Annotated in this window: 72 protein-coding genes, 1 other RNA gene and 1 pseudogene (1 of these 74 only partly in view); 51 read left to right on the top strand and 23 right to left on the bottom strand. The window is 52.0% G+C overall.

The features are described from left to right. The 10 genes from NNO04_RS11845 to NNO04_RS11800 all read left to right on the top strand — a co-directional run. On the top strand, window positions 1-298 hold the 3' portion of the coding sequence (locus NNO04_RS11845) for a phage regulatory CII family protein (RefSeq protein WP_271444804.1). The gene continues 212 nt to the left of window position 1, outside the view; 298 of the gene's 510 nt are visible here — the last part of the coding sequence; its start codon lies off the left edge, out of view; its stop codon occupies window positions 296-298. A 7-nt stretch (window positions 299-305) separates the two neighbouring features. Then, window positions 306-506: a phage filamentation protein Fil family protein gene (locus tag NNO04_RS11840; RefSeq protein ID WP_271444803.1), complete on the top strand. Its 201-nt coding sequence runs from the start codon at window positions 306-308 to the stop codon at window positions 504-506. Continuing rightward, window positions 470-808, top strand: coding sequence for a DUF5347 domain-containing protein (locus NNO04_RS11835; RefSeq protein ID WP_271444802.1), 339 nt, complete (start codon window positions 470-472; stop codon window positions 806-808). The genes NNO04_RS11840 and NNO04_RS11835 overlap by 37 nt, the downstream gene beginning before the upstream one ends. 67 nt (window positions 809-875) lie before the next feature. After that, window positions 876-1,103, top strand: a complete 228-nt coding sequence (locus NNO04_RS11830; RefSeq protein ID WP_023333090.1) for a DUF2732 family protein — start codon at window positions 876-878, stop codon at window positions 1,101-1,103. Continuing rightward, a complete protein-coding gene (locus NNO04_RS11825) occupies window positions 1,103-1,324 on the top strand; it encodes a TraR/DksA family transcriptional regulator (protein ID WP_271444801.1) in 222 nt (73 codons plus the stop codon). Before NNO04_RS11830 ends, NNO04_RS11825 begins: the two co-directional genes overlap by 1 nt. Next, the gene (locus tag NNO04_RS11820) at window positions 1,325-1,597 is read left to right on the top strand and encodes a DUF5405 family protein (RefSeq protein ID WP_271444800.1); all 273 of its coding nucleotides are present in this window, start codon (window positions 1,325-1,327) and stop codon (window positions 1,595-1,597) included. Further along, on the top strand, window positions 1,594-1,875 hold the full coding sequence (locus NNO04_RS11815; RefSeq protein WP_079953755.1) for a DUF3850 domain-containing protein: 282 nt from the start codon (window positions 1,594-1,596) through the stop codon (window positions 1,873-1,875). Before NNO04_RS11820 ends, NNO04_RS11815 begins: the two co-directional genes overlap by 4 nt. Next, window positions 1,866-4,088: a replication endonuclease gene (locus NNO04_RS11810; RefSeq protein ID WP_271444799.1), complete on the top strand. Its 2,223-nt coding sequence runs from the start codon at window positions 1,866-1,868 to the stop codon at window positions 4,086-4,088. Before NNO04_RS11815 ends, NNO04_RS11810 begins: the two co-directional genes overlap by 10 nt. Window positions 4,089-4,208: 120 nt before the next feature. Then, window positions 4,209-4,391, top strand: coding sequence for a hypothetical protein (locus NNO04_RS11805; RefSeq protein WP_000232650.1), 183 nt, complete (start codon window positions 4,209-4,211; stop codon window positions 4,389-4,391). Window positions 4,392-4,394: 3 nt separating this feature from the next. Then, entirely contained in the window at window positions 4,395-4,628 is a 234-nt protein-coding gene (locus tag NNO04_RS11800; RefSeq protein WP_001222154.1) for a DinI family protein, read from the top strand. Window positions 4,629-4,695: 67 nt separating this feature from the next. Here NNO04_RS11800 and NNO04_RS11795 read toward each other — a convergent pair whose 3' ends face one another. After that, window positions 4,696-5,127: a hypothetical protein gene (locus NNO04_RS11795; protein ID WP_248047245.1), complete on the bottom strand. Its 432-nt coding sequence runs from the start codon at window positions 5,125-5,127 to the stop codon at window positions 4,696-4,698. Between NNO04_RS11795 and NNO04_RS22775 the strand changes: the two genes are divergently transcribed. Continuing rightward, on the top strand, window positions 5,126-5,317 hold the full coding sequence (locus tag NNO04_RS22775) for a hypothetical protein (protein ID WP_333908993.1): 192 nt from the start codon (window positions 5,126-5,128) through the stop codon (window positions 5,315-5,317). The genes NNO04_RS11795 and NNO04_RS22775 overlap by 2 nt on opposite strands. 301 nt (window positions 5,318-5,618) lie before the next feature. On the opposite strand, the gene NNO04_RS11790 is transcribed toward NNO04_RS22775, so the two are convergent. The 4 genes from NNO04_RS11790 to NNO04_RS11775 are packed head-to-tail and all read right to left on the bottom strand — an operon-like array spanning window position 5,619 to window position 9,373. Further along, window positions 5,619-5,819 carry a hypothetical protein gene (locus tag NNO04_RS11790; protein ID WP_271444798.1) on the bottom strand — a complete coding sequence of 67 codons (201 nt, stop codon included), beginning with the start codon at window positions 5,817-5,819 and terminating at the stop codon, window positions 5,619-5,621. 19 nt (window positions 5,820-5,838) lie between these two features. After that, window positions 5,839-6,861: a phage portal protein gene (locus tag NNO04_RS11785; protein WP_271444797.1), complete on the bottom strand. Its 1,023-nt coding sequence runs from the start codon at window positions 6,859-6,861 to the stop codon at window positions 5,839-5,841. After that, window positions 6,858-7,604 carry a terminase large subunit domain-containing protein gene (locus NNO04_RS11780; protein ID WP_271444796.1) on the bottom strand — a complete coding sequence of 249 codons (747 nt, stop codon included), beginning with the start codon at window positions 7,602-7,604 and terminating at the stop codon, window positions 6,858-6,860. Before NNO04_RS11780 ends, NNO04_RS11785 begins: the two co-directional genes overlap by 4 nt. Further along, window positions 7,604-9,373 (bottom strand): terminase ATPase subunit family protein, encoded by a 1,770-nt coding sequence (locus NNO04_RS11775; RefSeq protein ID WP_271444795.1) that lies wholly within the window; start codon window positions 9,371-9,373, stop codon window positions 7,604-7,606. Before NNO04_RS11775 ends, NNO04_RS11780 begins: the two co-directional genes overlap by 1 nt. Window positions 9,374-9,538: 165 nt before the next feature. Here NNO04_RS11775 and NNO04_RS11770 point away from each other — a divergent pair, with 165 nt between their 5' ends. The 26 genes from NNO04_RS11770 to NNO04_RS11645 all read left to right on the top strand — a co-directional run bounded on the left by NNO04_RS11770 (window position 9,539) and on the right by NNO04_RS11645 (window position 26,407). Next, complete coding sequence (locus tag NNO04_RS11770; protein WP_271444794.1) at window positions 9,539-10,393, top strand: GPO family capsid scaffolding protein; 855 nt, start codon at window positions 9,539-9,541, stop codon at window positions 10,391-10,393. A 75-nt stretch (window positions 10,394-10,468) separates the two neighbouring features. Further along, window positions 10,469-11,536, top strand: coding sequence for a phage major capsid protein, P2 family (locus NNO04_RS11765; RefSeq protein WP_046092411.1), 1,068 nt, complete (start codon window positions 10,469-10,471; stop codon window positions 11,534-11,536). Between the two features lie 4 nt (window positions 11,537-11,540). After that, the gene (locus NNO04_RS11760; protein ID WP_271444793.1) at window positions 11,541-12,290 is read left to right on the top strand and encodes a phage terminase small subunit; all 750 of its coding nucleotides are present in this window, start codon (window positions 11,541-11,543) and stop codon (window positions 12,288-12,290) included. Window positions 12,291-12,383: 93 nt separating this feature from the next. Beyond that, window positions 12,384-12,893 (top strand): head completion/stabilization protein, encoded by a 510-nt coding sequence (locus tag NNO04_RS11755; RefSeq protein ID WP_181242528.1) that lies wholly within the window; start codon window positions 12,384-12,386, stop codon window positions 12,891-12,893. Next, window positions 12,893-13,096, top strand: a complete 204-nt coding sequence (locus tag NNO04_RS11750) for a tail protein X (RefSeq protein WP_042325371.1) — start codon at window positions 12,893-12,895, stop codon at window positions 13,094-13,096. The genes NNO04_RS11755 and NNO04_RS11750 overlap by 1 nt, the downstream gene beginning before the upstream one ends. Further along, a complete protein-coding gene (locus NNO04_RS11745; RefSeq protein WP_001437784.1) occupies window positions 13,087-13,308 on the top strand; it encodes an HP1 family phage holin in 222 nt (73 codons plus the stop codon). The genes NNO04_RS11750 and NNO04_RS11745 overlap by 10 nt, the downstream gene beginning before the upstream one ends. Continuing rightward, window positions 13,292-13,804, top strand: a complete 513-nt coding sequence (locus tag NNO04_RS11740; protein WP_271444792.1) for a lysozyme — start codon at window positions 13,292-13,294, stop codon at window positions 13,802-13,804. The genes NNO04_RS11745 and NNO04_RS11740 overlap by 17 nt, the downstream gene beginning before the upstream one ends. Next, on the top strand, window positions 13,801-14,232 hold the full coding sequence (locus tag NNO04_RS11735) for a DNZ54_00345 family protein (RefSeq protein ID WP_271444791.1): 432 nt from the start codon (window positions 13,801-13,803) through the stop codon (window positions 14,230-14,232). The genes NNO04_RS11740 and NNO04_RS11735 overlap by 4 nt, the downstream gene beginning before the upstream one ends. Continuing rightward, window positions 14,232-14,642, top strand: a complete 411-nt coding sequence (gene lysB / locus NNO04_RS11730) for an Rz-like lysis system protein LysB (RefSeq protein ID WP_271444823.1) — start codon at window positions 14,232-14,234, stop codon at window positions 14,640-14,642. The genes NNO04_RS11735 and lysB overlap by 1 nt, the downstream gene beginning before the upstream one ends. Next, window positions 14,545-14,787: an Rz1-like lysis system protein LysC gene (lysC, locus tag NNO04_RS11725; RefSeq protein ID WP_271444790.1), complete on the top strand. Its 243-nt coding sequence runs from the start codon at window positions 14,545-14,547 to the stop codon at window positions 14,785-14,787. Before lysB ends, lysC begins: the two co-directional genes overlap by 98 nt. Continuing rightward, window positions 14,750-15,217: a phage tail protein gene (locus NNO04_RS11720; RefSeq protein WP_271444789.1), complete on the top strand. Its 468-nt coding sequence runs from the start codon at window positions 14,750-14,752 to the stop codon at window positions 15,215-15,217. Before lysC ends, NNO04_RS11720 begins: the two co-directional genes overlap by 38 nt. Next, the gene (locus tag NNO04_RS11715; RefSeq protein WP_181506537.1) at window positions 15,210-15,659 is read left to right on the top strand and encodes a phage virion morphogenesis protein; all 450 of its coding nucleotides are present in this window, start codon (window positions 15,210-15,212) and stop codon (window positions 15,657-15,659) included. The genes NNO04_RS11720 and NNO04_RS11715 overlap by 8 nt, the downstream gene beginning before the upstream one ends. 68 nt (window positions 15,660-15,727) lie before the next feature. Then, window positions 15,728-16,363 (top strand): phage baseplate assembly protein V, encoded by a 636-nt coding sequence (locus NNO04_RS11710; protein WP_113788131.1) that lies wholly within the window; start codon window positions 15,728-15,730, stop codon window positions 16,361-16,363. After that, a complete protein-coding gene (locus NNO04_RS11705; protein ID WP_271444788.1) occupies window positions 16,360-16,707 on the top strand; it encodes a GPW/gp25 family protein in 348 nt (115 codons plus the stop codon). The genes NNO04_RS11710 and NNO04_RS11705 overlap by 4 nt, the downstream gene beginning before the upstream one ends. Window positions 16,708-16,713: 6 nt before the next feature. After that, the gene (locus NNO04_RS11700; protein WP_271444787.1) at window positions 16,714-17,622 is read left to right on the top strand and encodes a baseplate assembly protein; all 909 of its coding nucleotides are present in this window, start codon (window positions 16,714-16,716) and stop codon (window positions 17,620-17,622) included. Further along, complete coding sequence (locus tag NNO04_RS11695) at window positions 17,615-18,223, top strand: phage tail protein I (RefSeq protein WP_271444786.1); 609 nt, start codon at window positions 17,615-17,617, stop codon at window positions 18,221-18,223. Before NNO04_RS11700 ends, NNO04_RS11695 begins: the two co-directional genes overlap by 8 nt. Continuing rightward, on the top strand, window positions 18,220-19,188 hold the full coding sequence (locus NNO04_RS11690) for a phage tail protein (RefSeq protein WP_271444785.1): 969 nt from the start codon (window positions 18,220-18,222) through the stop codon (window positions 19,186-19,188). The genes NNO04_RS11695 and NNO04_RS11690 overlap by 4 nt, the downstream gene beginning before the upstream one ends. Then, the gene (locus NNO04_RS11685; RefSeq protein WP_271444784.1) at window positions 19,188-19,613 is read left to right on the top strand and encodes a tail fiber assembly protein; all 426 of its coding nucleotides are present in this window, start codon (window positions 19,188-19,190) and stop codon (window positions 19,611-19,613) included. Before NNO04_RS11690 ends, NNO04_RS11685 begins: the two co-directional genes overlap by 1 nt. 131 nt (window positions 19,614-19,744) lie before the next feature. Further along, a complete protein-coding gene (locus tag NNO04_RS11680) occupies window positions 19,745-20,932 on the top strand; it encodes a phage tail sheath protein (RefSeq protein WP_271444783.1) in 1,188 nt (395 codons plus the stop codon). Window positions 20,933-20,947: 15 nt separating this feature from the next. Continuing rightward, on the top strand, window positions 20,948-21,466 hold the full coding sequence (locus NNO04_RS11675) for a phage major tail tube protein (RefSeq protein ID WP_001207674.1): 519 nt from the start codon (window positions 20,948-20,950) through the stop codon (window positions 21,464-21,466). Between the two features lie 62 nt (window positions 21,467-21,528). After that, complete coding sequence (locus tag NNO04_RS11670; protein ID WP_271444782.1) at window positions 21,529-21,864, top strand: phage tail assembly protein; 336 nt, start codon at window positions 21,529-21,531, stop codon at window positions 21,862-21,864. Between the two features lie 14 nt (window positions 21,865-21,878). Beyond that, window positions 21,879-22,016, top strand: coding sequence for a GpE family phage tail protein (locus NNO04_RS11665; protein WP_308303393.1), 138 nt, complete (start codon window positions 21,879-21,881; stop codon window positions 22,014-22,016). Then, window positions 22,009-24,450 carry a phage tail tape measure protein gene (locus NNO04_RS11660; RefSeq protein ID WP_271444781.1) on the top strand — a complete coding sequence of 814 codons (2,442 nt, stop codon included), beginning with the start codon at window positions 22,009-22,011 and terminating at the stop codon, window positions 24,448-24,450. The genes NNO04_RS11665 and NNO04_RS11660 overlap by 8 nt, the downstream gene beginning before the upstream one ends. Window positions 24,451-24,462: 12 nt before the next feature. Further along, window positions 24,463-24,948, top strand: coding sequence for a phage tail protein (locus NNO04_RS11655; RefSeq protein WP_271444780.1), 486 nt, complete (start codon window positions 24,463-24,465; stop codon window positions 24,946-24,948). Beyond that, entirely contained in the window at window positions 24,945-26,111 is a 1,167-nt protein-coding gene (locus tag NNO04_RS11650; protein ID WP_271444779.1) for a phage late control D family protein, read from the top strand. Before NNO04_RS11655 ends, NNO04_RS11650 begins: the two co-directional genes overlap by 4 nt. A gap of 77 nt (window positions 26,112-26,188) precedes the next feature. After that, window positions 26,189-26,407, top strand: a complete 219-nt coding sequence (locus tag NNO04_RS11645; protein WP_072056585.1) for a DNA-binding transcriptional regulator — start codon at window positions 26,189-26,191, stop codon at window positions 26,405-26,407. A 146-nt stretch (window positions 26,408-26,553) separates the two neighbouring features. Here the strand turns inward: NNO04_RS11645 and rplS are convergent, their stop codons facing one another. The 5 genes from rplS to ffh all read right to left on the bottom strand — a co-directional run bounded on the left by rplS (window position 26,554) and on the right by ffh (window position 30,175). After that, window positions 26,554-26,901, bottom strand: coding sequence for a 50S ribosomal protein L19 (rplS, locus tag NNO04_RS11640; RefSeq protein ID WP_198906340.1), 348 nt, complete (start codon window positions 26,899-26,901; stop codon window positions 26,554-26,556). A 44-nt stretch (window positions 26,902-26,945) separates the two neighbouring features. Then, a complete protein-coding gene (gene trmD / locus NNO04_RS11635; protein WP_162382694.1) occupies window positions 26,946-27,713 on the bottom strand; it encodes a tRNA (guanosine(37)-N1)-methyltransferase TrmD in 768 nt (255 codons plus the stop codon). A gap of 30 nt (window positions 27,714-27,743) precedes the next feature. After that, window positions 27,744-28,292, bottom strand: a complete 549-nt coding sequence (gene rimM / locus NNO04_RS11630; protein WP_271444822.1) for a ribosome maturation factor RimM — start codon at window positions 28,290-28,292, stop codon at window positions 27,744-27,746. Between the two features lie 18 nt (window positions 28,293-28,310). Beyond that, window positions 28,311-28,559, bottom strand: a complete 249-nt coding sequence (gene rpsP, locus NNO04_RS11625) for a 30S ribosomal protein S16 (RefSeq protein ID WP_162382693.1) — start codon at window positions 28,557-28,559, stop codon at window positions 28,311-28,313. Window positions 28,560-28,813: 254 nt separating this feature from the next. Next, on the bottom strand, window positions 28,814-30,175 hold the full coding sequence (gene ffh, locus NNO04_RS11620; protein ID WP_271444778.1) for a signal recognition particle protein: 1,362 nt from the start codon (window positions 30,173-30,175) through the stop codon (window positions 28,814-28,816). Between the two features lie 165 nt (window positions 30,176-30,340). Between ffh and NNO04_RS11615 the strand changes: the two genes are divergently transcribed. Together NNO04_RS11615 and NNO04_RS11610 are read left to right on the top strand one after the other, a co-directional pair. Continuing rightward, window positions 30,341-31,132: a cytochrome C assembly family protein gene (locus NNO04_RS11615; RefSeq protein WP_271444777.1), complete on the top strand. Its 792-nt coding sequence runs from the start codon at window positions 30,341-30,343 to the stop codon at window positions 31,130-31,132. 19 nt (window positions 31,133-31,151) lie between these two features. Then, window positions 31,152-32,438 (top strand): HlyC/CorC family transporter, encoded by a 1,287-nt coding sequence (locus NNO04_RS11610; protein ID WP_271444821.1) that lies wholly within the window; start codon window positions 31,152-31,154, stop codon window positions 32,436-32,438. Window positions 32,439-32,497: 59 nt separating this feature from the next. Here NNO04_RS11610 and grpE read toward each other — a convergent pair whose 3' ends face one another. After that, window positions 32,498-33,091, bottom strand: a complete 594-nt coding sequence (gene grpE, locus NNO04_RS11605) for a nucleotide exchange factor GrpE (protein ID WP_162382690.1) — start codon at window positions 33,089-33,091, stop codon at window positions 32,498-32,500. Window positions 33,092-33,213: 122 nt separating this feature from the next. Between grpE and nadK the strand changes: the two genes are divergently transcribed. The 3 genes from nadK (at window position 33,214) to bamE (ending at window position 36,336) form a co-directional block, all read left to right on the top strand. Continuing rightward, a complete protein-coding gene (nadK, locus tag NNO04_RS11600) occupies window positions 33,214-34,092 on the top strand; it encodes an NAD(+) kinase (protein ID WP_271444776.1) in 879 nt (292 codons plus the stop codon). A gap of 85 nt (window positions 34,093-34,177) precedes the next feature. Beyond that, window positions 34,178-35,839, top strand: a complete 1,662-nt coding sequence (recN, locus tag NNO04_RS11595; protein WP_271444775.1) for a DNA repair protein RecN — start codon at window positions 34,178-34,180, stop codon at window positions 35,837-35,839. Window positions 35,840-35,988: 149 nt separating this feature from the next. Beyond that, window positions 35,989-36,336 carry an outer membrane protein assembly factor BamE gene (bamE, locus tag NNO04_RS11590; protein ID WP_271444774.1) on the top strand — a complete coding sequence of 116 codons (348 nt, stop codon included), beginning with the start codon at window positions 35,989-35,991 and terminating at the stop codon, window positions 36,334-36,336. A 106-nt stretch (window positions 36,337-36,442) separates the two neighbouring features. Here the strand turns inward: bamE and NNO04_RS11585 are convergent, their stop codons facing one another. Continuing rightward, a complete protein-coding gene (locus NNO04_RS11585; RefSeq protein ID WP_271444773.1) occupies window positions 36,443-36,733 on the bottom strand; it encodes an RnfH family protein in 291 nt (96 codons plus the stop codon). Further along, entirely contained in the window at window positions 36,723-37,160 is a 438-nt protein-coding gene (locus tag NNO04_RS11580; protein WP_202882581.1) for a type II toxin-antitoxin system RatA family toxin, read from the bottom strand. Before NNO04_RS11580 ends, NNO04_RS11585 begins: the two co-directional genes overlap by 11 nt. A gap of 170 nt (window positions 37,161-37,330) precedes the next feature. On the opposite strand from NNO04_RS11580, the gene smpB reads away from it, so the two are divergent. From smpB to NNO04_RS11565, 3 genes are all read left to right on the top strand, one after another. Next, the gene (smpB, locus tag NNO04_RS11575) at window positions 37,331-37,813 is read left to right on the top strand and encodes an SsrA-binding protein SmpB (protein WP_162382684.1); all 483 of its coding nucleotides are present in this window, start codon (window positions 37,331-37,333) and stop codon (window positions 37,811-37,813) included. A gap of 250 nt (window positions 37,814-38,063) precedes the next feature. After that, window positions 38,064-38,427, top strand: a transfer-messenger RNA (tmRNA) gene (gene ssrA, locus NNO04_RS11570). A gap of 203 nt (window positions 38,428-38,630) precedes the next feature. Next, window positions 38,631-39,872, top strand: a complete 1,242-nt coding sequence (locus NNO04_RS11565; RefSeq protein ID WP_154681595.1) for an integrase — start codon at window positions 38,631-38,633, stop codon at window positions 39,870-39,872. Between the two features lie 64 nt (window positions 39,873-39,936). Here the strand turns inward: NNO04_RS11565 and NNO04_RS11560 are convergent, their stop codons facing one another. Further along, window positions 39,937-40,698 (bottom strand): hypothetical protein, encoded by a 762-nt coding sequence (locus NNO04_RS11560; protein WP_271444772.1) that lies wholly within the window; start codon window positions 40,696-40,698, stop codon window positions 39,937-39,939. Window positions 40,699-41,144: 446 nt separating this feature from the next. On the opposite strand from NNO04_RS11560, the gene NNO04_RS11555 reads away from it, so the two are divergent. The 4 genes from NNO04_RS11555 to NNO04_RS11540 all read left to right on the top strand — a co-directional run bounded on the left by NNO04_RS11555 (window position 41,145) and on the right by NNO04_RS11540 (window position 43,880). Next, complete coding sequence (locus NNO04_RS11555; RefSeq protein WP_154681597.1) at window positions 41,145-41,357, top strand: helix-turn-helix transcriptional regulator; 213 nt, start codon at window positions 41,145-41,147, stop codon at window positions 41,355-41,357. A gap of 160 nt (window positions 41,358-41,517) precedes the next feature. Next, window positions 41,518-42,231 carry a hypothetical protein gene (locus NNO04_RS11550; RefSeq protein WP_271444771.1) on the top strand — a complete coding sequence of 238 codons (714 nt, stop codon included), beginning with the start codon at window positions 41,518-41,520 and terminating at the stop codon, window positions 42,229-42,231. 80 nt (window positions 42,232-42,311) lie between these two features. Continuing rightward, window positions 42,312-42,956 carry a recombinase family protein gene (locus tag NNO04_RS11545; RefSeq protein WP_442870733.1) on the top strand — a complete coding sequence of 215 codons (645 nt, stop codon included), beginning with the start codon at window positions 42,312-42,314 and terminating at the stop codon, window positions 42,954-42,956. A gap of 309 nt (window positions 42,957-43,265) precedes the next feature. Beyond that, entirely contained in the window at window positions 43,266-43,880 is a 615-nt protein-coding gene (locus tag NNO04_RS11540) for an inovirus Gp2 family protein (RefSeq protein WP_271444770.1), read from the top strand. A 90-nt stretch (window positions 43,881-43,970) separates the two neighbouring features. On the opposite strand, the gene NNO04_RS11535 is transcribed toward NNO04_RS11540, so the two are convergent. Beyond that, window positions 43,971-44,762, bottom strand: a complete 792-nt coding sequence (locus NNO04_RS11535) for a BRO-N domain-containing protein (RefSeq protein ID WP_271444769.1) — start codon at window positions 44,760-44,762, stop codon at window positions 43,971-43,973. 136 nt (window positions 44,763-44,898) lie between these two features. Here NNO04_RS11535 and NNO04_RS11530 point away from each other — a divergent pair, with 136 nt between their 5' ends. Further along, window positions 44,899-45,582 carry an EAL domain-containing protein gene (locus NNO04_RS11530; protein WP_271444768.1) on the top strand — a complete coding sequence of 228 codons (684 nt, stop codon included), beginning with the start codon at window positions 44,899-44,901 and terminating at the stop codon, window positions 45,580-45,582. Between the two features lie 33 nt (window positions 45,583-45,615). Here the strand turns inward: NNO04_RS11530 and NNO04_RS11525 are convergent, their stop codons facing one another. The 7 genes from NNO04_RS11525 to NNO04_RS11495 all read right to left on the bottom strand — a co-directional run bounded on the left by NNO04_RS11525 (window position 45,616) and on the right by NNO04_RS11495 (window position 52,617). After that, window positions 45,616-46,383: a sugar phosphate isomerase/epimerase family protein gene (locus NNO04_RS11525; protein ID WP_271444767.1), complete on the bottom strand. Its 768-nt coding sequence runs from the start codon at window positions 46,381-46,383 to the stop codon at window positions 45,616-45,618. A 97-nt stretch (window positions 46,384-46,480) separates the two neighbouring features. Beyond that, window positions 46,481-47,497: a LacI family DNA-binding transcriptional regulator gene (locus NNO04_RS11520; protein ID WP_271444766.1), complete on the bottom strand. Its 1,017-nt coding sequence runs from the start codon at window positions 47,495-47,497 to the stop codon at window positions 46,481-46,483. 171 nt (window positions 47,498-47,668) lie between these two features. Then, a complete protein-coding gene (locus tag NNO04_RS11515) occupies window positions 47,669-48,649 on the bottom strand; it encodes an NAD(P)-dependent oxidoreductase (protein WP_271444765.1) in 981 nt (326 codons plus the stop codon). Further along, window positions 48,646-49,629 carry a sugar kinase gene (locus NNO04_RS11510; RefSeq protein ID WP_271444820.1) on the bottom strand — a complete coding sequence of 328 codons (984 nt, stop codon included), beginning with the start codon at window positions 49,627-49,629 and terminating at the stop codon, window positions 48,646-48,648. The genes NNO04_RS11515 and NNO04_RS11510 overlap by 4 nt, the downstream gene beginning before the upstream one ends. Window positions 49,630-49,764: 135 nt before the next feature. Continuing rightward, window positions 49,765-51,042: a TRAP transporter large permease subunit gene (locus NNO04_RS11505; RefSeq protein ID WP_162381996.1), complete on the bottom strand. Its 1,278-nt coding sequence runs from the start codon at window positions 51,040-51,042 to the stop codon at window positions 49,765-49,767. Between the two features lie 17 nt (window positions 51,043-51,059). Further along, the gene (locus NNO04_RS11500; protein ID WP_162381995.1) at window positions 51,060-51,530 is read right to left on the bottom strand and encodes a TRAP transporter small permease; all 471 of its coding nucleotides are present in this window, start codon (window positions 51,528-51,530) and stop codon (window positions 51,060-51,062) included. Between the two features lie 67 nt (window positions 51,531-51,597). Then, window positions 51,598-52,617 (bottom strand): TRAP transporter substrate-binding protein, encoded by a 1,020-nt coding sequence (locus tag NNO04_RS11495; RefSeq protein ID WP_271444764.1) that lies wholly within the window; start codon window positions 52,615-52,617, stop codon window positions 51,598-51,600. 258 nt (window positions 52,618-52,875) lie between these two features. On the opposite strand from NNO04_RS11495, the pseudogene NNO04_RS22885 reads away from it, so the two are divergent. Continuing rightward, window positions 52,876-53,070, top strand: a pseudogene (locus tag NNO04_RS22885) (arsenic metallochaperone ArsD family protein); the annotation flags it as partial. A 233-nt stretch (window positions 53,071-53,303) separates the two neighbouring features. Here NNO04_RS22885 and NNO04_RS11485 read toward each other — a convergent pair. Further along, a partial coding sequence (locus NNO04_RS11485) for a tetratricopeptide repeat protein (RefSeq protein ID WP_442870732.1) occupies window positions 53,304-53,685 on the bottom strand: 382 nt, incomplete at its 5' end.

The following is a 53,685-nucleotide window of genomic DNA, read 5'->3' as shown; positions in this document are numbered from 1 at the left end:
TTTTTTGGCTCAGATTCATTGCCTGCCATGTGTACCGGTCAACGAACTGGCGAAAGACAAACTGCAGTCCTACGTCATGCGTGCTATGCGTGAACTGGGAGAACTGGCGAGCGGCGCGGTCTCTGATGAGCGACTGACCTCTGCCCGTAAGCACACCATGATTGAAAGCGTTAACTCTGGTATTCGCATGTTGTCTTTGTCGGCACTGGCGCTGCATGCGCGTTTGCAGACCAATCCAGCAATGACGAGTGTTGTCGATACCATGAGCGGTATTGGCGCGTCATTCGGTCTGATTTGAGGTGCTTATGCTGAAAAATGAACCATCATTCGCGTCTCTGCTCGTTAAGCAAAGCCCCGGCATGCACTTCGGTCACGGCTGGATCGCAGGTAAGGACGGCAAGCGCTGGCACCCGAGCCGCTCACAGGCTGATTTACTGGCTGGCCTGTCCACCAAAAAACAGGGGGAATCATGGCTATCGAAGCTGTTTCCGCGAATGTTCCGCTAAAGGCTGGCGAGCGTCTGGCAGGTCTCAACCACGTAGCTGAATTACGTGCGAGATATTGGGGCGATAGCTGGAAAGAGGTTGAGCGTTTTGTCGGTGATATGCGCGATAAACGCGATCCACAATTTGAAGAAAATACTCGGGCGCTGGCCGCTATTTTCTTTCTGGCAAAAATACCGGCGGCTCGTCATGAGCTCGAATTAAGTGAGCTGACTACTGACGAGAAAAAAGCATTGATTACAGCGATGAATCATTTTCGTGCAGTGGTGAGCTTATTTCCAAAACGGCTAACCATGCCGAATTAATCCAAACAGAAATTTAATGGCGTAAACCCGCCGGGCTTCTTATTGCCCGAAATCAGGAGAAATAAATATGCAGAAAGAACTAACAAACATCTTTGTCGCCGAAAGTGATCCACTCATGGCCGTGATTGATATAGCCAAACGCGAAGAGCGTAAAGGTCGCGCTCTCGCCGTTTCAATCCGTCTTGAGGCTCTGGCAACACATATCGCGAATAAAGGCTTAAGCGGGATTGAAGCGGCAGAACTTCTGCGCCGTGAAGCCACCCGCTATGAAAATGAATCTCAGGAGCTGCACTAATGGCCGACGCAATGGATTTAGCACAACAGCGTGAGCAGGAAGACCGCGAGCGCCACATCAGCAACGCGCGCAGCCGTATCGCTGCGCCTTCTCGTTTCCTCTGCGAAGAATGCGACGCACCAATCCCGGAAGCTCGCCGCATTGCGATACCGGGCGTGGCCTTTTGCGTGACCTGTCAGCAAATAGCAGAGCTCAAATCTAAACATTACAGGGGCAATTAAATGAGTATTCATATCGAAGTTGGCGACAAATGGGTTATTACCAGCGACCAGTATCAATTCATCCTGAATGAAAAGAAAGTCGTTAAGTCAGGTAAAAAAGCTGGTGAGGAATGGCTCGACACCATCGGTTATTACCCGAAGATTAACCAGCTTATTTCCGGGCTGATTCATCATCATATTCAGCATTCCTCAATTACCACGCTTGACGCAATGGCATCTGAAATTGAGCGTATTGGAGAAATGTGCGCCTCCTCTATCAAGGCGGCGGCATGAGAAAAACACATCAACTAAAAATCCGGCCTGAGTTTTTTCAGGCTGTAATCAATGGAACGAAAAAAGCTGAGTTTCGTCTAGCTGACCGCGCTTTTGCTGCAGGGGATTTACTTTGCTTAAACGAGTATGGCCCCTGCGAGTATGACCCGCAAAAGGTCGGTTTTACCGGCGCTTTTGTCTACGTGCTAGTGACTCATGTAACTGACCTTAACGAGTGGGCTCCTGGCTATGTGATGCTAAGCATACAGCGTAGGCAAGTGGGGGAGCTATGCGGGTAAGCGTTAATTATGCTTACCCGTGGAACGCTCCACGGTCGGCAATAGCCAGCCCATATCTCACCTATGACCAACAGTATCGCCGCGACCGTATGCTCGCGGCTTTGCTGCATGCGAGAAAGGTGCTTTCTCTCCAGCCTGAGTGCGTGCGCTTTGACGTTTATCGCACCGCTGCAGTGCTGGAGCAAAATCAGGGCAGTCAACGAGCCAATGCCTTTTTAATCAGCTTCTGCAAAAAGGCATTGCCACGTCTTGAACTGGTCGCAAAAAAATACGAATGCGCGGGTATCAACAGCAATGTATCAACCGATGTTTTTGGTGGTCATTTTGATACCCAGCTTATGCAATATCTGGCGTCACGCATGGTTAATATGGTTGCCAGATATAACCGCCTCCCTGATATGTCGCGCGCCGATATTGACTTGCTGGCTGCTGATATCGCTAATTTGATTCGTGCTGAACTGGCTGACATTGATGACACCGGATTTAGCGAGCTTAAAACGCTGTACACCTGGTATATGCGCGCAGGTATTATCTCCCTGCAATTCAACGTTACCCCGCCGCATTGGGAGCGAGTGGCGAATAAATATGTTGGCGAGGATGAAATAGCACCTGCCATCACCCGCATGTTTAATGAGGTTTGGTGGCGTGGCCGCTTGCGGCGCGTTGCGGCTGCATGGCGCGAACACCTGCACATTGCAGTCGGCAGCGTCAGCAAAAAAAGACACGCCTACGCGAGTAAAAACTGCGTGACCGACTGGCGCGAGCAGAAGCGCCGAACGCGCGAGTTTCTCAAGGGGCTGGAGCTCGAAGACGAAGACGGCAATCGCATCAGCCTGATTGAAAAATACGATGGCTCGGTCGCCAACCCTGCAATACGTCGCTGTGAACTGATGACCCGCATCCGTGGGTTTGAAATTATCTGCAATGAGCTTGGCTATGTCGGGGAGTTTTACACCCTGACAGCACCGTCTAAATATCATGCCACAACTAAGGCGGGCTACCGTAACAGCAAATGGAATGGAGCCAGTCCGTCGGACACGCAAAACTATCTCACCAAAATTTGGGCGCGTATCCGGGCGAAACTGCACCGGGAGGGTGTTCGTATTTTCGGTATTCGTGTGGCCGAACCTCATCATGATGGGACGCCGCACTGGCACATGCTTATGTTTATGTTGCCGGAAGATGTCGAATACGTTCGCTACATTGTTCGTAAATATGCGTGGAAAGAAGACCGCCATGAGCTGAAAAGCGATAAAGCCAAAAAAGCACGCTTTCATGCCGAGGCCATTGACCCGGAAAAGGGCAGCGCTACCGGCTATGTCGCTAAATACATTTCCAAAAACATCGACGGCTATGCTCTCGATGGTGAAACCGATGACGAAAGCGGTGAGCTGCTGAAAGAGACCGCCCCCGCCGTTTCGGCATGGGCGGCACGCTGGCACATCCGTCAGTTTCAGTTTATCGGCGGTGCGCCAGTGACGGTCTACCGTGAGTTGCGCCGTCTCGCTGACACCGAGACCGCGCATGGTCTGAGCGTTGAATTTGCTGCTGTCCATGATGCCGCCGACGCCGGTGACTGGGCTGGTTACGTTAATGCGCAGGGTGGGCCGTTTGTCCGTCGCGATGATTTGCAGGTGCGCACGCTGTATGAGCCGCGCGCCGAGTTTAACCAGTATGGTGAGGAAACAGTCTGCATCCGTGGCGTGTACGATTCCGCTGTCGGTGCTGGCACCCCAATTTTAACTCGGCTAACGCAGTGGAAAATTGTGCCGAAGCGTGCCGTTGATTTGGCCGTTGACGTTAAGGGCGCTCCTGCGCCCTCTCGGAGTTCTGTCAATAACTGTACGGGAAGCGAAAGCGATCCACCGATACTGGATTTAACAAAACCTCTGAGTCGGCGTGAAAGACGAGAGTTGACCAACCGACTAAGGAAGCAAAAGCCAGCAACACGGCGAAAATTTACCCACGGAACGGATGAGCAAAACGCAGCTATAGCGAAAACTATCGACGAGATACATCTGACAACCGGCATCACAATTAGCCGGGGCGAAGCCCTGCACCTTATGGCAGGTGGTAAAAGTTGTTTTAACGGTCGATGGGTGCGCGGAACATCAAAAGGTGAAATCTTTGCGGCTACCCCTTCACATCAGGCGCAAGCTCGTAAAATCCTTAGACGCGTTGCGGCTTTAGCGGAAATGGCAACGAAAATTTAACCGTTAATATCCATCCATATCATGTACATACACCAATCGCCCTATTCGTTTTTTTTCTTCCCATCTTTTGCCAATACGTGCTACTGTATAAATATACAGTAACCCTATGGGAGGGATTTCATGGTTGGCGAACATTTCAGCCGAACGCAGCAAAAGTGGGCTTGTGTGCAATTTATTGCCGAGGTATCTCTGATTGCAAACTGCAAGCCATCAGACTTAAAGCTCGCGCTCACTCTCATTGCAGACCTAGCAAACAGCGAAAATAACGAAACCGAAGATGATATTTTTTATAAGGCTGATTAGATTATGAGAATCAATATCACGTTGGATAAAGAGCAAAAAATTAGTCAGGCAACGTTGGATGCACTTGAGGCTGAGCTGTACCGAAATCTTCAACCTATCTACCCAAAGACAGCTATCCGCATTCGCAAAGGTTCTGCAAATGGCGTTGAGCTAAGCGGTTTAAAACTGGACGAAGATAAAAAACGAGTAATGGAAATCATGCAGCAGGTATGGGAGGATGATAGCTGGCTGCATTAATAAACGCCGCCGGTGCTGAAACTCGCTTTCAGAGCCGGCGGGGTTGAACAACGAGCCCCGCGAGGCGTTAGCTGGTTACCAGATTGACACCGAGCGAAAGCAGGTTTGTCACCGCACCGGCAATAACTCCCGGCGTCCCGTCTTTCACCGCACTGATAATCTTATCGCCCATCGTTTCATTACCGCCGAGCGCCTCGGGCTTTTTGTTAAGCACGGCGAGTGCTTTCTCGGTCAGGCGCACATCATGAAAATAGGTCTGGTGGTCTGTTCCGTACTGGATGTAGCCGTTTTCACTGAGAAAAGTGAATGTACCCTCAACCACACTACGCAACTGATTCAGTGCTTTCATTTCCGGTGAGTTAAGTTGGTCAAAGTAGTCATCAGGTAGCGCGGCGTTAAATTTTTCGTAAGTGATGACCTGTGGCACCGGGAAGTTATCCCATAACACCGCAAAGATTTCCGCCGTCTGCTGGTTAAATAATTCGAGGTTTTTGGACATGCATAATTCCCTTTCATCGATAGACCCGTTTGCCGATTGGGCAAAAAAGCTGACTGTAATGGCATCGAATAACGACCTGAGTTCTCGCGAGGTGGAAAGCTACACCGCAAAAATGGTCGACCAAGCCAGTAAAGATGAGCTTACGGTCGTTATAAAACACCTGTTAAACCACATCAGAATGAACAAATAAAAGGATCTATATCAATATGTTATCTCTCGTTTATGAAAATCCGTGGACGACGATTTTTCTGCTGATTGTTGCCAGTATGTGCCTCAACAGTGTTATTGGCGCATTGCGCGGCCAGTAATCGCGACAAAACCAGACCCAAACCGGCACCCTGAATGCCGGTTTTTTTATGCCATTTTCCCGCGATTTCCCCGTTTTTTAGCCGTGCATGCAACAGGTGCATGGTTTTGCATGCGCCGGGGTTGCCCGTTCTGGTCGTGCGCCGCCAGTGCTGGCGCGGATCCAGAGTGGTCATGCAACTGCATTAAAACCGACCCATAAAGCGGGCAGGCGTGGCGGGGAAAGCATTGCGCGCCAGCGGTGGTGCGTAATAATAAAAATTATCGTCTGAGCGCGTCGTGATGGCGCTGGCGTGATTGTTGTCGGTTCGTTGGTGGTCTGGTGTGGACGTGCTCGCGTGGCGCGTCTGAGGCGTGATGGTGGCGGGGTATGAAAAAGCCGCCATGCTGGCGGCTTGAGGGGGATTATTCCGGGTTGTCGAGGGTGTACTCTTTGAACCTGATGACCTCCATGCCGAGCCAGTCGTTTACCTCCCTGAACCTGTCCTGCAGGGGTGACAGCTCGTTACGCACAAATACCTTTGCCACTTTCTCAACGTCACCGAGTGAGCCGATATTCTCGGGCTTGCCGCCCATAAGCTGGAACGGCACGCGGTGCGCGTCCATCAGGTCGGCGGCACTGGCTTTCTTGATGTTGAAAAAGTCATCCTTTGTGGCGACCTCGCTCAGTGGCACGATTTTGATGCCGTCAGGTTTTCCGCCGGGAGCGTAGAAAAACAGGTTCTTAAAGTTGCCGACCCCTTTGGAGTTGCGCATCGCCTCGCGCAGCGATTCGACGTCGGTCGCGCTCTGCGCCGGGTCGGTCACATACATGATGTAACCCGCGTGCGCGCCGTTCTGGTAATACTTGCGGCGGAACAGCGTCGCGGATTCATTCAGCCAGGCGGAATTAAGCGCGCTGAGATATTCGGGCAGGCCATAAATCTCCTGATTAATGTCGGGCTCCAGCAGGTGAAACACGGTGTCAGGTGCGAACTCATGCGGTAGAGTGAAGTTTTCCACAAACCAGAAAATCGAATCGTCGACCCCGCGCCGGGTGTATTTGGCCGGTGAGGCCAGCAGCTTGATTAACTGCCCGGTGACGCTGTGGCGCTGCTCAAGAAAGGCGTTGCCGAATACCAGATAGTCGAGCGCAAAGCGGCTGAAATCCTGACGGGACAGCAACGGGTGCGGAATGTAGGTGCTCGCGAGCACGTTGCGCTTAACGTAAATCGGTGAGCTGTGATGTACAGCAGAGCGCAGGCTCTTTGCCAGCCCGGAGAAGCTGACCGGCGGCTCGTACCATTTGCCGTTACTGATGCACTCGACGTAATCCAGAATGTCACGCTTATCGAGTACCGGCACCGGCTCGCCGAAGGTGAACGCCTCCATTTTTTGCGGGGCGCTGGCGGTCGTGGCGACTGTTTTGCGTGGCTTGCGCTTGCTCATGCTGCCACCTCACCCGCTGCAACAGCGAAAGACCAGTCGCAGCCAAACAGCAGACGATAATCATCGTCGCTGTATTCGCGTTTAATTTCCTCAGGCGCAAAGAGATTGCACCCGCGCTGGCATGCTGCATCCAGAGTGACCGACTGACGCCAGACACCATCCGTGCAAAATACGCTGTCGCCGGTATTGATTATTGGTGACGGTCGGTGATTGCGGAACGTGCCATTCCATACCCGGAAAGCGTCATAATTATCAGAGGGAGAGGTGAACATCGTCAGATTGTGGCGTTTATGACAGGCGATAGCCGCCGCGATTTTTGCCGCATTTCGCGGGTTACTGAACCACCCGAACTCATCAAGGTAGACGTTACCCGCCAGCGCGGCGCAATGGGATTCCTCGCCGACAAAGCTGATAACCGCCCCGCCGTCGAGCTGCAGGCTGTGGCCGTTACTCGTCAGACGGATGCCGACGCGCGCCGAAAGGTTATTCATGTACATCAGCGCCACCCGCGCATGCTCAATGGTGTGAGCAAACCAGACCTGATTATCGCCCGTTGTCAGCGCATCGAGTAGCGCCTCGCGACTAAAGAGCTGCGTTGCGCCAATCTGGCGCGATTTGGTGATGCTGCGGTCGATATTGAGTTTCCCGACACGCAACCATGTTGCCTGATAGTCAAAGCTGTCATTGTGCAGAATATCGGCCATTGCCTGAATCTGGCTTTGTGAGAAAACGTTATTTTTCATTAATTAAACTCCAGAATGGATTTAGGCTGCATGCCGCTACCGGCGGAAAGCGGTTCGTTTAACAGGGCGTGCATGGTCGCCCATGCGATATCGGCGTGACTGGCTTCCTCGGTGCGGCTGGCCTCGTAGGTGGCGCTGCGCCCGCTGCTGGTCATGGTTTTGCGGATGGACATAAACGACTGCGTGACGTCGGTCGCCCCGGCGTCGTACTCAAGACAGCCACGGCGAATGGTGTCTTTTGCCTTGAGTACCATCGCGGTTTTCATCTCAGGCGTGTAACGAATGCCGCGTGCCGCCGGGTAGAATGAGCGCACCAACTGGAACACGCCGAGACCGAGGCCGGTAGCGTCAATGCCGATGTATTCGACGTTGTATTTCTCTGTCAGCTTGCGGATGCCCTCTGCCTGAGCGGCAAAGTCCATGCCTTTCCACTGGTGACGCTCCAGCATGCGGAACTTGCCACCCGAGACCACCGGTGGCGCGAGCACGACGCACCCTGCGCTGTCGCCGGTGTGTGACGGGTCGTAGCCAATCCAGACAGGACGCGAGCCGAATGGATGGTCGGCGAACGGGGCAAAGTCTTCCCATTCCTCCATCACGTCGACCATGCAGCGCTGCAGCTCCTCGAACGGGAATACCGACGCTTTATCGTCGACAAACTCGCACATAAACAGGTTTTTAAAGTCCTCATCACTGTTTTCGCGTTTGAGCTGGTCGAGGTCGAAAAGGGTGCAGCCACCGGCAAGGGCGTCCTCAATGGTGACAATCTGCCGCCACTGGCCATCGTCGCAGAGCTGACCACCGGCGAGCGCGCTGTGACTGATGTCGATTTCGATGCGGTCGGCAATACGGCTGCGCCCCTTGTTGAACAGCTCACCAGACCAGAAGGGGTAAGCGCCGTGCGCCAGCGTGGACGGTGTCGAAAAGTAGGTTGAGCGCAAGTGCTTCTGCGAGGCCATGCCCGACGCGACTTTGCGCAGCTTCTGAAAATTCGGGATCCAGAATATTTCATCGACATACAGGTCGCCGTTATGGCTCTGCGCGGTGTTGGAATTGGTACCGAGAAAAATCAGCTTTGCGCCGTTGTTGCCGATGACAATCGGGTCGCCGGTCAGGTCGACGTCGACCAGCCGCGCAAACTGGATGATGTACTCGCGGAACACGTAAGCCTGCGTTTTACTGGCCGACAGAAATATCTGGTTGTGGCCGGTCTTGAGCGCGCGCAGCAGCGCCTCGCGGGAGAAATAAAACGTCGCGCCAATCTGGCGGGATTTGAGAATATCGCGAATACGGTGCGCCAGCCCTGCGCGGTACCACTGCAACTGGTACTCGAAAGACTGGTCGAAAAATAATTCCTCCAGTTTTTCGATAGCCTCGTCGCTGAAAAAGTTCTTTTTCGGTTTCTTACGCTCGCCCTTGTTACGGTTGGCGATATTGGGGTTAAGGTCGACCTCGTTGCCGGTCTGGCTGTAGCGGTTAACGCGCGCCAGTCGCTCAATCTGCCGCCCGAGCAGGTCAATCTCTTTGAAGTCGCCGCCTGACTTTTGCGGCTTGGCGATGAGCTGAATCAGGCGCGCCTCAAGGCTGCTTTCAACGCGGGAAATCGGTGCGATGCCGTCCCAGCCGTCGCGCTGCTTCCAGCTCTGCACGGTCGGGCGCTTGACCTGCAGCATTTCGGCAATCTGTGGCACGGAAAAACCCTGCCAGTAAAGCAGCGATGCCTGCCGTCGCGGGTCATGCAACAAGGTTGTATCGGTGGAAATGGTCATTGATGCCTCGCCGTAGTGGATTCAGGGCAAGGCTACTTAATGGCCGTCAGTGATTCGCTAAGGTGCTGTTGTGTGGGCGGTTGTCCAGTCGTCATTGGTGGTCTGGTGTGCCCTGAGTCTGGAAACTGGCGTTGACCAGTAACCCCAACCTCAGGACTCCTGACAATGGCAAAAAAAGTCTCAAAATTCTTCCGCATCGGCGTCGAGGGTGACACCTGCGACGGGCGTATTCTCAGCGGTAATGATATTCGGGAAATGGCCGAAACCTATGACCCGCGTGTCTACGGTTGCCGCATCAATCTTGAGCACATTCGCGGTCTGCTGCCTGATGGCGTATTCAAGCGTTATGGTGATGTGGCCGAGCTGAAAGCCGAGCAAATTGATGACGACTCTGCGCTTAACGGCAAATGGGCGTTGTTTTCCAAAATTTCCCCGACCGATGACCTTATTGCGCTGAATAAAGCCGGTCAGAAGGTCTACACCTCAATGGAGATTCAGCCGAATTTTGCCAATACCGGCAAATGCTACCTCGTCGGCCTTGCGGTCACCGATGACCCGGCGAGCCTCGGCACTGAATACCTCGAATTCTGTCGCAACGCGAAGCACAACCCGCTGCAGCGCTTTAAGGCCAACCCTGAAAACGTCTTTTCCGTTGCCACGCTGGCCGAGCTGGAATTTGAAGACGTTCCCGACACGGTGCTAAACAGCCTGGCCGATAAGGTGAAAGCCATTTTTAGCCGTAAGCAGGTCAGCGACGATGCGCGCCTGAATGATGTGCATGAAGCGGTGACCACCGTCAGCGAGCATGTGCAGACCAATCTGACCGCGCAGGATAAGCGCATTTCCGATATGGAAACCGCGTTTGCCACTTTCAAACAGGAACTGACCGGCAAGGTTGAAGAAACCAGCCAGGCATTTTCCGCCCTGAAAACCACCCTCGACAAAACCGAAAGTTTCAGCCAGCCGCGACGCACAAAAGCCAGCGGCGGTGGCGGCGATGAGCTGCTGACCGACTGCTGATAAACCGCAGACCGAAACCGGGCGGAAACCCCGCCCGATGCTGTGACTAACCGATTAATTCAAACAGGAAATACTATGCGTCAGGAAACCCGTTTTAAGTTCAATGCCTATCTGACCCAGCTCGCCAAACTGAACGGCATCAGCGTTGATGACGTCAGCAAAAAATTCACCGTCGAGCCGTCCGTCACGCAAACGCTGATGAACACCGTGCAGGCGTCATCTGCGTTTCTGCAGACGATTAACATTCTGCCTGTCGCAGAAATGAAGGGCGAGAAAATCGGCGTCGGTGTGACCGGCACCATCGCCAGCACGACCGACACCTCGGGCGACAAAGAGCGCCAGACCGCAGATTTCACCGCGCTTGAGTCCAACAAGTACGAGTGCAATCAGATTAACTTTGACTTCCACCTGACCTATAAACGCCTCGACCTGTGGGCGCGTTTTCAGGACTTCCAGCGCCGCATCCGCGACGCCATTGTCCAGCGTCAGGCACTGGATTTCATCATGGCCGGGTTCAACGGTACCACCCGCGCTGATACCTCAGACCGCAGCAAAAACCCGATGCTGCAGGATGTGGCCGTCGGCTGGCTGCAGAAGTACCGCAACGAAGCCCCGGCGCGCGTGATGAGCAAAATAACCGCTGAGGACGGTACCGTTATTTCTGACGTGATTCGCGTTGGCAAAAACGGCGACTATGAGAACCTCGACGCGCTGGTGATGGACGGCACCAACACCCTGATTGACGAGATTTATCAGGATGACCCGAAACTCGTTGCCATCGTTGGCCGTAAGCTGCTGGCCGACAAATATTTCCCGCTGGTCAACAAACAGCAGGAAAACACCGAGTCGCTGGCGGCGGATATCATCATCAGCCAGAAGCGAATCGGCAACCTGCCAGCCGTTCGCGTGCCGTACTTCCCGGCGAATGCGGTATTCGTGACCACGCTGGAAAACCTCTCTATCTACTTCATGGATGAGAGCCACCGCCGCAGCATTGATGAGAACCCGAAAAAAGACCGCGTCGAAAACTACGAGTCGATGAACATCGACTATGTGGTCGAGGCGTATGCCGCCGGGTGCCTGCTGGAAAACATCACCCTGGGCGATTTCACCGCACCTGCAGCACCGGAAAGCGGAGAGTAAGCCCATGACGAGCCCCGCACAGCGTCACATGATGCGGGTCTCGGCCTCTCAAGCTGCGCAGCGGGAACAAGCCCCGCTGCGCCACGCAACCGCCTATGAGCAGATGCTGGTAAAGCTGGCCGATGACCGCCGCACGTTGAAAACCATCCGTTCAAACGAACTGAAAGCCGCGAAAAAGCGCGAGCTGCTGCCGTTCTATGCGCCGTGGGTGGCCGGTGTGCTGGCTGATGGCCGTGGCGCGCAGGATGACATTGTCATGACCGTCATGCTGTGGCGTCTCGATGCCGGTGATATCGCTGGCGCGCTGGAAATTGCGCCCTACGCGCTGAAATACGGCCTCACATCAGACCATCGTCGCACCACGCCTTACATGCTGGTTGAGGAAGTGGCGCTTGCGGCACAGCGCTTGCGCGATGCCGGTGAGCCTGTCGACCTCGCATTACTGCTGACCACCCTCAGTCTGACCGACGGTGCTGACGTTCCCGATATGGTGCGCGCCCGTCTGCATAAGGTGTCTGGTCTGACCCTGCGCGATGCCGGTCAGAATGCCGAGGCGCTGGCACAGTTTCAGCGCGCGATGCAGCTAGACCGCAATGCCGGTGTGCGCAAAGAGATTGAGCGACTGGAGCGCGCATTGAAGCCAAAGCCAGAGGCAGCACCCCGTAAAACGACTAAACCGCGCACGCGCAAACCTGCCACCAAACCGGCGGCAAAGCGCGGGCGTCCACCAAAGGCGGTAAAAACCGCCGGTTAACTGAACGCTCCCCGAGCCGGGCGGCACGCCGGTCAAAGCGGGTTTTGACCCTGACGGCGACCGGCGTCCACCGCCCAACCTAATGAGGTTGTCATGACGACAGTAATACTGAATCAGCCCGACGAACCGCAGGACGTACCGGGCGTGGTGATTCCCGCACCGGAGACGGGCGACGCAGTGATTAAAAACACGTTCTTTTTCCCTGATGTGGATCCGAAGCGCGTGCGTGAGCTGATGCGCCTTGAGCAGACGGTTTCCGATGCGCGCCTGCGCAACGCCATCAAAACCGGCATGGCGGAAACCAATGCGGAGCTTTACGACTACCGGCTGCGCCAGATTGCCTCCGGGTTTAAGACACTGGCTGACGTGCCTGATGCCGAGGAAATCGACGGCGAGAACGTGCGCGTTTTCCACTACCTCAGCGCCGTGACGGCGATGGCGACCGCCACCCTGTATGAGCGTTATCGCGGGGTTGAGGCCACCGGCAAAGGTGACAAAAAAGCCGACAGCGTCGAAACCACCATTGATGACCTGTGGCGGGATATGCGCTGGTCGGTCTCGCGCCTGCAGGACAAGCCGCGCTGTATCGTGGGTCAGCTCTGATGAAAGTCTACGCGATGCAGGGCGACACCCTCGACGCGCTTTGCGCCCGGTATTACGGGCGCACTGAGGGCGTGGTCGAGACGGTGCTGCAGGCTAATCCCGGTCTGTCTGAGCTGGGCGTCATTCTGCCGCATGGCACGGCGATTGACCTGCCAGACGTTGAAACATCACCCACGGCGGAGACCCTGAACCTATGGGACTGAGTATGGAAAAAATCACCACGTTTATCGCCTACTGGCTGGCCGTGGGTCTGGCGTATTTCGGGGCAATGTCGCCCGAAAAGCTGGCGCTGTATGTGGGTAGTCTGTGCGCCATTTTTACGGCGGCGGTGAATTTCTGGTACCGGCGCAAAACCTTTCGTTACCTGACCGAAATGGGAATCGACAAAGGGGTGACCCGTGAGCTCAATCGTTAAACGTTGCAGTGTGGCCGCAGTGCTGGCGCTGGCGGCACTGATGCCTGATTTTCGTCTGCTGAATACCTCGCCTGATGGTCTGGCACTGATTGCCGACCTCGAAGGGTGTCGCCTGACACCTTACCAGTGCAGCGCGGGCGTGTGGACGTCAGGCATCGGCCACACTGCCGGGGTGGTACCGAAACGCGATATCACCGAGCGCGAAGCGGCGGCAAATCTGGTCGCTGACGTGCTGAACACCGAGCGACGTCTCGCGGTCTGTGTGCCGGTCACCATGCCGCAACAGGTTTACGACGCGCTGGTCAGTTTCTCTTTTAACGTCGGCACCGGCGCGGCCTGTCGCTCGACGCTGGTCTCTTACATCAAGCGTCATCAGTGGTGGCAGGCATGTGACCAGCTAACCCGCTGGGTGTACGTCAATGGCACTAAAAACAAAGGGCTGGAAAACCGCCGCGCGCGGGAACTGGCGTATTGCATGAAAGGAGTAACTCAATGAAAAAATATTTACGTACCCTGATGTTTGATGCCCTGCTGGCACTGGTTCTGCTTTGGGGGCTGGTATCGCCGCAAAGCGCTGCCGTTAATTTTGTGGTCGCATGGGCGCTGTTTGGCAGTTTTGTCTGCATTACGGCGAGCCTCGCCGGTGTGGTCGCCTATGAGCACTGGCTGCAAAATACCGGCAAAAGCATTCCCGTCAATCCAGACCTGATGAAGGTATTTCGCGTCGTCTTTTGTCGCAAACCTTCGCAGGCGCGCCACGCATGGTCTCTCATTATTTTCTCTGCTACCACGGGCTGTCTGCTTGGGGCTGGCTGGATCCTTACCGCGCTGGTGTACCTGCTTTGTGTTCTGACTTTTAAGGCCGTTCGCGAGACTTACCGCCAGCGCATAGAGGGGGCTGGCCTGTGTCCAGAATCATTGTGATGTTTCTGGCCTCTGCGCTGGTGCTGGCTGTGCTCGGGCTGCTGTGGTTGCGCCATGAGAACGGCAATTTATCCCGCTCCTTTGAGACGGCAAACCGTGTCGCGAGCGAACAAAAGACGACGATTGGCATGCTGAAAAATCAGCTCAGTGTTGCCGGTACGCTCGCCCGACGTAATGAATCAGCGCAGGTGGAACTACGCGAGCAGCTCGCAAAGGCAAGCGCAGAGGCCAGCCGCCGTGAACAGACGATAACGAGGTTACTTAATGAAAATGAAGCCTTTCGCCGCTGGTATAACGCTGCTCTGCCTGACGTTGTGCGTCGGCTGCACACCCGCGCCGCCTGCGCCAGCGCCGGTGATTGTGGTGAGCGGATGCCCGAGGGTGAGCCTTTGCCCGATGCCGGGAAGTGACCCGAAAACCAATGGTGACCTGAGCGCAGATATCCGCCGCCTTGAGGGCGCGCTGACCGCCTGCGCGCTGCAGGTCAAAACCGTCAAAAACTGTCAGGATGAACTCGATGCAGAAGCACAAAAGCCTGCGCAAAGCGCTGATTAACGCCGTGCCACAGCTCCGAAATAACCCCGATATGCTGCGCCTTTTTGCCGACAACGGCCATAACGATTCCAGACTGGCGAGCTCGCTGTCGTTTGAAAAGGTGTACGTGCTTAACGTGGTGGTGACCGACTTCACCGGTGACCTTGATTTGATATTCGTGCCGGTGCAGGCGTGGCTGCGTGAACATCAGCCGGACATTATGACCACCGACGACGGGCGGGAAAAAGGATTCACCTGGATTATTGATATCAATAACGACGATTCGCTCGATATCAGTATCAGCCTGAGACTCACCGAGCGCACGCTCGTCAAAGAGGTCGACGGCGCGCTGCATGTCAGCTATGCCCCAGAACCGCCGCTGCCTGAACCGGTGACGCGCCCGGTCGAGCTGTACGTTAACGGCGAACTGGTGAGTAAGTGGGATGAGTGAGTTAACCGCACTGCAGGAACGCCTTGCCGGTCTGATAGCCAGCCTGTCACCAGCGGCACGTCGGCAAATGGCGGCTGAGATTGCGAAAAAGCTGCGTACCAGTCAGCAACAGCGCATTAAGCGCCAGCAGGCACCCGACGGCACCCCGTATGCCGCGCGAAAGCGCCAGCCGGTGCGGAGCAAGAAAGGGCGCATTAAGCGCGAAATGTTCGCCAAGCTGCGCACCAGTCGCTTTATGAAAGCCAAAGGCAGCGACAGTGCGGCGGTGGTGGAGTTTACCGGCAAGGTGCAGCGCATGGCTCGGGTGCATCAGTACGGGCTCAAAGACCGGCCAAACCGCAACAGCCGGGATGTGCAGTACGAGGCGCGCCCGTTGCTCGGTTTCACCCGCGACGATGAGCAGATGATTGAAGACGTCATTATCAGTCACCTCGGCAAATAAATATTGTGTGAGCCACCACCGGAGCCGCGCGAATTGGCGCGACTCCAGACCAGAGGCATCCTTGCACCATGAATACGTTATCCACGATACAGGAGCTCGCGCGCGCGATTCGTAACCTCATCCGCTCAGGTGTGGTGACTGAGGTCGATACCGTGCAGGGGCTGTGCCGCGTACAAAGCGGCGGGATCCAGACTACATGGCTGAACTGGCTGACCACCCGCGCCGGTCGTTCGCGGACGTGGTGGGCTCCTTCGGTCGGTGAGCAGGTTCTGCTGCTGGCAATCGGTGGCGAGCTTGATACCGCTTTCGTGCTGCCGGGTATTTTCTCTGACGATAACCCCGCCCCGTCTGCCTCGGCGGATGCGTGGCATGTGGCTTTCCCTGATGGTGCGGTCATTGAGTACGAACCCGAGACCGGCGCGCTGACGGTCAGCGGCATCAAAACTGCCGACGTGACGGCATCGGATTCCATCACAGCAACCGTGCCGCTGGTACTGGTGAAAGCCTCGACCAGCATCACCCTCGACACCCCGGAGGTGATTTGCACCAACAAGCTAACGACGGCGACGCTTGAGGTGCAGAAAGGCGGCAAGATGAGCGGCAATATCGAACATACCGGCGGGTCACTGTCGTCTAATGGCAAGGTACTCCACACCCATAAACACCCGGGCGACAGCGGCGGGCAAACGGGGGCACCGTTATGACGGCGCGCTATCAGGGTATGAACCGAAATACCGGCCTCGGCATCAGCGACGCTGAGCACATCAGCCAGAGCATGCGCGATATTCTGCTGACGCCTGTCGGCTCGCGGGTGATGCGCCGTGAATATGGCTCGCTTCTGTCGGCGCTGATTGATATGCCGCAAAACCCGGCGCTCAGGCTGCAAATTATGGTGGCGTGCTATTCGGCTATCCAGAAGTGGGAGCCGCGCATCAGGCTTACCGCCATCAACTTTGAGACCGGCGACGCTGGCGAAATGTATGTCGATATTACCGGGATGCGTACCGATAACGGTGCGTCAGTTTCAACCACTGTTTCACTGAGTTAAATCACTATGGCAACCGTTGACCTGAGTCAGTTACCCGTTCCCGATGTGGTTGAGGAACTGGACTATGAAACTATCCTTGCGGAACGCAAAGCGATACTGATTTCGCTCTATCCCGAAGACCAGCAGGAGGCCATTGCCCGGACACTGGCGCTTGAGTCAGAGCCGATTGTTAAGCTGCTGCAGGAAAACGCCTACCGTGAAGTTATCTGGCGTCAGCGGGTGAACGAAGCCGCGCAGGCGGTGACGCTGGCCTATTCTGCCGGTAACGACCTCGACGTCGTGGCCGGGAACAACAATACCGAACGCCTGACCATCACCCCGGCGGATGACAACACCATCCCGCCGACACCTGCCGTTATGGAATCTGATACTGACCTGCGACTGCGCACGCAACAGGCGTTTGAGGGCTTGAGCGTGGCGGGGCCGGTCGGCGCATATGAGTATCACGGACGCAGCGCCGACGGGCGGGTCGCTGACGTTTCGGTCGCAAGCCCGTCGCCAGCCTGCGTGACGATTACCGTGTTATCCCGAGAGGGCGACGGCACCGCCAGCCCTGATTTACTGGCGATTGTTGATAAGGCGCTGAATGCCGAAGATGTGCGCCCGGTGGCTGACCGGGTGACTGTCCAGTCAGCCGAGATTGTGCAGTACCAGATTGACGCGACGCTCTACGTTTACCCCGGCCCCGAGTCTGAGCCAATCAGGCAGGCATCAGAGCAAAAGCTGCAGAGCTACATCAGCGCGCAGCACCGGCTCGGGCGTGATATCCGTCTGTCGGCCATTTACGCGGCGCTGCATGTTGAGGGGGTGCAGCGTGTCGAACTGGCATCACCGCAGGCCGACATAGTGCTGAGTAAGTCGCAGGCGTCGAACTGCACCGAGTACCAGATAACTATCGGGGGCTCGGATGAGTGACAGGCTGTTACCCGTTGGCTCGTCGCCGCTGGAAGTTGCCGCCACTGCTGCACTCTCTGAGATTCAGCGCGTGCCGGTACCGTTGCGCACCCTGTGGAACTGGCGTACCTGCCCGGTAAACCTGCTGCCGTATCTGGCGTGGGCGCTGTCGGTCGACCGGTGGGATGAGAAATGGCCGGAGGCGACAAAGCGCAGCGTCTGCGCGTCCTCGTTTTTCGTCCATCAGCACAAAGGCACCATCAGCGCATTGCGTCGGGTGGTTGAGCCGCTCGGCTTTCTGATTGAGGTGCGCGAGTGGTGGCAGCTCGACGAGGAGCCAGGCACATTCCGCCTCGTTGTCGGCGTGCTCGACAGCGGCATCACTGACGAAATGTATCAGGAGCTTGAGCGCCTGATTGAAGACGCCAAACCGGCAAGTCGCCACCTGACGGGGCTGGCTATCAGCCTGAGTGCAACCGGCGAGCTGTATGTCGGCGCGGGATGCTACGACGGCGACGCGCTGACCGTTTACCCCTATACCCCCGAGGAAATTGTCGTCGGTGGTGAATATTACCCGGCCTCGGCCATCCATTTGATTGATAACCTGAGAGTGAACGCATGACCGCAAAATATTTTGCCATTCTGACCAATCAGGGCGCGGCGCGGCTGGCGAACGCGGCGGCACTCGGTACCAAGCTCAACCTGACGCAGATGGCCGTCGGTGATGCGAATGGTACGTTGCCGACACCTGACCCGGCGCAGACGAAGCTCATTAACCAGAAGCGCATCGCGCCGCTGAACCTGCTGACCGTTGACCCGGCCAATACCAGCCAGATTATCGCGGAACAGATTATTCCCGAGAGTGAGGGTGGTTTCTGGATCCGCGAGATTGGTCTCTATGACGACGACGGCATCCTGATTGCCGTGGCGAACTGCCCGGAGACCTACAAGCCGCAACTGCAGGAGGGAAGCGGTCGCACGCAGACCATTCGCATGATTCTGATTGTATCGAGCACGTCGGCAATCACCCTGAAAATTGACCCGTCGGTCGTGCTGGCAACGCGCCAGTATGTTGACGATAAGGTTATTGAGGTGAAAGCCTATGCTGATGACCTGATGAAAAAGCATGTGGATGCAGCTAATCCGCATGCTCAATATTTGAAAATCGCCAGCAATCTTAAAGAGATTGCTGACGCGGGAAATGCTGCTGTTCAGGCGGCACAAAGTTATCTTGGTCTGGATTCGGGGGCGACAATGCCAGCCGCTACGGGGCTTGATAGCAATGCAGGATATCTTTCGGTGCCAGCAATGATTAACGGTGCAAAGAAGAAAATGATTATCCAGTGGCGGATTATCTCTGTACCTCAGTCTTCTGACGGGAGTCTTGTGACAGTAGATGCAACATGGCCGATTGCGTTTCCTACGGCATGCCTTTCGATTAATCAGGCACTCACGAATTCATTAATTTATGCAACCAACGGCACTCCATTTACCAGCGCTGCAATTGTTGACAGAACCGCGTTTAAAGCCGCGTCGGCTTATACCAAATCAACATCAACCGTGACCGTGTGGGGGGTAGGCTACTAATGACTGCGTATTTTTATTCACCGTCAGAAAATGCGTTTTATGCTACAGGTCTGAAGGAGGATTACGAACAAGCTGGTACATGGCCGGATGATGGCGTCGAGATTGATGATGTGCTTGCTGAGAAATTTATGAATGATGCCCCGGAGGGTAAAACTCGCGCGTCTGGTGATGATGGCTTGCCGTGCTGGGTTGACATTCCACCGCCTACCATTGATGAGCTTATTGAGCGCGCAGAGGTAACGCGTAGCAATCTAATTGCCGAGGCACGGGATAAAATCAGTCTGTGGCAAACCGAGCTGCAGCTCGGCATCATCAGCGATGATGACAAAGCCAGTCTGATTGCATGGATGAAATACATTCAGGCGCTGAACGCGGTTGACACCTCAACGGCACCGGATATCGAGTGGCCGGTTAAACCGGAATAAAGCAAGGCGGGCTGATGCCCGTCTTTTTTATGATTTGTTTATGTGCCATCCCCTACCCATCGCCGACAAATAGCCCCTCACCAGACCAGCCAGGACAATAACACTCGCCCACTAACCACGGAGTTAACCGGATGAGTGATTTTCACCACGGCGTACAGGTGCTTGAGATTAACGACGGCACTCGCGTCATTTCCACTGTAGCAACCGCAATCGTCGGCATGGTCTGTACGGCCAGCGATGCGGATGCCGAAACATTTCCCCTCAACGAGCCGGTACTGATTACCAATGTGCAGAGCGCTATTGCGAAAGCCGGTAAAAAAGGCACGCTATCTGCCTCCCTGCAGGCTATCGCCGACCAGTCAAAACCCGTCACCGTTGTCGTGCGCGTAGCCGAAGGTGTCGACGATGACCCGGATGCGGCTCAGGCACAGACCATTTCTAACATCATCGGCGGCACGGATGAGAACGGTAAATACACCGGTATCAAAGCGCTGTTGACTGCCGAAGCGGTCACCGGCGTTAAGCCGCGCATTCTCGGCGTGCCGGGTCTCGATACGCAGGAAGTCGCAACCGCACTCGCATCGGTCTGTATCAGCCTGCGCGCCTTTGGCTATGTCAGCGCATGGGGCTGTAAGACCATTTCCGAAGCGATGGCCTATCGCGAGAATTTCAGTCAGCGCGAACTGATGGTCATCTGGCCTGACTTCCTCGCATGGGACACCACCACGAACGCCACCGCAACAGCCTACGCCACCGCTCGCGCGCTCGGCCTACGCGCCTACATCGACCAGACTGTCGGCTGGCATAAAACCCTGTCTAACGTCGGCGTGCAGGGTGTCACCGGCATCAGCGCGTCAGTATTCTGGGATTTGCAGGCATCCGGCACCGATGCTGACCTGCTTAACGAGGCCGGGGTCACGACGCTGGTGCGCAAGGATGGTTTCCGCTTCTGGGGTAACCGCACCTGCTCTGATGACCCGCTTTTCCTGTTTGAGAACTACACCCGCACCGCGCAGGTGCTGGCCGACACGATGGCCGAGGCGCACATGTGGGCGGTCGACAAGCCCATCACCGCATCGCTTATCCGTGACATTGTCGACGGTATTAACGCCAAATTCCGCGAGCTGAAATCAAATGGCTACATCGTGGACGGTGAATGCTGGTTCGACGAGGAATCGAACGATAAGGAAACCCTCAAGGCCGGGAAACTGTATATCGACTACGACTATACACCGGTTCCACCACTGGAAAGCCTGACCCTGCGCCAGCGTATCACCGATAAATATCTGGTGAATCTGGCCGAATCGGTCAACAGCTAAGGAGCCTGAAATAACATGGCACTACCCCGCAAACTCAAATATCTGAACATGTTCAACGACGGTCTGAGCTACATGGGCGTTGTTGAATCCGTGACGCTGCCGAAGCTGACCCGCAAGCTCGAAAACTATCGCGGCGGCGGCATGAATGGTGCGGCGGCGATTGACCTCGGTCTCGACGATGATGCGTTAACCGTCGAGTGGTCTGTCGGTGGCCTGCCTGATGTGGCGCTGTGGGCGCAGTACGCCGCGCCGGGTGCTGACGCTGTGCCGCTGCGTTTTGCTGGATCCTACCAGCGCGACGACACCGGCGAAATCATCGCGGTCGAGGTGGTCATGCGTGGCCGTCATAAGGAAATCGACGGCGGCGAAAATAAGCAGGGTGAAAACACCTCGACCAAACTGTCGACCGTTTGCACCTATTACCGCCTGACGATTGATGGTAGCGACGTCATCGAAATCGACACCGTCAACATGGTCGAGAAGGTGAACGGCGTCGACCGTCTTGAACAGCACCGCCGCGCAATCGGGCTGTAATTCCCTGACCGGTCAGTATGGCTGGCCGGTTATTAATCCCCTTTCAGAGCAGAGATAAAATCATGGCAAAAGCACCACGTAAAACCGCTGGATTTGTTGATACGGCTGGCAATGAAATTGACACCTTAAACCCGAACGTCGTGACCCTCGACAAGCCGATTAAGCGCGCCGGTCAGACGATTGATAAAGTCACCCTGATTGAGCCGAACGCCGGTACCCTGCGCGGCGTCAGTCTGGCGGCGGTTGCGCAGTCCGAAGTCGATGCGCTGATTAAAGTGCTGCCCCGCATGACCTATCCCGCGCTCACCACACAAGAGCTAACCGCGATGAACCTGCCCGATATGCTGTCGCTGGCCGCTAAGGTGATTGGTTTTTTGTCACCGGCTTCGGCGGAGTAGACTTCCCGCCCGACCTGTCGACCGATGACCTGATGGCGGATATTGCAGTGATATTTCACTGGTCGCCATCAGAGCTCTATTCCCTGAGCCTGACCGAGCTCATCACATGGCGCGAAAAGGCGCTACAGCGTAGCGGAAACCACAATGAGTAATAACCTGAGACTTGAGGTGTTGCTGAAAGCGGTCGACCAGGCGACCCGACCGCTTAAATCTATCCAGACCGCGAGTAAAACCCTGTCGGGCGAGATTCGCGACACGCAAAAAGGGCTGCGTGACCTGAATGGTCAGGCATCGAAAATCGACGGCTTTCGTAAGGCAAGCGCGCAACTGGCCGTGACCAGTCAGGCGCTTGACAAGGCGAAGCGCGAAGCCGGTGAGCTGGCTGTGCAGTTTAAAAACACCACCAGTCCGACTCGCGCGCAGGCGCAGGCACTCGAAGCGGCAAAGCGTGCCGCCTCTGAGCTGCAGACGAAATACAACAGTCTGAGAACGTCGGTACAGCGCCAGCGCTCCGAACTGATGCAGGCGGGTATTAACACCCGCACCTTGTCTGCCGATGAGCATCGGCTCAAAACCTCAATCAGCGAAACGACGGCGCAGCTTAACCGCCAACGTGAGGCACTGGCGCGCGTCAGTGCGCAGCAGGCGAAATTAGGCCGGGTGAAAGAGCGATATAAATCAGGTAAAGAGCTTGCCGGTAATGTGGGGGCGGCTGGCGCTGCCGGGGTAGGGGTGGCTACCGCCGGGCTTTATGGTGCATCTCGCTTTATTGCCCCGGGTATTGGCTTTGATAAGCAAATGTCAGGCACTCAGGCAATTCTCGGGTTGAATAAGGGTGATGAAAAACTCGCACAAATCAGGAAACAGGCGCGTGATATTGGGGCGACGACAGCATTTTCGCCGGGTGATGTTGCCCGTACACAAACTACACTAGCGCGTTCGGGTTATAAGGCTGATGACGTGCTGGCGGCGACAGGGTCAACAGTTAATTTAAGTCTTGCCGCAGATGTGGATATTGCCGAAGCCGCTGACATTATCACGAATATGCAGTCGGCATTTAATCTGCCTACAACGGAAATCCAGCGGGTGGCGGATGTGATGACCAAAGGATTTACGTCATCAAATACCGGACTCGTTGAGTTAGGCGAGGCAATGAAATATGTCGCCCCGATAGCTGAGGCGGCGGGGGCAAGTATCGAAGATACTACCGCAATGCTCGGCATACTGGCAGATAACGGCATCAAAGGGTCAATGGCGGGAACGGGGGCGAGCGCCATCTTTAACCGTCTGCAGGCTCCACTCGGTAAAGCCGTTGATGCTATCGCCGAGTTGGGTGTTAAAACCCGTGACTCTAAAGGCAACATGCTCCCGGTGGAGCAAATCCTCAAAGCCATTAACCTTTCATTTGCTAAAAATAAGCTGGGTACTGCTGAACAAGGCGAGTACCTGAAAGTTATTTTCGGTGAAGAGGCGATGAAAGGAGCGATTAAGCTGGTTGCTGCTGCTGGTGATGGTTCTCTTGATAAAAAGCGAAATGAGATAAAGAACTCTGCCGGTACCACGGAGCTTATTGCAAAAATTCAAACCGATAACCTCGATGGGGATTTAAAAAACCTTCAGTCAGCATGGGAAGACTTGCAGATTGAAGTGTTTGAAAAAGAAGATTCTGCGCTGCGTAAGTTAACCACATCGGCTACAGAGTGGTTAGGCACCGTAGGGGCGTGGACAAAGGCAAATCCAGAGCTGACTAAAACCATTTTTACAGTCGTTACCGGCGCGCTGGCTTTCATCGGTGTGATTGGCGCTATTGGGCTGGTTGCATGGCCGGTTATTGCTGGGATAAATGCCATTATCGCCGCTGCTGGCGTGTTGGGTACGGTCTTTACTGTTGCTGGTAGTGCCATTGTGACAGCGCTCGGTGCGATTACCTGGCCGATTGTGGCCGTCGGTGCGGCGATTGTGGCCGGGGCGCTACTCATCCGCAAATATTGGGAGCCCATCAGCGCATTTTTCTCGGGGGTGATTGAGGGCATCATGAGCGCCTTTGCACCGGTCGGGGAAATGTTCGCTCCACTGGCTCCAATCTTTGACGGACTCGGTGAGAAGCTGCGCGGCGTCTGGCAATGGTTTAAAGACCTGATTGCCCCGGTCAAGGCCACGCAGGAGACGCTTGATAGCTGCAAAAATGTCGGCGTTATTTTTGGTCAGGCACTGGCCTCTGCCTTGATGGCTCCGCTCAATGTTTTTAACAAGCTGCGCAGCGGTGTCGACTGGCTTCTCGAAAAACTCGGCATCATCAACAAAGAATCGGACAGCCTCGACCAGACTGCCGCCAAAACCAACGCTGCCACGCAGGGTAATTCCTACATCCCGGCAACCAGCACATATGGCGGCTATCAGGCTTATCAGCCAGTTACCGCACCGGCGGGGCGCTCTTACATTGACCAGAGCAAAAGCGAATACAACATCACTCTGCCGGGAGGTGTTGCGCCGGGGCATCAGCTTGACAGACAGCTACGCGACACGCTCGAACAGATTGAGCGCGAAAAGCGTGCGCGTCAGCGTGCCAGTATGGGCCATGACTGAGAGGAATAAACGATGATGCTTGCGCTTGGAATGTTTGTGTTTGAACGCCGCACCCTGCCTTATCAGTCGATGCAATACTCGAAAGATTATCGCTGGGCGTCTAATGACAGAGTGGGTAAACCGCCTGCGTATCAGTTTCTCGGTGAGGGGGAAAACGCGATCCAGCTTGCCGGTACGCTTTACCCTGCTATTACCGGCGGTCGTATATCCCTGCTTGCTGTTGAGCTGATGGCCGACGAGGGCAGAGCATGGCCGCTTATTGAGGGAACCGGCAATATCTTCGGGATGTATATCGTCGATAAGGTTTCGACCACGCATACCGAATTTTTCAGCGACGGCGCGGCCAGAAAGATTGATTTCACCCTTTCGCTTAAACGGGTCGACGAATCACTGACGGCAATGTTTGGCGACCTGAATAAGCAGGCCGGCGAACTTCTCGGCTCTGCCGGTAATCTGACCGATAAGCTGCAGGGTGTGCTCGGAGGGCTGACCGCATGATTACGGGCATGACCATCGACGCCGGCACCAGTCTTGCACCGGCATTTATGCTGACGCTGAACAGCCAGGACATTACCAGCAATTTTAGTGACCGACTGATTTCTCTCACCATGACAGACAACCGTGGATTCGAGGCTGACCAGCTTGACATTGAGCTCGACGATACCGACGGCAAAGTCGAGTTACCCCTGCGCGGGGCGGTGCTGACGCTGTGGCTTGGCTGGCAGGGTTCGGCGCTTCTGAATAAGGGAGATTTCACGGTCGATGAGATTGAGCATCGGGGCGCGCCTGATACCCTGACCATTCGGGCGCGTAGTGCAGATTTTCGCGGAACGCTCAATTCACGGCGTGAAGAATCATGGCACGACACCACCCTCGGTGAGCTGGTCAGCTCCATTGCAAAGCGCAATAAACTGACGGCCAGTGTCGCGGATTCACTGAAAAAAATACCGGTGCCGCATATCGACCAGTCGCAGGAGTCCGACGCCGTATTTCTGACCCGGCTGGCTGACCGAAATGGGGCGGCGGTGTCAGTGAAAGCGGGAAAACTCCTGTTTCTGAAAGCCGGTAGTGCGATGACGGCCAGCGGTAAACCCGTCCCACAAATGACGCTGACCCGCAGCGATGGCGACCGTCACCAGTTTGCCATTGCCGACCGTGGGGCTTATACCGGCGTAACGGCAAAATGGTTGCACACCAAAGACCCGAAGCCGCAAAAGCAGAAAGTAACACTGAAACGTAAGCCAAAAGAGAAGCACCTGCGCGCACTGGAGCACCCGAAAGCAAAGCCGGTTAGCAAAAAGACAAAGGCCAAAAAAGAGCCGGAGGCGCGCGAGGGTGAGTATATGGCCGGTGAGGCCGATAACGTGCTAGCGCTGACGACTGTCTACGCTTCTAAGGCGCAGGCGATGCGCGCCGCTCAGGCTAAGTGGGATAAGCTGCAGCGAGGCGTTGCGGAATTTTCAATTACGCTGGCTCTCGGTCGAGCTGACTTGTTCCCTGAGACGCCGGTGCGCGTATCAGGCTTTAAGCGCGTCATAGACGAGCAATCTTGGCTAATCAGTAAGGTAACTCACAATCTGAGTAATGGCGGCTTCACGACGGGTTTAGAGCTTGAGGTTAAGCTTTCTGACGTGGAATACAGCTCGGAGGAAAGCGAGTAGCAAAAAAGCAAACCTTAACTTGCAAATGCAAATTTAAAGTATATTATTCCCTCAGACACGCCAGCAGGGGAAAAATTATGATGCATTGCCCGTTATGCCAGAACGCCGCTCATGCTCGCACTAGCAGATACCTTAGTACCGAAACGAAAGAGCGTTATCATCAATGCCAAAACATTAATTGTGGCTGCACGTTTATAACTTTTGAGACGCTATCGAGATTCATCATGAAACCGGGAGCTGTTGAGCCTGCCCCGCCCCACCCTGTAAGAAACCAGCAACAGCAACTTTGGCTTTAAACCTGCTTCGGCAGGTTTTTTTTTACTTCTGCCGCCATCAAGTAAAACTCCGTCGCCAATTTGCCGCCATCGGCAATAAAAAAGGGGTTAGCATTACGCTAACCCCTTGTTTTATACAAGCTTTCGGATGTTGCGAAAGCGCGTTATTAGTTAAGACGCTCTTTGATACGAGCAGACTTACCAGTACGCTCACGCAGGTAGTACAGTTTAGCTTTACGAACAGCACCACGACGTTTGACAGAAATGCTGTCAACTACCGGAGAGTGAGTCTGGAAGACACGCTCAACGCCTTCGCCGTTGGAAATTTTACGAACAGTGAATGCAGAGTGCAGACCGCGGCTACGAATAGCGATAACCACGCCCTCAAATGCCTGCAGACGTTTTTTGGAACCTTCAACAACCCATACTTTCACTTCCACGGTATCACCCGGACGGAAGGAAGGTACGTCCTGCTTCATCTGCTCTTGTTCAAGTTGCTTAATAATGTTGCTCATAATTTAATCTCTTATCCTGGGTAAACTGATATATCGGGAGCGTATTACGCTTGCCCATCATGTTTATGTTGCTGTTGTGCGTGTTCCGTTTTGAACTCCGCCAGCAACCTTGCTTGCTCTTCAGTCAGAGCCAGGTTTTCCAGAAGTTCAGGTCTTCTAAGCCAGGTACGGCCCAGCGACTGTTTCAAACGCCAGCGACGTATCTCCGCATGGTTCCCCGACAGTAACACCGCCGGTACTTCCATCGTCTCTAACACTTCAGGTCGGGTATAGTGTGGACAGTCCAGCAATCCATCGGCAAAAGAATCTTCCGTTGCCGAAGCTTCATGACCCAGAACCCCCGGAATGAACCGGGAAACGGAGTCAATCAGCGTCATTGCTGGTAACTCACCACCACTGAGAACGTAATCGCCGATTGACCATTCTTCGTCAATTTCGGTTTGGATCACGCGCTCATCTATGCCTTCGTAGCGACCACAGACCAGAATCAGTTTTTGATTCGTTGCCAGTTCGCTCACGCCCGCTTGATCAAGCTTGCGTCCCTGAGGTGACAGATAAATCACCTTTGCGCCTTCACCCGCCGCGCTTTTTGCTGCATGAATAGCATCCCGCAAGGGTTGCACCATCATTAACATCCCCGGTCCGCCGCCGTAAGGACGATCGTCCACGGTACGGTGCCGGTCATGCGTGAAGTCCCGGGGACTCCAGCTCTGGATGCTCAGCAGGCCATTTTTTACTGCCCGGCCAGTTACCCCGTAATCGGTAATTGCGCGGAACATTTCAGGAAACAGGCTAATTATGCCAATCCACATAGCGCCGTCTTTTACCGTTTATCCGGTGGTTTAAAAACCAGGATCCCAATCTACTTCGATAGTACGAGTAGCGAGATCGACTTTCTTGATAACCTGCCCATCGAGGAACGGCACAAGACGTTCCTTGATACCAAACGCATCTTTCAGGTTTGCCTTAATGACGATGACGTCATTTGATCCGGTTTCCATCATATCGACGACTTTACCGAGATCGTAGCCTTCAGTGGTCACTACCTGGCAGCCCATCAGGTCTTTCCAGTAGTAGGTACCGTCTTCAAGCGCAGGCAACTGCGAAGAATCCACGACAATTTCGCAATTGGTCAGCAGATTCGCGGCATCACGATCGTCAACGCCTTTCAGCTTGATGATCAGATCCTGATTGTGGTGCTTCCAGCTTTCCAGCTGTACTTGCTGCCACTGACCCGCCTTCTGGATAAACCAGGGCTGATAGTCAAAAATGCTTTCGGCGTCTTCAGTGGAAGAAAACACTCTGAGCCAACCACGGATACCGTAAGAAGAACCCATTTTCCCCAAAATAATGGGTTCAACAGGTACTTGTGCGGCGAGTTGCTTGCTCATCATGACCACCGTGACAGATTAAGCTGCTTTGTTTGCTTCTTTGATCAGCGTAGCTACGCGATCAGAAATAGTCGCGCCCTGGCCAACCCAGTGAGCGATGCGATCCAGATCCAGGCGAGTGCCTTCTTCTTTTTCGCTAGCGATTGGGTTAAAGAAGCCAACGCGCTCGATGAAGCGACCGTTACGTGCATTACGGCTGTCAGTAACAACAACCTGGTAGAACGGACGCTTTTTAGCGCCGTGACGAGCTAAACGAATAGTTACCATAACATCCTCTTGTGTGAATAGAACACCCGGGCCCCATCGAGGGACGGGGCCCGGGTGTCATATTAAAAGCCCGAAAATTTTACTCATTTTTGGGGAAATTGCAATCAGCAGTTAATCACTCTGCTATAAAAGGCCGTCGGCGATACCGACAGTTCGGTGCCGGCGTGCGCGCAGCCACCGGAGCGTACACGCAGTACGTGAGGATGGCGAGCACACCCCGGAGCCGAAATGGCAAATAAGCCAGGCCTGTAAGATTAGCGGCCAGGGAATCCGGGGGGCATCATCCCCTTCATACCGCGCATCATTTTCGCCATACCGCCTTTCTTCATTTTCTTCATCATGCGCTGCATGTCGTCGAACTGTTTCAGAAGACGGTTAACGTCCTGTACCTGCATGCCACAACCGGCGGCGATACGGCGTTTACGGGAACCTTTGATGATTTCCGGTTTGGCGCGCTCTTTCAGCGTCATCGAGTTGATGATGGCTTCCATACGAACCAGCACTTTGTCATCCATCTGCGATTTGACGTTGTCAGGAATCTGCCCCATGCCCGGCAGCTTGCCCATCAGGCTCGCCATTCCGCCCATGTTTTTCATCTGACGCAGTTGCTCAAGGAAGTCGTTCAGATCGAAGCCGTCGCCTTTTTTCAGCTTGCTGGCCAGTTTCTCAGCCTGCGCACGGTCAACTTTGCTTTCAATATCTTCGATCAGCGACAGGACGTCGCCCATGCCGAGAATTCGGGAAGCAATACGGTCCGGATGGAACGGTTCCAGCGCTTCGGTCTTCTCACCGACACCGAGGAACTTAATTGGCTTACCGGTGATATGGCGAATAGAGAGTGCCGCACCGCCACGGGCGTCACCATCAACCTTCGTCAGTACCACACCGGTTAACGGCAGCGCTTCGTTAAACGCTTTCGCTGTGTTGGCGGCATCCTGACCGGTCATGGCGTCAACCACAAACAGGGTCTCAACCGGATTGATCGAGGCGTGTACCTGTTTGATTTCGTCCATCATCGCTTCGTCAACGTGCAGACGACCGGCGGTATCCACCAGCAGCACGTCGTAGAACTTGAGTTTGGCTTCTTTCAGCGCCGCGTTAACGATATCGACCGGCTTCTGGCCGACATCCGACGGGAAGAAATCAACGCCAACTTGCTCAGCTAACGTTTCCAGCTGTTTGATCGCCGCCGGGCGATAGACGTCGGCAGAGACAACCAGCACTTTCTTCTTGTGCTTCTCGCGCAGGAATTTACCCAGCTTACCGACGCTGGTCGTTTTACCCGCACCCTGCAGACCCGCCATCAACACGACAGCCGGCGGTTGTGCAGCCAGATTCAACGTCTGGTTTTCTTCGCCCATTGCCGCAACCAGTTCGTTACGGACAATCTTGACGAACTCCTGCCCTGGCGTCAGGCTCTTGTTAACTTCATGACCAACCGCTTTCTCTTTTACGCGATTGATAAACTCACGCACTACCGGCAGCGCAACGTCAGCCTCCAGCAGCGCCATGCGCACTTCGCGCAGCGTCTCTTTAACGTTGTCTTCAGTAAGGCGCCCACGGCCACTGATGTTGCGCAGTGTGCGCGACAAACGATCGGTTAAATTATCAAACATTGTCTCTCGCCTGGGGTGGAAACGGTTGGTCGCTAGCGCGACACATCTACAGAATTTTGCCGCAGTATAACATGAAGCCGTCTTTGTTGTTATGCAACGGTTGGAGCAGCGGTCACGTAACGCTATACTGCTTCTCTTCCTACTGGCCAACTGTCGACACTTAATATGCCCGTTTTTGCCCTGCTCGCCCTTGTCGCCTATTCCATCAGCCTTGCGCTGATCGTTCCTGGTCTGCTGCAAAAAAACAGCGGCTGGCGGCGTATGGCCATTCTCTCCGCCGTCATCGCGCTGGTGTGTCATGCGTTCGCGCTGGAAGCCCGCATTCTGCCTGGCGGCGACAGCGGACAAAACCTGAGCCTGTTAAACGTTGGCTCGCTGGTCAGCCTGATGATCTGCACAGTGATGACCATTGTTGCCTCACGCAATCGCGGCTGGCTTTTGTTGCCAATCGTCTACGCATTTGCGCTAATCAATCTGGCCTTCGCCACGTTCATGCCGAATGAGTACATTACTCACCTCGAAGCAACGCCAGGCATGATGATACACATCGGACTGTCGCTGTTCTCTTACGCAACGCTCATTATTGCTGCGCTGTATGCCTTACAACTGGCGTGGATTGACTATCAGTTGAAGAACAAAAAGCTGGCCTTCAGTAATGAAATGCCGCCGCTGATGAGCATTGAGCGCAAAATGTTTCACATCACACAAATTGGCGTCGTACTGCTGACGTTAACCCTCTGTACCGGTCTGTTTTACATGCATAACCTGTTCAGCATGGAGAATATCGACAAGGCCGTGCTCTCCATCGTGGCATGGTTTGTCTATATCGTCTTGTTGTGGGGGCATTACCATGAAGGCTGGCGCGGACGCCGTGTCGTCTGGTTTAACGTTGCCGGCGCAGGCATTCTGACGATGGCCTATTTTGGCAGCCGTGTATTGCAGCAGTTTGTAAGCTAAACCATCTAAGGAGTTTCCCCTGGAACATATTTCCACCACCACGCTGATCATCACGCTGATCATCATGGTGGTTATCTCAGCCTATTTTTCCGGCTCCGAAACCGGAATGATGACGCTGAACCGCTACCGTCTTCGCCATCTGGCCAAACAAGGCAACCGCCCTGCAAAACGCGTGGAAAAATTGCTGCGCAAGCCGGACCGTTTAATAAGTCTGGTGCTGATCGGCAATAACCTGGTGAATATTCTGGCGTCGGCGCTCGGCACGATTGTTGGTATGCGGCTGTACGGCGATGCTGGCGTCGCGATTGCCACCGGCGTGTTAACGTTTGTGGTGCTGGTGTTCGCAGAAGTCTTACCGAAAACCATCGCCGCGCTGTATCCGGAAAAGGTCGCTTATCCAAGCAGCTTCCTGCTTGCTCCGTTGCAGATACTGATGATGCCGCTGGTCTGGCTACTCAACACCATTACCCGTCTGCTGATGCGTCTGATGGGCATCAAAACGGATATTGTTATAAGTAGTTCGCTGAGCAAAGATGAGCTGCGGACCCTCGTGAACGAATCGCGCTCGCAAATTTCCCGCCGCAATCAGGATATGCTGCTGTCGGTGCTGGATCTGGAGAAGGTCAGCGTCGACGACATTATGGTTCCGCGCAACGAAATTATCGGAATCGACATCAACGATGACTGGAAGTCAATTGTGCGCCAGCTTTCGCACTCGCCGCACGGGCGCATCGTGCTCTATCGCGAGTCACTGGATGATGCCATCAGCATGCTGCGGGTTCGTGAAGCCTGGCGACTGATGTCGGAAAAGAAAGAGTTCACCAAAGAAACAATGCTGCGCGCTGCCGATGAAATCTACTACGTCCCGGAAGGAACACCGCTCAGTACACAGCTGGTAAAATTTCAGCGTAATAAAAAGAAAGTCGGTCTGGTGGTCAACGAATACGGCGATATTCAGGGGCTGGTAACGGTTGAAGACATTCTGGAAGAAATTGTCGGCGACTTCACGACCTCCATGTCCCCGACCCTGGCAGAAGAAGTAACGCCGCAAAATGACGGTTCGGTGATCATTGACGGTAGCGCCAACGTTCGCGAAATCAACAAAGCGTTTAACTGGCACCTCCCCGAAGACGATGCCCGGACGGTAAACGGTATAATCCTGGAAGCGCTGGAAGAGATCCCGATAGCGGGTACCCGCGTACGTATCGGTCAGTACGATATCGATATTCTCGACGTGCAGGACAATATGATTAAACAGGTGCAGGTATTACCGGTAAAACCGCTGCGGGAAAGTGTCGCGGAATAAGGCCAGGAGTTGTAGGCCGGGTAAGGCGTCAACCGCCACCCGGCACTATCAGAGGCAGATTAGCCCTTCGCTTTCGCCACGGTGACCATAGCAGCGCGAATGGTACGGCCGTTCAGCGTATACCCTTTTTGCATCACACCCAGTACATTACCCGGCGCAACCTCTTCAGATTCCACCATGGCAATCGCCTGATGCACGTTCGGATCTAACGGCACGTTGACGTCAGCAATGACTTCAACACCAAATTTACGCACAACATCCAGCATGGATTTCAGCGTTAATTCGATACCTTCCACCATAGATGCCATATCCGGGTTAGCTTTATCGGCCACTTCCAGCGCACGATCCAGGCTATCTACCACCGGCAGCAGCTCATTGACGAATTTTTCCAACGCAAACTTGTGCGCTTTTTCTACGTCCAGCTCAGTACGGCGGCGCAGGTTTTCCATTTCCGCTTTGATACGCAACACGCTGTCACGTTCACGCGTCTGGGCTTCAGCAAGCTGAGCTTCCAGATTCGCAATTTTTTCATCGCGCGGATCCACCTGCTCAGCAGAAGCGTCTGATTCAACCGCCTCAACTTCTTCGTGCTGATCCATGATAATTTCTTCCGGGGCTTGCCCCTCAGGCGTTTTCTGTTCTTTACTACTCATGAATTTCTCCGCGTTTTTTTCGCATTCATCTCGCTAACTTCGCTTATTATGGGGATCAGATTCAGGGATTCAAGGGAAGCACTCACATTGTCATCAATCTTCGCTACAAGGACCTCGAGAAAATGAATAATCATTTCAAGTGTATTGGCATTGTGGGACATCCACGTCACCCCACGGCACTGACGACACATGAAATGCTCTACCGTTGGTTATGCACCAAAGGTTATGAGGTCATCGTGGAGCAACAAATCGCCCATGAATTACAGCTCGACAATGTGCAAACCGGCACGCTTGCGGAGATTGGTCAACAGGCTGACCTCGCCGTGGTGGTCGGCGGCGATGGCAATATGCTCGGCGCGGCACGCACCCTCGCGCGCTATGACATTAAAGTTATCGGCATCAACCGCGGTAACCTCGGATTCCTGACCGACCTTGATCCTGACAACGCCCTGCAGCAATTAGCCGATGTGCTGGAAGGCCACTACATCAGTGAGAAACGCTTCCTGCTTGAAGCCCTGGTGTGCCAACAAAACTGCCAGAAACGTATCAGTACCGCCATCAACGAAGTGGTTCTGCACCCTGGTAAAGTGGCGCACATGATCGAGTTCGAAGTCTATATTGACGAAATTTTTGCGTTTTCTCAGCGTTCAGATGGCTTGATTATCTCCACCCCAACGGGTTCCACGGCCTATTCGCTCTCTGCTGGTGGCCCCATTCTGACCCCCTCGCTGGACGCGATCACCCTGGTGCCCATGTTCCCGCATACGCTCTCGGCTCGCCCGCTGGTCATCAACAGCAGCAGCACGATTCGCCTGCGTTTTTCGCATCGCCGAAACGATCTTGAGATCAGCTGCGATAGCCAGATCGCACTTCCTATACAGGAAGGAGAAGATGTCTTGATTCGTCGCTGTGATTACCACCTTAATTTGATCCACCCTAAAGATTACAGCTATTTCAATACATTAAGCGCCAAGCTGGGCTGGTCAAAAAAATTATTCTAATTTTGCACCAGGCTCTTTACTGTATAAAAAACCAGTTTATACTGTATGCAATTACAGTCATGGTTTTTCATACAGGAAAACAGCTATGTTGGCACAACTGACCATCAGCAATTTTGCTATCGTTCGTGAACTCGAGATCGATTTTCAAAGCGGAATGACCGTCATCACCGGTGAAACCGGGGCGGGTAAATCCATTGCAATTGATGCGCTCGGCTTGTGTCTTGGTGGGAGGGCCGATGCCGACATGGTGCGTATTGGTGCCTCGCGTGCCGATTTGTGCGCCCGCTTTTCTCTGAAAGACACCCCAGCCGCGCTACGTTGGCTTGAGGAAAATCAGCTTGAAGAAGGCCGCGAGTGCTTGCTACGTCGCGTAATCAGTAGCGATGGTCGCTCACGCGGCTTCATCAACGGTACCGCCGTACCCCTATCGCAGCTGCGCGAACTCGGCCAGTTGCTCATTCAAATTCATGGTCAGCATGCACATCAGCTGCTGACCCGATCTGAGCATCAAAAAAATCTGCTTGATGGCTATGCGAATGAATCCACGCTGACTCAGGAAATGGCTGCACGTTATCAACTGTGGCATCAAAGCTGCCGCGATCTGGCGCATCACCAGCAACAAAGTCAGGAACGCGCCGCCCGGGCAGAATTACTACAATACCAGCTAAAAGAGCTGAACGAATTCAACCCACAACCCGGTGAATTTGAACAAATAGACGAAGAGTACAAGCGTCTGGCCAACAGTGGGCAATTGCTCACGACCAGTCAGAATGCGCTGGCAATCCTGGCCGACAGCGAAGACGTTAATTTGCAAAGTCAGCTGTATACGGCAAAACAACTGGTCAGTGAACTGGCAGGTCTGGATGGTAAACTCTCTGGCATTCTCGACATGCTGGAAGAAGCCACGATCCAGCTCACTGAAGCCAGTGATGAACTGCGCCACTACTGTGACCGTCTGGATTTAGATCCCAACCGCCTGTTTGAACTGGAGCAGCGGATTTCCAAACAGATCTCACTGGCCCGTAAACATCACGTTAGCCCGGAAGCATTGCCGCAATTTTATCAGTCTCTGCTGGAAGAACAGCAGCAGCTTGACGACCAGGCTGACTCTCTGGAAACCCTGACACTGGCAGTAAGTAAGCATCATCATCAGGCGCTGGAAACGGCGAAAGCGCTGCACAGTCAGCGCCAGTTGTATGCACAGGAATTAGGGCAACTCATTACCGAAAGCATGCATCTCCTTTCCATGCCGCATGGGTTCTTTGCCATCGACGTGAAGTTTGACGAGCACCATTTAAGCGTGGACGGCGCTGACCGTGTTGAATTTAAGGTCACCACAAACCCAGGGCAACCAATGCAGCCGATTGCTAAAGTGGCCTCCGGTGGCGAGCTGTCACGCATCGCGTTGGCTATTCAGGTGATCACTGCACGTAAGATGGAAACTCCAGCGCTCATCTTTGATGAAGTGGATGTCGGTATCAGTGGTCCAACCGCTGCGGTAGTCGGTAAACTGCTACGCCAGCTTGGTGAATCTACCCAGGTGATGTGTGTCACCCACTTACCACAAGTAGCGGGATGTGGCCATCAACACTTCTTCGTCAGTAAAGAAACCGACGGCGCAATGACCGAAACGCACATGCAGCCGCTGGACAAACGAGCCCGTCTGCAGGAGTTAGCGCGTTTACTTGGCGGTAGCGAAGTGACGCGCAATACCCTCGCAAACGCGAAAGAACTGCTGGCAGCGTAAACTTTTTTTCACCTTCAGGGTCAGAGTACACAACGAAATCGCCGTAAGAGCCGACACCAAAAGGTTTTAAAGTGGTGAAAGGTCTATTATCATCGGCATATTACATATGAGCCGCGTACTGCTCGGGCCCGAAAAGGAATCAAATCACTATGCGCTGTAAAACGCTGACTGCTGCCGCAGCAGTACTACTGATGTTGACTGCAGGCTGTTCCACTCTGGAGCGAGTGGTTTACCGTCCTGATATCAACCAGGGAAACTATCTGACACCTAATGATGTATCCAAAGTGCGTGTCGGCATGACGCAACAACAAGTTGCTTATGCTCTGGGTACTCCAATGATGTCCGATCCGTTTGGCACCAACACATGGTTTTATGTGTTCCGTCAGCAACCAGGGCACGAAGGTGTAACGCAACAAACTCTGACGCTGACCTTTAACAGCACCGGCGTGTTAACCAATATCGACAACAAGCCAGCACTGACCAGCAACAATAAGTAAGGTCGCTAATATCCAAAAAAGGTGCTCAATGAGCACCTTTTTTATTGTGACTGACCCGTCCTGAATAGCGTTGACACATTTCAACTCCATACCGGGCTAGTCACGGCTATTTATTGCCTGATTTTTCTGCGCGCTGTCGCCGCAACTCTTTCGGATCAGCAATTAATGGCCGATAAATCTCAACCCGATCACCATCATGGACCGCATCAACAAGTTTTACCGGGCGACTATAGATGCCGACTTTGTTCCTCGCGAGATCAATATCAGTACGTAATTCCAGCAGCCCGGAAGCACGGATAGCCTCTTCAACCGTCGCACCCTCTGCCAGCGTCACACGCTGCAAATACTGTTTCTCAGGCAAGGCGTAGGCAACCTCAACGACAATTTTAGCCGGCACTGTAAACCTCTTTAGCGCGGACGGTGAAAGCCTGCACCATGTTAGAGGCCAGCTCCTTGAAGATACGCCCAAATGCCAGCTCAATGAGTTTATTGGTAAACTCAAAATCGAGCTGAAATTCAATGCGACATGCTTCATGATTCAACGGCGTAAACTTCCAGCCGCCAATCAGTTTTTTAAACGGTCCATCGACCAGATGCATCAGGATGCTCTGATTATCCGTCAGTTGATTGCGTGTGGTGAACGTTTTGCTGATCCCAGCTTTCGAGACGTCCACCGCAGCGGTCATCTGCCCTGGCGTTGACTCCAGAACACGACTCCCTATACATCCAGGTAAAAACTGGGGATAGGACTGAACATCATTCACTAACTGATACATCTGCTCCGCACTGTAAGGTACTAAAGCTGTCCGGCTTATCTGAGGCATAGCTATTTCCATCAACATAAATCGAACAAATAATACCATTTATCATCTGGTAAAAAAAACGCTATACCTCAGGTCAGGTGCTCGTGGGTTCATGCTAAGATAACGCCTTGCCCCTGCAGGATGATAATGGGGTGTTTTTCAATTCCAGATTACCTATACTGAGCGGCATTATGACGAAGAAAAAAGCACACAAACCTGGCTCAGCCACCATCGCGCTTAACAAACGCGCCCGACACGAATACTTTATCGAAGAAGAGTTCGAAGCTGGACTCGCCCTGCAAGGGTGGGAAGTCAAATCCTTGCGCGCAGGTAAAGCCAACATCGGCGACAGCTATGTGATCCTGAAAGACGGCGAAGCATACCTGTTTGGGGCCAACTTCACACCAATGGCGGTGGCCTCTACGCACGTCGTGTGCGATCCAACCCGTACCCGTAAACTGCTGCTCAATCAACGTGAGTTAGACTCTCTCTATGGCCGCGTGAATCGGGAAGGCTACACCGTCGTGGCACTCTCTTTGTACTGGAAGAATGCCTGGTGCAAAGTGAAAATTGGCGTAGCAAAAGGTAAAAAACAGCACGATAAACGTTCGGATGTGAAAGAGCGTGAGTGGCAGTTGGATAAAGCCCGTATCATGAAAAATGCAGGACGATAACCGCCAGCCAAAATTGTGACCAGATTCATTATTACGGCTGGTCACTCCTCAACACTCACCTCCAGGCAATATCTCCAAAAAATTAACCAGGAATGATTGCCTGCGTTGATCTTCTGCAAGCGAATAAACCGTCGCAGACTCTTTGAATAAACCACATAACCGTATGAAAGAAGCGCTATATGAGCGCAAAGCAACCAGATACAGGCTGGTATTGGACTTCACAAATCTGTTATACTTGCTTTAACACATTGGGGCTGATTCTGGATTCGACGGGATTTGCGAAACCCAAGGTGCATGCCGAGGGGCGGTTGGCCTCGTAAAAAGCCGCAAAAAAATAGTCGCAAACGACGAAAACTACGCTTTAGCAGCTTAATAACCTGCTCTGAGCCCTCTCTCCCTAGCTTCCGCTCTTAAGACGGGGATCAAAGAGAGGTCAAACCCAAAAGAGATCGCGTGGAAGCCCTGCCTGGGGTTGAAGCGTTAAAACTAATCAGGCTAGTCTGGTAGTGGCGTGTCTGTCCGCAGGTGCCAGGCGAATGTAAAGACTGACTAAGCATGTAGTACCGAGGATGTAGGAATTTCGGACGCGGGTTCAACTCCCGCCAGCTCCACCAAAATTCTCCATCGGTGATTACCAGAGTCATCCGATGAAGTCCTAAGAGCCCGCACGGCGCAAGCCCTGCGGGCTTTTTTGTGCCTTCAATTTGTCCTGGGAAGTCTGAAGCCAACTAATTAAATCCGAACCTTTTAGGCCCATTGATAGGCCCAACGAAAAGCTCTATTGTTTTCGTTGGGCCTAAACGCATGGAGACTCCCCATGGCAAGAAAAACCAAGCCGTTAACCGATACGGAAATCAAAGCCGCCAAACCTAAAGATGCCGATTACCAGCTGTATGATGGTGATGGGCTTACTCTGCTAATCAAGTCCAGCGGTAGTAAGCTCTGGCAGTTCCGTTACTATCGGCCTCTAACCAAGCAGAGAACCAAACAGAGCTTCGGTGCCTACCCTGCCGTCTCGCTTTCTGATGCACGTAAACTCAGAGCCGAATCTAAAGTTTTATTGGCGAAAGACATTGATCCCCAGGAACATCAGAAAGAACAGGTCAGAAATTCACAAGAGGCCAAAACCAACACTTTCTTGTTAGTCGCCGAACGTTGGTGGAATGTGAAGAAAGCCAGCGTAACAGAGGACTATGCCGACGATATCTGGCGCTCACTTGAGAGAGATGTTTTTCCAGCAATCGGTGATATCAGTGTCACTGAGATTAAGGCTCATACTCTGGTTAAAGCAGTTCAACCGGTTCAGGCCAGAGGTGCATTAGAGACTGTTCGCCGCCTTTGTCAGCGTATTAACGAAGTCATGATTTATGCGCAGAACACGGGCCTGATTGATGCGGTTCCCAGCGTAAACATCGGGAAAGCATTCGAGAAACCGCAAAAGAAAAACATGCCAAGCATCCGCCCGGATCAACTTCCACAGCTAATGCAGACTATGCGTACGGCAAGTATCAGCTTGTCCACAAGATGCCTGTTCATGTGGCAACTTCTCACCATCACCCGCCCTGCCGAAGCTGCTGAGGCTCGATGGGATGAAATCGATTTCAATGCCAGCGAATGGAAAATTCCTGCTGCTCGAATGAAAATGAACCGGGACCATACGGTTCCATTATCTGATGGGGCTCTCGCTATTCTGGAAATGATGAAGTCTCTCAGCGGTGGTCGAGAATTTATCTTTCCCAGTCGTATCAAACCAACCCAGCCAATGAACAGCCAAACAGTGAATGCAGCACTCAAGCGTGCTGGCTTAGGAGGCGTACTCGTATCACACGGTTTACGTTCTATCGCTAGTACGGCACTCAATGAGGAAGGATTTCCGCCTGATGTCATTGAAGCAGCACTGGCTCATGTAGACAAAAATGAGGTACGTCGCGCTTATAACCGCAGTGATTACCTTGAGCAACGTCGTCCTATGATGCAATGGTGGGCTGACTTTGTTAAAACTGCAGATAAGGGAAGTATAGTCGAATGTAGTGTCGGAGTATTAAAGCTTGTTGTTTGATTCTACTTAATCCGCGCCTTCAAAGGCGCGGTTCTTATTTTTTACTAAAAAATAACGGGAAGTTCTAATCAGAGTCATTCATCCCGGGTATCTTTTGTTTAACCGTATCTTCAAATGCAGCCTTCACTCTTTCATCATTGCGTTCCCAACGTTTGACGACTGTTGTGATATCCTCTTCATTAAGATCCAAGTTTTTGTTCTGAGATTTCAAATTTTGTACAAAGGCGACTAAATCTGCTTCTATTGCCTTTGCTGCAACCGTTTTATTTTTCCATCCACCATTCGTGGGAACATATTGGTGGAGCAATCTTATCGTCTCTTCTTTTACCGGAAGATATAATTCAGCTTTCGCCCCCCCCCCCTTTCTAGCTGACTGTTTTTTCTTAGCCATCTTCTCCTTTTCTGATGCCAGTTCCGAAGGTAGCAAAGGGCCATAGCCTGCAATGCCAATACACTCCCCCAAGATTGTACTCGCCCGTAAGAAAGACTTGATCGCAATCGTTTGATTGATATCCCACATATCTCTTCCATAGCGCTGGAATAACCCTGCAGCCATCAGATTCGTTTTGAAAAAGTATTTAAGACTTTGCGAACCCTCGATTACAGACATCACAGTCCACTTAGTTCTGAGATGTTCCCAGCGTTGAATATCATCACGATAATATATTTTCACCTGCAACAACTCAAATTCCTGGCTTTCATTCGTACCATCCAGAAGTGACAGACTCTTAAGGATAGAATGTCTGTAAAGAAAGCCAGAACCTTCAAGGCAGGTCTTTAATCTGTCTCTTTTTCCTTCAAAGTCTGAGCAAAAAACATCCAGCATATTCCATGTCATCCTTTATTAGTCAGTTACACAATATCATCTGTTCTTGATCTTGCCCTGCCATCCCTTGCTCATTTTTACTACTTAGCTGAATGAAACACCAGACGTGAAGACAGGAGGTAACGGTTTGCCATACTTCCCGCTAGTAATCCAGAATCAGCATAAGCATGACTGAATGCTGTGAGTTCCACTAATTACGGTATGGCATACAACGCTCGGAATCCTTCAGATTGTCGCGGGTGTTCTGTCAACACCATTGCTGGCACCCAACATAACTGCATGTGTAACTCGAAAAAACTGCCCTGCAAAAATAAAACAATTAATTTTCAATGATATACTGGCCTGCCACTCGTAAAAGAAAGTTTTTTTGGCACCTGTATTTTAGATCATATGCCTTAAAGCTAATCTCACGTCATCCAGAGCACAGCGATTTAAGGTAATCATGTATGAGCAAATCTAATGTTAAAATACTTCGTCTTTCTACAGTAATCGATAAAACGGGCATGTCACGTTCAACAATCTATGACTGGATCAACCCTAAATCACCACGCTATGACCCAACGTTCCCTAAGCAACGTCGTCTAGGACTGCAATCTGTCGGCTGGATAGAGGCTGAAATAGACGAATGGATTTTACAACGGACCCAGGCGATCGAGTAAGAAAGGGGACATTTTCATTGTGCATTGATGCAGGATGATTTTTTACTGATTAATTATCGATCCCTTTACGAACAGGATTAATTAATAGCAATGTCAATTATGAGGAGTAATAAATATTTCCAGTAAAAAATACACATTTACGCACAAAAATGAATCTGAGATGGGAACGCTTGAGCGTTATGCCAGAATGAATAATACATCCCTTTCCTCAGTCATATCGGACTCTGTAGCGTTAACGGTACATATATTTGAACAATGTCTTCGTTATCAATGGTCAATAAAGGAACTAAAAAATGACCTGCTAAAATTCACTATAAAAGAAAGCATTAATCGTGCAAGGGGGGCTCTAGGCATAACACAGGAAGAACACTGTTCATTAATCTGGAAGACGAATATCAGGAGTCCGTTAAAAATCCCCGTTTCGGATTACTTTCAGCTGAACGCCAATGATGAATTCATGGGGAAAGATGAAAAGATAGTTTTACGTGAAAGACTTTCCTCGTTAAGGGAGGATTACGATATGGAAAAAGCAATCTACATTTACAACCAGAGGAAATTTGATGAGACTAAACAAAGTGTCTCAGGAGATTCGAACATTATTCTTATCCATAAAACCTCCTTTGAGGACTATTACTTTGATGTTGGAGAAGTTCGACTCTTTTCCACATCCCAATTGATTATATTTGGAGTAAATGAAGTTCTAAGAAGAAAGGAGGTTGTGATGCCTTATCCGGTTATTTGCTGGATAGATATTTACCATGTGAATGAGATGATAATTATGCTGCCAGTGATCCGCAAAACAGATGCTTCCAACTGTGTTAACACACCGGATGACATTATTATAAACCCATACTCACGGGAGAGCAGAAACTAAGGATTAACAGAGAAGAACAAACAATTATGAAAAGTTAAAAAAAGCTTTAACAATCAAATTAACTTTGACAATCACTTTCTATTACGTGGTTATTTTTTGTACAAGCAGAAGAGTTCAGATATCACAAAATAATTTCTGACACCGGAGTGCATCAGATGCGTTCATTTTTTTACACCATGTGCAGTAGTGGACAGCAAGAGAGCATAGAAGATCATCACTCGCTTACAGAGATATGCCAGAAGTTTAATATTCCACCTGAACATGTTGTGATCGAGCAGGTAGATATTAAGGAGGTTGTTTCAAAACAACGTTTGCTCAGGCAATTGATTAACCATGAAATGAACCGACAGGACATGCTTGTCATTCCTGATTTAAGCTGTCTTGGCAGAACAGTGGAGGACTTACAGGAAATTTTATTTTTTTGCCTTCAAAAAGACATTTTCATCTACAGTTACCATCCTGACTCAAGGATAGAACCTTCTGCAGAAAGCTGTATGTCTTATTTGATAGCACGTCAGAGTACGATCGACATACATAATCTGAAATCAACCAAAAGCAGATATCGGCATGTTAAAAAACCATTAGGGAGAAAGGAGGGCAGCAAATACAGAAATGATATCACAAAGCTTAAGTCAGCCAGATACAGTCAGGCAGAGACAGCTAAGAAATTGGGTATCAGCTTATCTACCGTTAAACGGCACTGGAGTAACGGAATTATCGGTTAGTTTCAAAAGCTAATTGCAGAGTAATTTTTTAACAGCCATCACAGGCTGGGGCTGCGTTCGTTTCAAATTTAGGTGTAGGAAAAGGTATTATAATGGCTACTATACTGATCGTTATATCACCCTTACCCTATTGCTACCTGTTAATGGGGAGCTAAAAGGTATATTACCAATCAGATCACAACAGTATGCCAGTACTAGGATCTGAGACCAGTATATACCCCTAACTTTGATTAAACATTTCCCTGCCTGTATGGCAATCCCCTATATGGTCCCTGACAGACCGTAGGACCAAGCACATAGGTATATATTATGAAAACGTACTTAGGAACTCATGGATTACACAACGAAGAAAATTTGGATACCATGCAGGAGGTGATCGATTATGCCACGGATGATTATACCAGCATTACTGTTGTGCGTGTTGATACTCATTATCCCCCAATACTGGAAGATACCGTCTGCTGCTTCCCTAACCTGGAACCAGGCGCAATATCCCGGTTTATTAACTCACTAAAAGAGATACTTAAAAACAGTGAACGCCGCAGGAGACGTAACGGTACACGGGTCCACCCCAATACACTGCGTAGTCTGTGGGCTAAAGAATACAGCCAGTCAGGCAAATGCCACTTCCACGTTTGCCTGATATTTAACGAACAGGCTTACAAGCATTTAGGTGATGACAAAGTTGATACCAGCTTACGCATGATGATTACCAGAGCCTGGTACAGCGCGTTAGGCATGGATATGGAAGACTACCATGGGCTGGTCCACTTCCCTGAAAACTGTCGATATATTCTGGATCAAAACTCTCCGGATTATATCTATGAGTACGGTATGTTGTTCATACGGCTGGACTACCTGACCAAACTCGAAAGCAAAAATTACGAAGAAGGGGAACGTAACTTCGGTGGTAGCCGTAAGTAACCCTCGTATTGGGCCTTCTCTGCGTGGGAAGGCCTTTTTTACGACAGAGTTCAATGATATAGCCAGCAGATAACCTGAACCCCCGGGTCTTCAATTTGGCGTAATTTTCCCACTTTCAGTCATTATAGCTATCGCTTCGTCGATAGTCTGCGTTGTAAAGAGTGAGTTCTCTCTGCAATCCTTGCGAACCACCTTCCTGTTATTTTGGATTGAAATGTTTTCACACCAGGCTAAAGTCTCAGTGGTGTGTTTTTCTTCCATGCTCATGTCCAAAAAAGCGAGCCGACTATCAAGGGACTGCATGTCTTCAGTGACAACTGAAGGTGCAGATTCCAGTAGGTTCAAGCGGCTTTCGACATCTGCAACCTTGCCTTTAACCTGCGAGACATCTTCTACCAATTTCTCATGTCTATGGATAGCATCAGCCAATGCTCGTGAGTTTTGTGCAAGGATTTCTGCCATTTGTGCAAGGGCCGAACCTTTCGCTTCTGGTGGAGGTGGGTAAACGCCATGTTTAGTCAGTGATGGTATGACTTCATGAAATAACCATTTTTGAAACCGCTTACCGGCAGCGCTTCGGTCACTCGACATGACGCGATACAAACCAGGCTGAGTGACAAAAATTTCTTTTTGCCCCTCAAACACACCATTCTCAACGTCTGTTGTCATATATTCGTCAGGATCAAGCGCCTGCAATTGAGCCCTGATGATCCCTGCCATCGATTTTACAGTGTAGTCAGCGTTTAATTCTCTGTTTTCTTTATTAAGCGTGACTAAAACATCCCGTAATGAGATGTATAGAATCTCGCCAAACATCAACGTTCTTAGATCGCTTTCACCAGTCTCACCACGGTAACATATCTTGGTCAGGTTACTATTCATCGTTTCTCACATTACAAATTGTGGATGTATATCAGGCCATTATACTGATCTTAACCTGCCAGCTCTAGACTGCTTTGCGGCTAATAGGTATCGCCCGCCAGATCACCGCATTAGAATCTGAAAGGTCTGGGTTCTGGTGAGTCAACGAACCTTTGATCTTACCCACGTAATGTGGACACATCCCACACTCGGCATTATCCCACCGGACAGTTTCATCCCTTTAGCTGAACGCTGTAACCTCATTGTGCCGATGACCCAGGCATTGATGGTTCAGGTACGTAAACAGTTTGCTCCTATGGTTCACTTATTGCCGAAAGATTTTCATTTCGCTTTCAATATCAGTGCCAGCCAGTTCAAAGACTTCAATCTGGTGGAGGACTGCCGGACCTTCATCCAGGCATTCAGTGACAACCCTGTTAAGCTGGTTCTGGAGCTCACCGATCGGGAGTTGCTGGTCACTGATGGTGCGACGGAAAGGCTGGTGGCAGAACTGCACAAGCTGGGGGTGCTGATCGCCATTGATGATTTTGGCACGGGTAATTCCAGCCTCAAGTATTTGCAAAGCTTCAACGTTGATGTCCTTAAAATCGACAAGAGCTTTGTCAGCAATATTGGCATCGATTCGCACTCAGTCCATATCATCGACAATATCATTGATCTGGCCTCCTGGTTACACCTGCAAACCGTGGCAGAAGGGGTTGAAAATGAAGTTCAGGCAGCATATCTGAAAGCACGCAACGTGACTTATCTGCAGGGGTATTTATACGGTAAACCCATCCCCATGGATGAGTTCGCCAGACAATTTTACGCTTCAGTTTAAGTGTCTTGTAGCGGTCAATTTAAGTTCGAAGAATCAATCCGGGCTGTGCCTGCCCGCCTTTCGCATTAACGTAACGTAATATTGAGTCACGGCTGTCAAATCCGGACCTTCCAGGGGAAACTCAATCCCGAGTGGCGCCTCAGTGGGTAATAACTGCAGTAATGTCAGCCAGCGCGAAGAGGCTGGCTCAGGCGCAATCGCACGAAAGGTATTCTGATAAGGTTCAGCCGCTTTCACATGGATATAGCTGACAGACGGTGCCAGTTGATGAGCGGCCTCTTCCGGCGAAGAGCCCGCCCACAGCCAGTTACCCATATCAAACGTCAACGTGACAGGCAGTTCCAGTGTGCGGCAGGTAGACTGAAAACGCTGCATTACCGGCAACTGCCCGCATTCAGTCTGATCATTTTCCACCACCAGCGGTACGCCAGTATCGGCAAGCCAGCGCCGCAATGTTTCCACTGCCGGATCCTGACCAAAGTGCCCCAGCGACACTTTCAGCCACTGCGCATTAAGGGTACGGGCCTCCTCAAGCAGCGCTGGTATTTGCGGGTTGAGCGAACTGTCCGGCAGATACAATGGCTCAGGCGCAGAGTAACATGCCTGCAAATTATGATTCCTGATGGAGTGCGCCAGCGAAGGTAAGTGGTTTAACTCTTCAACTGAAAACATCTCCCGGCGAATTTCGACGCCTTGCGCACCAGACTGCGCTATTACGGGCAACATGGCCACCTGCCCACCCGCTGCTCGTACGGTCTCATAGCCATAGGCGGCGGTTACCACAATAATTTTTCTGCTCACTTATCGCTCCGTTACCATCAAATCCTGGTTTTAGCCCTGAATGAAATCGATCCCATACAAGTTATATTTATCACGTGCTGACAGTCATAAAAGAAAACTAACGAACCGTTGAACCGCGCACCCGCAATTCACCAGGGAATAACTGCTCATTGACGGGATCTTTGGCGCCGCCAATACGACGGATCACCTGTTCGGCGGCAGCATAACCAATTTGCCAGGTGGGTTGTCTGAGTGTGGTGATACCAACGCCAGCCAGTTCAGCCCATTCCAGTTCGTCGAATCCCAGCAGGCCGATATCGCTCCCCCATTGCAGACCAATACGTTTCAGGGAGCGGGCAACCTGTAACGTTAAGGCGCCGTTAGCGGAAATAACCGCTTTGCGCATGCCACGGTAACGGGTATGAAACTGGCGCAATGTGTCATCAAGAAGGTTGCCTTGTGTCAGTGGTATTTCGGCATTGTCCGCCACAATCTCAGGATAACGGGCGAGAGTGGCATGAAAGTTATTCAGGCGTTCCCGACGGGTATTGACGGTACCGATCGGCTCACTCAGGAAAAGAATGGCTTCAAATCCTTGTGTGACAAGGTGTTCTGTGGCCAGCGTTGTTGCCTGGTCATTGTCCAGTGCGGCCCTGTCACAGATGAAATGGGGGATCTTACGGTCAATGAGCACCATCGGTAGCGCCGACTGCTTAAGCCGATCCAGCGTATCCTCAGGCATGTGTATCGCGTTGACGACCATCCCTTCAACCTGATAATTGAGCAGTAAATCGAGATAGTGTTGCTCCTGAACGCCCTCATTATTGGCATTACAAATCAGCGGGGTAAACCCATTTTTACGGCACGCAGCTTCGATACCGCTGAGCACGTCGATTGAATAGGGATTGGTGATATCGGCGATAATCAGACCAATAAGACGGCTTCGCCCATGCTTTAAACCGCGTGCCATCAGGCTTGGGCGGTATCCAAGGTCGGCAATGGCTTTTTCAATCCGCGCCAGCAGTGGAGCAGAGAGAAGATGTTTTTCACCATTCAAATAACGTGAAACGCTGGTTTTTCCTGTCTGCGCCGTTCGGGCAACATCTTTGATGGTAGGGCGCGGTGATGGTTCCATAGGTACTTTTCTCATCATTATCTACGAACGCCCTGACGTAAAATCCGGGTTGTTCACTGGTGCCTCTGAGGGCTTAATTACAATGATTCTTAACATCGTATTTGGTAATACCGCCGCAGGAGCACTCATTCTGTCAGAATGGTGTATTCCTTTATTTATCCTGACGCCAGGTTAACGCTGAATCAGCTGGTGCAGATTGTACCCATTTTGCGTGACCGTACCGGTCAGGGCGGTAATCAGGTTATCGACGGCGCAGGCCGCCATGTTGTAACGGGTTTCATGAGTAGCAGAACCAATATGCGGTAACGCGACAACATTGGGTAATTGCAACAGTTCTGAGTCGGCAGGCAGCGGTTCGGTTTCAAAGACATCAAGTCCTGCGGCGCGGATAACACCGTGTTTTAATGCATGAATTAACGCCTGCTGATCCACGATTTTTCCTCTGGCCCCGTTGACCAGGATAGCGCCAGGTTTCATTTGTGCCAGACAGCGAGCATCGATCATTTTTTCTGTCTGCGGTGTCAGCGGTAAGGTCAGACAGATAAAGTCTGCTTCTGCCAGCAACTGATCCAGCGGGCAACGACGCGCGCCGTAATGTTGTTCCACTTCGCTATTCGTCGTTTCGTTGGCGTATAACACCTGCATACCAAATCCGGCATTCGCCCGACGTGCCAGGGCGGCACCAATACGTCCCATGCCGACAATACCTATCGTCTTATGGTTGATGTCCACACCGTACATTGATGCATCAATGCTGCCCGTCCAGTGTCCGGCTTTCACCCATTCAGCCAGTTCACAGGCGCGGCGAGCGGTCATCATCAGCAGCATAAAGATCGTATCTGCGGTTGTTTCCGTTAATACCGAAGGGGTATGCATCAGCAAAATACCGCGTCGTGTCAGGTCATGAATATCAAATTGATCGACACCGACAGAGATAGTCGAGATGGCTTTCAGATGGGGAGCGCAGTCCAGCAACGCATCACGTACCGGCACACTGGCGCCGATCATCCCCTGGGCATCCTGGAGAGCAGCTTTTACTGCGACCCGATTCGTGTCGTTGATCCCATCGAAAAAGCGCACCTCAAAACAGGTTTCCAGTTTGTGGTACAGCGCATCCGGAATACGTTTGTACAATACGATGGCAGGTTTCAAAGAGCACTCTCCTGTTCAAGTAAGTTCAACTGTTCGCGATGGGGGAGTCCCTCGCTGTCACCAGGCACCTGAACGGCCAGGGAACCCAGAAGATTGCCTCGTCGCACGGCTTCGGATAGCATTTTTCCTTCAATTAATCCGCTCAGTACACCAACCGCAAAACCGTCGCCGGCACCGACCGTGTCCACCACGTTTGTGACCGGAAAGCCCGGTATTGTTGCCTGTTCGCCATGAGCAGATTTAAACCATGCGCCTTGCGGCCCAAGTTTGATGACAACGGCCTTCACGCCCTGATTAAGGTAAAAGTCGGCAATCGCCTCAGGATGTTCGTGGCCGGTGAGTATTTTCCCTTCACTCAGGCCTGGCATTACCAGTTTTGCTTTAAAGGCGAGGGCATTTAAGGTATTCACCATCGTGGGTGTATCACGCCACAATACAGGCCGCAGATTGGGGTCAAAAGAGACGCTTTTCCCGGCAGCAATCATCGCGTCTGCGGCATGGTGGCATAACGCCAGAACACTTTCCGAGAGTGCCGCTGCCACCCCCGTCAGATGAAGGTGACGGGCGGTGAGAAAATAGTCGGCGGAAAAATCGGCCAGCGAGAGATGACTGGCGGCCGAGTTTTTGCGGAAATATTGCACGACAGGATCTGCTCCCTCTTTTTCCCGCGACTTGATTTGAAATCCGGTGGCGTACTCTGTATCGGTCGTCACCTGCTGAAAGCTGATGCCTTCTTTTTCCAGACAGTTCAGAACATAGCGACCAAACGCATCTGTGCCGACTCTGCTAACCCAACCTGCCCGAAGCCCCAATCTTGCGATGCCGGTAGCCACATTCAACTCCGCGCCAGCGATGCGTTTAATGAAGTGTTCCGCGTCAGCCAAATCGCCATACTCTTCGGCAACAAACATAGCCATGGCTTCGCCAATAGTGACCAGATCCAGATTATTATGGGTATCACGTGAGGATATAAGGTTCACTGTCACAGTAATCGTACTCCTTAAAAACTCATCCAGCCCTGAGACGTCAGCCATAACTGGCTGATGTCTCAGGGTTTTATATCAATGTGTTATTGCCGATTAGCATGAAGAAATACGGTATAACACAGCAGTTAGTTAACTAAACCATTCGAGGGGAACCGTCACCAGTTCAGGGAAGATAATCAGCAGGACGACCACCAGAAATTCGGCCATCAGGAATGGCATCATTCCCCAAGTCACTTCACCTATTTTAAGTTTCCCTACGCTACACACGGCATTCAGGGAAGTGCCCACTGGTGGGGTAATCAGTCCCAGTGCGGTAATCATCACAAAGATCACGCCAAAGTAGATTGGATCGATACCCACTGCTTTCACCACCGGCATCAGTACTGGCGCCAGGATCAGGATAATTGGCGTCTGATCCATTGCGGTGCCGATAACAAACAACAGCGTGACCAGAATCAGCAGGAAAAGGGTTGGATGATCCATAAATGGCTCAAGCAACGTGATTAGTTCACCAGGTAAATCGGCTACTGTGATCAACCATGAGGTCACCATCGCGCCGCCGACGAGGAACATGACGACTGCGGTCATTTTCCCGGCATTCAGGAACAGGCCATACAGATCGCTAAACTTCAGCTCTTTGTATATAAATTTGCCGACAAACAGTGCGTATACGGCAGCAACAACCCCGGCTTCCGTCGGCGTGAAGATGCCAAATTTCAGACCAAACAGAATGATGAATGGCAGGATCATCGCCCAGATGCCTTCTTTAAAGGCCTGACACACTTCAGCACGGGTCGGTTTTTCGAACGTGACAACGTTGTCACGACGGGAGACAAACCACCAGGTAATCAGAATACTGACCCCCATCAGGATCCCCGGAACGATACCGCCCATAAACAGTTTGGTGATGGAAACCTGAGCAGCAACACCAAACAGAATCAAACCAATACTGGGAGGAATAACCGGCGCAATGACGCCTCCACACGCAATCAGCCCCGCAGAACGGTTCAGGTTGTACCCGGCTTCGCGCATCATCGGTAACAGCATGGCGGCCAGTGCGGTGGTATCAGCCAGCGCAGAGCCAGAGAGACTGGCCATCAGGATGGCGGCGAATACAGCAACGTAACCCAGCCCGCCGGGAATGTGACCAACCAGTGCCAGTGCCATACGGACAATACGGCGTGACAGGCCACCGGCGTTCATGAACTCCCCCGCCAGCATAAAGAACGGCGCAGCAAGCAGAACGAAATTGTTTGTGCCATCTACAGCATTTTGCGCAATCAACTGGGCATCAAACAGGTCGAGATGCCACATCAAACCGACACCACTCAGAAACAGCGAAAAAGAAATGGGAATGCCGATAGCAATAGCACTCAGCAGAATGCCAAGGAAAATAAGGACTGTCATGTGTAACTATCCTCAGATTAATGTTTTTTGTTGAGGAAAAGACGAAAAATGTTTTTGAAGGCGTACAGCGCAATACCAATGCTGGCGACAACGCTGGTTATATACAAAACAGCCATCGGCCAGCCAGTTACCGGGGAAACGGTATCGATATTAATGACAGTTTGCTGCCAACCCCCTTGCAACAGGAGCCAGCATACGAACAGTATTAACGCGTTGCCGACTAATTCACAGACCTGTTTCCCCCAGCGAGGCATTTTTTCAACCAGCGAATCGACCCGAATGTGGGTACCATCTTTCATCGCGGCGATGGCCCCTAAAAATGTCAACCAGACGAAAAACAGCCGGGAGACATCTTCGGAAAAAGTAATGCCTGAATTAAATCCGTATCGCAGAATGACGTTAACAAAGACCATTAACATCATAGAGGCCAGGCAAAAAACAATGATGAAGTTGATAGTGCGGAGAATATATTTTTCTAGGGTTGCCATGGAGTATTTTCCTTGAACGAAAACCTGCTAGCGGCGCGAAATAAAACGCGCCGCTGGAAGAGATAAATTACAGGTCTTTTGTTCTTTCAAGCTCATCCTGGAATTGCTTGAGCAGGGCCGGGTCCAGCTTCGCTGCATATTTTTGTGTCACCGGCTCTACAGCAACACGCATACGCTCGATTTCTTCTGGTGCCAATTCATTGAGCTGCATACCTTTTTCAATCAGGTTCTTACGGGAAACCTCGGTCATATCACGAGCGGCTTTACGCTGAGCATCACGGGCAACAATTGATGCATCTTTGAAGATTTTCTTCTCGTCGTCAGACAGTTTGTCCCACAGCTTTTTGCTCACCATCAGCAATTGTGGATTATAGATATGACGAGTGCCGCTGAAATACTTCTGTACTTCATAGTATTTGTTGGCATCAACAGACGTTTCCGGGTTTTCCTGACCATCGACCGTACGGGTTTCCATGGCAGTGTAGAGTTCCGGCATTGGCAGCGGTACTGCGTTTGCACCCAGCGCATTAAACATGTCGACATACAACGGGTTGAGAATGGTACGGATCTTCAATCCTTTCACATCTTCCAGTTTCGTGATCGGGTGTTTGTTATTACTGATACTGCGGTAGCCCTGTTCCATATAGGCCAGTCCCACCCAACCTTTTGCTGGCATGTAATCCAGCAGTTTCTGGCCAAACGGGCCGTCCAGAACAGCATCAGCTTGTGCGGTATTTTTAAACGAGAACGGGAAGTCCAGAGCCACAAACTCCGGAATAGTGCCGACGATTTGCGCCGGTGACATCATGGAAACTTCAATTGTGCCCCCCTGCATGGCGGAGGCGACTTGCTGCTCGCCACCCAGAGTGCCGTTCGGGAAAATTTTAATCTTAATTTTGTTGTCTGAGTGTTTAGCCACCTCATCAACAAAAACTTTGGCACCGATACCTTGCGGGTGATCAATCGCGTTGACGATAGGCATTTTCAGGTTTCGGGAGCTGATATCGGCGGCCTGGGAGGTGAAAGATATCAAAGATAAGCTGGCAGCAATGAGGGTTGAAGTAAAAAGCGCTCTCGTATTCTTCATATGTATAGTTTTCCGTCTGTACGACATGAATAAATGTAGGGGATGTTGGTTACGGGGCTCTCTATTTTCTGCCTTTGCACCCGTTAGTGGTACGATATATGGAATCGATTCCATGTATCAAAAAAATGATCCATAAATTAAATATCAGTCACAAATATAGGATTAATGGCCTGTCCGGATTAATAATCGATAATGCAGTCACAGTTAAAATGAATCCGTTCTGGCAGCAAATCATCAATTTTTGCCGTTTCAGTGTAAATGAAGTGCTGCAGGACCGGCGTTTGTGGTTAAGATATCGATCAGGTTCAGGTCGATTTTTCTGCTGATGTGCAATGGCTGAAAGGGCGTGGTGTAGAAGTCAAACGTTACAATCTGGCACAACAGCCTGTGAGCTTTGTTCATAGCGAGTACGGGTGTGGGGTCAGTCCAACTATAGGGCAGGATCGTCTACCGGGGTGGGGTCAGTCCATAAATGACTCAGAGGTGTCTGTTAAACCTGTGGCGATTCATTTCTCTTTCCCCGCAGCCCATCAGCCCCGCTTTGCCCAGGCTCAGACTCTCAATTTATGTAAGAAACTACCTTGAGGTACCAGTACGAGCACGGAGATTTCGCCAATGAGGAAAGGTGACACGGACTATTAAAACCAACAACCCCAGGAGTTATAACAACGCAGGGGCTGTATATTTTACTGAATACTTTCCAGGTCTTTTGCTATATCACGATGGCGTCCCTGGTCAGCAATCTCACGTCCCGGCCGAGCCGGTGCTTTAAGCGCCTTTTCCAGATAGCGTTTTCCTTCGTCAGTCTTTTTCTCTTTCAGCAAAAAGTCGCCATAAAAATAGTTTGGATCGATGCCATCAGGATTGATCGCCAGTGCTTTTTTCAGCATTTCGTCGGCTTTGTTTTTATCACCAAAGCCAATCGGCCAGCCGGGAACCTGATAATACAGCGCCCCAAGGCTGGTCCAGGCAGAACCCTGTAAGGCATTAGGGTCGATGCTGATCGCTTTTTCCAGATCGCTACGGGCCTGTTTGACCAGACTCAACGCACCCAACCCCCCTTTAGCC

Origin of the sequence: Citrobacter sp. Awk 4 (assembly GCF_028069725.1) — a bacterium.
Taxonomy (GTDB): Bacteria; Pseudomonadota; Gammaproteobacteria; order Enterobacterales; family Enterobacteriaceae; genus Citrobacter_D.
This window is presented reverse-complemented; position numbering and strand designations above follow the sequence as displayed.

Bases quoted from the DNA above. Each gene is read 5' to 3' on its own strand.
- NNO04_RS11840 (WP_271444803.1), top strand. From the start codon at position 306: ATGCTGAAAAATGAACCATCATTCGCGTCTCTGCTCGTTAAGCAAAGC.
- NNO04_RS11835 (WP_271444802.1), top strand. From the start codon at position 470: ATGGCTATCGAAGCTGTTTCCGCGAATGTTCCGCTAAAGGCTGGCGAG.
- NNO04_RS11830 (WP_023333090.1), top strand. From the start codon at position 876: ATGCAGAAAGAACTAACAAACATCTTTGTCGCCGAAAGTGATCCACTC.
- NNO04_RS11825 (WP_271444801.1), top strand. From the start codon at position 1,103: ATGGCCGACGCAATGGATTTAGCACAACAGCGTGAGCAGGAAGACCGC.
- NNO04_RS11820 (WP_271444800.1), top strand. From the start codon at position 1,325: ATGAGTATTCATATCGAAGTTGGCGACAAATGGGTTATTACCAGCGAC.
- NNO04_RS11815 (WP_079953755.1), top strand. From the start codon at position 1,594: ATGAGAAAAACACATCAACTAAAAATCCGGCCTGAGTTTTTTCAGGCT.
- NNO04_RS11810 (WP_271444799.1), top strand. From the start codon at position 1,866: ATGCGGGTAAGCGTTAATTATGCTTACCCGTGGAACGCTCCACGGTCG.
- NNO04_RS11805 (WP_000232650.1), top strand. From the start codon at position 4,209: ATGGTTGGCGAACATTTCAGCCGAACGCAGCAAAAGTGGGCTTGTGTG.
- NNO04_RS11800 (WP_001222154.1), top strand. From the start codon at position 4,395: ATGAGAATCAATATCACGTTGGATAAAGAGCAAAAAATTAGTCAGGCA.
- NNO04_RS22775 (WP_333908993.1), top strand. From the start codon at position 5,126: ATGCATAATTCCCTTTCATCGATAGACCCGTTTGCCGATTGGGCAAAA.
- NNO04_RS11795 (WP_248047245.1), bottom strand. From the start codon at position 5,127: ATGTCCAAAAACCTCGAATTATTTAACCAGCAGACGGCGGAAATCTTT.
- NNO04_RS11790 (WP_271444798.1), bottom strand. From the start codon at position 5,819: ATGGCGGCTTTTTCATACCCCGCCACCATCACGCCTCAGACGCGCCAC.
- NNO04_RS11785 (WP_271444797.1), bottom strand. From the start codon at position 6,861: ATGAGCAAGCGCAAGCCACGCAAAACAGTCGCCACGACCGCCAGCGCC.
- NNO04_RS11780 (WP_271444796.1), bottom strand. From the start codon at position 7,604: ATGAAAAATAACGTTTTCTCACAAAGCCAGATTCAGGCAATGGCCGAT.
- NNO04_RS11775 (WP_271444795.1), bottom strand. From the start codon at position 9,373: ATGACCATTTCCACCGATACAACCTTGTTGCATGACCCGCGACGGCAG.
- NNO04_RS11770 (WP_271444794.1), top strand. From the start codon at position 9,539: ATGGCAAAAAAAGTCTCAAAATTCTTCCGCATCGGCGTCGAGGGTGAC.
- NNO04_RS11765 (WP_046092411.1), top strand. From the start codon at position 10,469: ATGCGTCAGGAAACCCGTTTTAAGTTCAATGCCTATCTGACCCAGCTC.
- NNO04_RS11760 (WP_271444793.1), top strand. From the start codon at position 11,541: ATGACGAGCCCCGCACAGCGTCACATGATGCGGGTCTCGGCCTCTCAA.
- NNO04_RS11755 (WP_181242528.1), top strand. From the start codon at position 12,384: ATGACGACAGTAATACTGAATCAGCCCGACGAACCGCAGGACGTACCG.
- NNO04_RS11750 (WP_042325371.1), top strand. From the start codon at position 12,893: ATGAAAGTCTACGCGATGCAGGGCGACACCCTCGACGCGCTTTGCGCC.
- NNO04_RS11745 (WP_001437784.1), top strand. From the start codon at position 13,087: ATGGGACTGAGTATGGAAAAAATCACCACGTTTATCGCCTACTGGCTG.
- NNO04_RS11735 (WP_271444791.1), top strand. From the start codon at position 13,801: ATGAAAAAATATTTACGTACCCTGATGTTTGATGCCCTGCTGGCACTG.
- lysB (WP_271444823.1), top strand. From the start codon at position 14,232: ATGTTTCTGGCCTCTGCGCTGGTGCTGGCTGTGCTCGGGCTGCTGTGG.
- NNO04_RS11720 (WP_271444789.1), top strand. From the start codon at position 14,750: ATGCAGAAGCACAAAAGCCTGCGCAAAGCGCTGATTAACGCCGTGCCA.
- NNO04_RS11715 (WP_181506537.1), top strand. From the start codon at position 15,210: ATGAGTGAGTTAACCGCACTGCAGGAACGCCTTGCCGGTCTGATAGCC.
- NNO04_RS11710 (WP_113788131.1), top strand. From the start codon at position 15,728: ATGAATACGTTATCCACGATACAGGAGCTCGCGCGCGCGATTCGTAAC.
- NNO04_RS11705 (WP_271444788.1), top strand. From the start codon at position 16,360: ATGACGGCGCGCTATCAGGGTATGAACCGAAATACCGGCCTCGGCATC.
- NNO04_RS11700 (WP_271444787.1), top strand. From the start codon at position 16,714: ATGGCAACCGTTGACCTGAGTCAGTTACCCGTTCCCGATGTGGTTGAG.
- NNO04_RS11695 (WP_271444786.1), top strand. From the start codon at position 17,615: ATGAGTGACAGGCTGTTACCCGTTGGCTCGTCGCCGCTGGAAGTTGCC.
- NNO04_RS11690 (WP_271444785.1), top strand. From the start codon at position 18,220: ATGACCGCAAAATATTTTGCCATTCTGACCAATCAGGGCGCGGCGCGG.
- NNO04_RS11685 (WP_271444784.1), top strand. From the start codon at position 19,188: ATGACTGCGTATTTTTATTCACCGTCAGAAAATGCGTTTTATGCTACA.
- NNO04_RS11680 (WP_271444783.1), top strand. From the start codon at position 19,745: ATGAGTGATTTTCACCACGGCGTACAGGTGCTTGAGATTAACGACGGC.
- NNO04_RS11675 (WP_001207674.1), top strand. From the start codon at position 20,948: ATGGCACTACCCCGCAAACTCAAATATCTGAACATGTTCAACGACGGT.
- NNO04_RS11670 (WP_271444782.1), top strand. From the start codon at position 21,529: ATGGCAAAAGCACCACGTAAAACCGCTGGATTTGTTGATACGGCTGGC.
- NNO04_RS11660 (WP_271444781.1), top strand. From the start codon at position 22,009: ATGAGTAATAACCTGAGACTTGAGGTGTTGCTGAAAGCGGTCGACCAG.
- NNO04_RS11655 (WP_271444780.1), top strand. From the start codon at position 24,463: ATGATGCTTGCGCTTGGAATGTTTGTGTTTGAACGCCGCACCCTGCCT.
- NNO04_RS11650 (WP_271444779.1), top strand. From the start codon at position 24,945: ATGATTACGGGCATGACCATCGACGCCGGCACCAGTCTTGCACCGGCA.
- NNO04_RS11645 (WP_072056585.1), top strand. From the start codon at position 26,189: ATGATGCATTGCCCGTTATGCCAGAACGCCGCTCATGCTCGCACTAGC.
- rplS (WP_198906340.1), bottom strand. From the start codon at position 26,901: ATGAGCAACATTATTAAGCAACTTGAACAAGAGCAGATGAAGCAGGAC.
- trmD (WP_162382694.1), bottom strand. From the start codon at position 27,713: ATGTGGATTGGCATAATTAGCCTGTTTCCTGAAATGTTCCGCGCAATT.
- rimM (WP_271444822.1), bottom strand. From the start codon at position 28,292: ATGAGCAAGCAACTCGCCGCACAAGTACCTGTTGAACCCATTATTTTG.
- rpsP (WP_162382693.1), bottom strand. From the start codon at position 28,559: ATGGTAACTATTCGTTTAGCTCGTCACGGCGCTAAAAAGCGTCCGTTC.
- ffh (WP_271444778.1), bottom strand. From the start codon at position 30,175: ATGTTTGATAATTTAACCGATCGTTTGTCGCGCACACTGCGCAACATC.
- NNO04_RS11615 (WP_271444777.1), top strand. From the start codon at position 30,341: ATGCCCGTTTTTGCCCTGCTCGCCCTTGTCGCCTATTCCATCAGCCTT.
- grpE (WP_162382690.1), bottom strand. From the start codon at position 33,091: ATGAGTAGTAAAGAACAGAAAACGCCTGAGGGGCAAGCCCCGGAAGAA.
- nadK (WP_271444776.1), top strand. From the start codon at position 33,214: ATGAATAATCATTTCAAGTGTATTGGCATTGTGGGACATCCACGTCAC.
- recN (WP_271444775.1), top strand. From the start codon at position 34,178: ATGTTGGCACAACTGACCATCAGCAATTTTGCTATCGTTCGTGAACTC.
- bamE (WP_271444774.1), top strand. From the start codon at position 35,989: ATGCGCTGTAAAACGCTGACTGCTGCCGCAGCAGTACTACTGATGTTG.
- NNO04_RS11580 (WP_202882581.1), bottom strand. From the start codon at position 37,160: ATGCCTCAGATAAGCCGGACAGCTTTAGTACCTTACAGTGCGGAGCAG.
- smpB (WP_162382684.1), top strand. From the start codon at position 37,331: ATGACGAAGAAAAAAGCACACAAACCTGGCTCAGCCACCATCGCGCTT.
- NNO04_RS11565 (WP_154681595.1), top strand. From the start codon at position 38,631: ATGGCAAGAAAAACCAAGCCGTTAACCGATACGGAAATCAAAGCCGCC.
- NNO04_RS11560 (WP_271444772.1), bottom strand. From the start codon at position 40,698: ATGCTGGATGTTTTTTGCTCAGACTTTGAAGGAAAAAGAGACAGATTA.
- NNO04_RS11555 (WP_154681597.1), top strand. From the start codon at position 41,145: ATGAGCAAATCTAATGTTAAAATACTTCGTCTTTCTACAGTAATCGAT.
- NNO04_RS11550 (WP_271444771.1), top strand. From the start codon at position 41,518: ATGGGAACGCTTGAGCGTTATGCCAGAATGAATAATACATCCCTTTCC.
- NNO04_RS11540 (WP_271444770.1), top strand. From the start codon at position 43,266: ATGAAAACGTACTTAGGAACTCATGGATTACACAACGAAGAAAATTTG.
- NNO04_RS11535 (WP_271444769.1), bottom strand. From the start codon at position 44,762: ATGAATAGTAACCTGACCAAGATATGTTACCGTGGTGAGACTGGTGAA.
- NNO04_RS11520 (WP_271444766.1), bottom strand. From the start codon at position 47,497: ATGGAACCATCACCGCGCCCTACCATCAAAGATGTTGCCCGAACGGCG.
- NNO04_RS11505 (WP_162381996.1), bottom strand. From the start codon at position 51,042: ATGACAGTCCTTATTTTCCTTGGCATTCTGCTGAGTGCTATTGCTATC.
- NNO04_RS11500 (WP_162381995.1), bottom strand. From the start codon at position 51,530: ATGGCAACCCTAGAAAAATATATTCTCCGCACTATCAACTTCATCATT.
- NNO04_RS11495 (WP_271444764.1), bottom strand. From the start codon at position 52,617: ATGAAGAATACGAGAGCGCTTTTTACTTCAACCCTCATTGCTGCCAGC.